Raw genomic sequence first — 56,281 nt, forward strand, 5'->3', positions numbered from 1 at the left:
CAGCTCGGAACTGCTTGAGCCTGCTGAAGCATCGTTCGACCACGTTGCGGGCCTTGTACTGCTCTGGGTCGAAGGATGGCGGCCGACCGCCGGCCGCTCCTCGGCGTTGCCGGTTGGCGATCTGGTCGGATCGTTCGGGGATGACCGCCCGTATGGCCCGTGACGAGTACGCCCTGTCGGCGATGACCGTCTCTGGCTTGCGGCGGGGCCGTCCTGCAGACAGGCGAGGCACTCGCACTGCTTCCAGCACCGTGTCGAATACCGTGGAGTCGTTGACATTGCCTGGGGTCACGACGATGGCCAGAGGCAGGCCGCGGCCGTCGGCCGCGAGGTGCACCTTCGTGGTCAACCCGCCTCGTGACCTGCCGAGCGCCTGGCCAAGCATTGAATGCGATGCACCTCCCGGTTCGTCCGGTGCCGATACCCCCTTTTGCGGGCTCCGGCGGCATGCTGGTGGGCACGGTTGATGGTGGAGTCCACCGACACCGTCCACTCCAGCACTCCGGTCGAGTCGTCACGCGCCTGGACTGCTTCCAGCAGACGAGCCCATGTGCCGTCCGCTTCCCAGCGCGCGAACCGCTCGTACACCGTCTGCCACGGTCCGTAGCGTTCCGGCAGGTCGCGCCATGGAGCGCCGTCCGCAATCGCCACAGCACTCCGTTGATCACCTGTCGGTGATCACGCCATGGTCGGCCCCGCCCGTCGGCCTTCGGCAGCAGACACTCCAGCCGGTCCCAGGCCGCGTCTGGCAGCTCCCCGCGGCCCACCGCGCGATCTCTCATGGTCGAGTCCTCCCGGAATCGAGTCGCCGTCCGTCACCCCTCGGCAAGCCGCACGAACAACCATGAAGTGCCAGGTCAGCAGCGCGTTACGAAGAACACAGGCCCATAACTGTCGTCTTCGGGCAGCCCGACACCTGGGGCACCCCGGACACCGAAACGGTCGCCGACACACGTCGGCACTGCAGCGCCCGCGCGGCGATCTGCCTCTTGTCGGGGGAGACGGGGGTGAGCGTCGGCCGGCCGAACCGGCCGTCCTCGATGTCGTCGAGCCCGACGACCGCCAGGTCCTCCGGCACCCGCAGCCCCCGGACGTACGCCGTGTGCAGCGCGCCCAGCGCCAGTTCGTCGCTGAACGCGAACACCGCGTCGGGCGCGTCGCCGGAGTCGAGAAGTTCGAACATCGCCCGGGCGCCGTCGCCCCGGTGCAACGCCCTCACCGGACGCTCCCACGCGGGGCACGGGGTGATCCCGGCACGCCGCAGCGCCGTACGGTAACCCTCGGCGCGCAGCTCGGCCGTGCCGGTGCCCACGCGCAGATGCGGCAGCAGCTCATCCTCCTCGTCGCGGATGTCCTGCCGGGCGAGGGCGAACGCCTGCTGGAGCTACTCCGCGCGCCAGGGGTCGTCCAGGGACCGCTCGATCCTTGCGATCAGCTCGTTGATCTCCTGGTGCTCCTCCTCGACCTGACGCGTGAGCGCCTCCCCGGCCGGTGCCACGCGACGCAGCAGCGGCCACAGCACGGTCTCCTCGGCGAAGGCGTGGCTGAACACCAGCTGCACGATGTCGAGCCAGAGCGCGTCCAGCTCGTCGGCCGGGAGGTCCTCGGACTGGCAGCGGCTGATCATCGCGTCGAGCCGTGCGTGGTCCCGGCGCTGACGCATCAGGATGCTGTCGTCACCGCCGAGCGAGTCGGCGTCCTGGAGGGAGATCGAGGCGGCGCCCACGGTCATGGTCAAGAGCGGTTGCGTCGGGAGGCGATCGCGGACAGTGCAATCGCAATCGCCGACGTCGAGGGGCTGGAGGCGGTGACCATCCGCAGGCTGGCTAAGCAGCACAATGTCACCCCAACCGCCCTGTACTGGCATTTCAAGGAGAAGGACCAGCTACTCGACGGCATGGCGGAGCGCCTGTTCGCGAACGTGGAACTCCCCCCCGCCCGAGGACTCCTCGCCGTGGGCTCAACAACTGAGCGCGGTCCTGGCGGCGTTCCTGGCCTCCCTGCGCCCCCAACCCGCCGTCGCCCCTCTGCTGGTCGCCGCGGGTCCTCGCGTCCCCGGCGGGCCTCGCCCTTACCGAACGCACCCTTTCGCTGCGGCTCGGCAACCTGCCAGGGGACCGCACTGCAGAAGTGGGCGGGTATCTGCTCAGTGCCGTCATTGCCCTGGTCACCGCGGAGCCTGGACGCGAGCATCCGAGTGACGAAGTGGCGCGCGAAGATGCCGTTCGAGCAAAGAGAGCGTCGCTCACAGCCTTGTCCCCCGTCGGTACCCAACGGTGGTCTGGTGTGCGGACGCACTGGCCGATTGCGTGAGCCCTGATGAGTACTACGCCTTCAACCTCGACATGCTCGTCGGCGGTGTCACCTCCATGACACACCGGCCGGCGCCAAGTGAAGCGAGGACAGCCTCGACCCCCCACGCCGACTGAGGCTTGATCCTGGTTGGCTGATTTCCGCCCGCTCGTACGTGTGCTCCCACTCAGGCTTAAATCCGCGGAGCGGAATCAGTTACGTACCCGTTCGCGATACCGCCGGGAAAACAGGCCCACGCGCGAGTTTCTCCTTTTGCGGAAACGAGATTCTGCGAATCTGCGCGCTTCGGTGTTTGACCTGCTCGCTGACCGAAAGGGTGATCTCGGCCAGGGTATGGACATAGGAGGACACCTCGCTCAGTGACGGGATGGCGGGACCGCGGTTCAGGGCGCGCAGTTGGAAGTTGAGCCGGTCGACCTGATTGGCCGTGTCGTACAGGGCCAGAGCCTCGGTGATGCTGGACATGGCACGTTCCTCGGGAAGTTGGTGGTGCGGGGCGTGTTGGGCTGGGTGGTGGGTGTACGGCCGGGACTGTCTGGCGGATGGCCGGTGCGTCAGCGTCAGCGCCGGCGCGACGGGTTCGGTGGTACGTGCGTGCTGGAACTGGCGGCGGATGTGGCGGAGAGGCTGGCGCCGGTGGTGGCCCGGGGGCTGCGGGCGCGGGCGGCGTGCAGGAGTGGTGAGGCCGGGTTGGTGGCTGTCAGGTCTCGCAGATAGCTGTGGGCTTCGCTCAGGTTGTCGCGGGCGGTGGTGAGCGCGGTGGCGATGCGGGTGCGGGCGAAGGCGATGTTCACGTCGGCGTTGCCGTACAGGTCGGGGAAGTGGTCGATGAACAGGTGGGCGCTTTGGGCTTTGACCAGCTCGTTGACCGCCCGGCCGGCTGCGGCGACGGCGTGGCACAGCTGGTCCGCGGTGGCCGCGTGGAAGGACCGGTCGGCGGGGGCACAGGTGGTCAGCGCAGCGTGGGCGTCGTGGATTTCGGGGCCGAGGCGGGCTGTGAGGCCGACGACGGTGGTGAGGGCTTCGGACAGGTGCTGCGGGGCGGGGCCCGGTGTGCTGAGGGAGCGCAGTGCGGCATCGAACTCCGCTGCGAGCGCGTGGAGTTCGGTGTCCGGCTGGTGCGGCTGATTCATGCGTGGCTCCGGGAAGGCGGCCGTACCGGCGGCACGGCAGGGGGTTTGGCGGGTGCCCCGGGTGTGGGGGCGGGTGGGGTGCTGCGGGCGCGGGCGGCACGGACTTGCGCGGGCGGCGGGCCGGCGGCGGGGGGCTCATCGCGAGCCGGGGTCGGTGACAGCGACCCGGTGGCGGTGGTCCAGCGCTGGCGGATGTCGTCCAGGACGACGAGAGCGGCCAGGGCGTGGTTGATCAACGGGCCCGGGGCCAGGGCATCGGTCGAGGCGAGGTCGCGGAGCGTCTGGGCGGAGGCGGCGGCGGTCCGCAATAGCGCCGAGCGGACGACCTCCTCGCCGAGCCACTGCGCACTGCCGGGGCCGATGCCTTGGCAGATGGCGGTGATCTCCTCGCCGGTGACGGTGCCGTCGGCGAGCAGGCCGCGCCGCTGCGCCTCCCAGAGCAGCGTGACCTGGTCGATGGGTTCGCCGCGGTGGTGGAGCGCGCCCAGGCACCTGTACAGCTCGCCGTGCGCGCGGTCGGCGAAGTCGCCGGGTCGCAGCCAGTCGACGACCTCGTCCATGCCGGACGGCTGCTCGGTGAGCGTGGCCAGTAGGAGCCGTTCGTTGTCCGCGACCTCCGGGGCCTCGGTGGGGGCCGGGCTCGCGGGAGCGGGCGTCGGTGGAGGGGCGGCGGGCCGGGGTTCGGTTCCCCAGCGCCGGGCGAGGTCTTCCAGTACGGCGGCCAGTACGTCCGCGTGGTGCAGGGTGGTGTCGACCTCGCCGCGGATCGCGTCGTCGCGGGCGGTCTGGTGCAGGCGTACGGCGTGTTCGGTGACCGTGCGGTGGATGGCGCCTTCCAGGACCATCCGCCCGTAGACGGGGGCGTGTGCGGGGCGGGGGCAGGCCGACACCAGCACGTGCGCGTACACCGAGGTCACGCCGGGCAGGTGCTTGCCGGCCTCCGTGACGGCGTCGTTCACCCACGCCAGCGGCACCGTGCCGTCGGCGGCCAGGACCGGCTGGCCCTGGGAGCGCAGGTGGCGCAGGGCGGCGAACAGTGCCTGGTGGGCCGGCCGGTGGAAGTGCTCTGGTTCCAGCCAGCCGAGGTGGTCGAGCTGGTCGGGGTCGAGCAGGACCGCACCGAGGACGGCCTGCTCGGCCTGCAGCAGGGGCCTCACCGCCGCCCCCCGGGCTGCGGGGGCGGGGCGGCGACGGCCCGGTCGGCAGCGGCCATTGCTACGGCGTAGCGGTCCAGCTCGACGGCGAGCGCCCGGTCGGCGGGAACGGCTCCGGCGCCGGCGGTCAGCAGCCAGCGCCCGCCGTGCCGCGCAACCGGCAGATCACCGAAGGGCCGGGTGAGGGAGGAGGTAGCGGAGAAGGACATGGGTGCTCCAGCAGGCAGGAAAGGGGGTGGTCATGCGGTGGTGTCGAAGTCGTCACGGCCCAACGTGGCCTTGGCAAGCGCCCGTTCGGTGATCGCCTTCGTGGCGGCGGCCGACGCGGGGCCGATCGTCTTGGCGGCAGGCTCCTTGTACCAGGGCTTGAGGTTGAGCATCGCGGCCCGGATACCGGTGGCGAACAGCAGTGCCTTGCCCTTGGGCAGGGCGCGGATCGCGTCGGCGGGCAGGATCCGCTCGGCGCGCATACTGACGGAGGTGGACTTGCCGGAGTCGCTGGTGGAGACCGAGGTGGTCTGCACGTCGTGATCGCCGATCATCCGGCTCAACTTGTCCGCGAAGTCCGCGTCATCGATGCCCGATCCGATGATCTTGACGGTGGCGGCGGACCACAGGGCGTCCATCCCCTGTTCGCCCCAGCACTTCTGGCCCTGCCGATAGGACTGCAGGATCGTCATCGGGATGACGCCCCGGCTGCCCAGGTGCGAGTACAGGTCCGGGAGATCCGAGATCCGGCAGACGTTGGCGGCCTCGTCCAGGACGCACAGGGCGGGCGGGTCGAGCCGACCGCCGGAGCGTTCCGCGACGACGACGGCCGCGCGCATCACGGCGTCGGCGGCAGCGGCGATGATCGCCGAGGCGGAGCCGCCCCCGTCCTTGCTGAGCAGATACAGCGTGTCGCGGGAGGTGGCGAAGTCGGCCGGCTGGAACTGCGGCAACCCCTTGGCGGGGGTGACCCAGGCGGCGACGTCCGGGTCGAGCAGGCAGCTCGCGTACTGCCTCGCCGTCTCGTAGATGCCATCGCGGGTTTCGGTGGCGCCGGAGACGGTGCCCTGGAGTTGCGCGGCGACCGCGTCGTGGCCGGCGTCGGTGAGCAGGTCGACCGGGGTGCGGTCGGCCGGTGAGGCGAGCCACGCCAGGACGTCGGTGATCGGCCGCCGGTGCGAGGCGGCTGCCAGGAACAGGGCACCCAGCGTGTTGGATGCGGCGGTGGACCAGAAGTCCGAGCCGTTCGACTCGTCGACCGATGCGGCGACGAAGTGCCCGGCCAGGCGCTTGGCCCCGGCAAGGTCGCGGGCGTCGGCGAGGATGTCCCACCACATCTGCCGGGGGTGGTGGGCGATCTGCTGCGGGTCCAGCGTCCACACCGTGCCCACCCGGGATCGGGCGTCCACCGTGGTGGTGAAGGCGTCGTTCGCCGCCTTGTTGGACGTGAGCAGGACCGGCCCGGGAGCGGCGAGGATCGCGGGGATGGCCAGCCCGGACGTCTTCCCGGAACGCGGGGCCATGATCGCGACGAGCACGTCCTCCCACGACGCGCGCACCTCCGTCCGCCCGGGGGAGAGGGTGCCGAGCAGGATGCCGCGGTCAGCAGGCGCGACCTCTTTTACGCTCCCGGTCGGCCAGGCTCGGCCGCAGGGCCTGCGCCTTCGCGGTGATCTCTTTGTCCAGCAGCGGGGCGAGTTCCGCCTTGGGCGCCAGCCCGCTCCTCGCGCCGCCGCGTATCCGCAGGTACAGGACGCATCCCGTCACGACGAGGACGAGGGTGAGCAGGCCGGGGATGATCCGGGCACCGATCAGCACGGCAGTGGTGCTCAAGTGCGGCCACAGCACATCGGGGTGCAGGAGGGCGTCGGTTGCACGGAACGGTGCCCAAGGTCCGCTGCCGACAGCCGTGTTGGTGAGGTTGCCGGTGAGCCAGGCAAGGGAGCCGAAGGCGAGGGCGGCAGCCAGGGCGCCGAAGAGCAGGTAGAGGAGGGCATCGGTGCCGGTGGTGGTCGAGGGTGCGCTGGTACGTGGAGAGGGCATGACGGGGTCCGGGTGTGAGAGGTGAGCGGACGGATGGCTGCGGGGCGGTGGGTTCTTCTGCTGGTCATGGCGGGTTTCCTAGCGGGTGCGGCGGATGGCGGTCGAGGTGGTCGGCGGCAGGGGCAGCGAGGCAGCTGCCGTTCCGGGTGAGCGGATGCCGGCAGTCGGAGAGGTGCGCGTCGCGGCCTGCTGCCGGCGCAGGCGGTGAGTGTGGTCGGCGGCCAGGGCGTCTCGGGAGAGCAGCATCGGATCCAGGTTCGTGGTGAACCCGGCGCGGGTCAGCGCCTGTGCTGCCCGGGTGGCGCAGGCTTTGTCCTCGCTCCAGCCGTCGTCGCGGGCCAGGACACGGCTGTCGGGGCCGAGCCGCGCGTGGTCGAGGGTGAAGCCGTGCTCCCACAGGATCTGGTGGGCGATCGGGGATATGCCCGTGCGGACGTCGGCGAAGACCCTGTGCTCGTACCAGATCTCGACGTCGGTGCCGTACTGGTCAGCGCGGTTCGGCGTGGCTGGGAAGTCCTCTGCCGCGGCGGCGGGCCCGGCGGGCGGTTGGGCCGACGCCGCTCGGGTGTTCGCCGGCGCAGTCGTGGCCGGACGGGATTGCAAGGAGGCATTGTGGATGGCCTGGTCGACGGCCGCGTCGATGTCGTGGTGCGCCTGTTCGACGGCTTGGTGGATCATCCACAGTGCGGGGATCAGGTGATGTGCGGGCAGTTGGCCCCACGTCGGTGCGGACCCGTCGAGGGTGAACCGTGAGGCGATCGGCTCGTCGAGGATTCCGCCGAAGATCGGACCGTCGCTCAGGTCGTCGGCGATGAGGTCGTGAGCGAGGGTGATCGCTGCGTGCCGGATGTCCCCGCCGGTCGCCCAGCGGCCGACGTCCGGCGGCAGGAGGAAATCCAGCGACTCCGGGGCGCCGCCGGGGCGGCGAGGTCCGGTGCCGAGGGTGGCGAGCGAGGTGTGGTCGGCCGCGTCGAGGATGAGCAGGTGCAGGCGGCGGGTCACGGCGGTGAAGTCCTCTGCCTGCAGAACGGACCAGGTTGTCGACAGGCCGGCCGCGCGGGCGCTGGCGATGGCCTGATCCTGAAGGAAGTCGCCGGTACCGGAGGGGTGGTCGAGGCGGCTCAAGCTCTGTGCGCAGACGTGGGCAGCGGCGCGTTGGACGTCCTCGGCGGTGAAACCGAGGCCGGTACTCGGGTAGGACTCGGACACGGGTGCTCCCTGGGTGGCGCCCGGGCGGGGAGCACACGGTGGTGTGCGCTGCCCGCCGGGCTGAACGTGACGTGGACGTGGGGATCGGCTCTGCCACCAGGTCCGGCCGACTCGCGTGCCGCGGTCACGGGGCGACCGCCAGGGTCAGGCCCTCGACGAGAACAGCCAGCCGCTCGTGGGCGGTGGCGGGGCTGTCGGCGGTGACGATCAGGAACCCGATCCGCGCGTTCGCGCCACCCTTCGGCGGCAGTGCGACGCGATCGCCGACGTCCTGCAGCCAGGCCACCTGGTGCAGCCACGGGAACTGCCGACCGGGTTCGGCTGCCAGGCGACGGGCGGTGAGGATGCCATCGGCCGGGGGATACAGGATCTTGATCGCGGCCGTCCGGTGCGCGCTGGGTGTCAGCGAGGGATCGTTTCCGCAGGCGATGTCGGCGGCGATGCGGGGCAGGTCCAGGCCGGTGGCCAGGCGCACCAGCGTGCCGATCAGGTCCCCGCCGATGCGGGAGTTGACCTCGATGATGCGGGGCCCGGAGGCGGTCAGGCGCATCTCGACGTGCTGGACGCCGTCGGTGATTCCCAACGCCCGCACGGCCTGGGCGGCTGTGGGGGCGACGTGCGGCAGGAGCGGGTCGCCGGCGGTGACGGTGTGGCCGGTCTCCTCGAAGTACGGGGCGAAGCCGACCTCCTTGCGCGTCACCGCGACCGCGGTCGTCGTGCCGCCGACGGTCACGCATTCGACGCTGATCTCCGGTCCGACGAGGTACTCCTCGACCAGCACACCGTGGCCTTCCGGGCCCTGCTCGCCTGCGCCGGCGGCGGCGAACTCCCAAGCGGCGGGCAGCTCTTCGGGGGTGTCGACGCAGATCACGCCGATGCTGGCCGCGTGCGACGCGGGCTTGAGGACGACCGGGAAACCGGTACGGGACGCCGCCGTCGTCGCCTCTTCCAGCGTGTCGACGCGGGTGGACGTCGCGGAGGGCACGTGGTGCTCGGCGAACTTCGCGCGGCTGGCGGCCTTGTTGCGGCCGGCGTTCATCGACTCGACGCTGTTGCCGGGCAGGCCGAGGCGGGCGACGAGCTGCGCGGTCGGGACGAGGCAGTATTCGTCCCAGGTGACGACCCCCGCGATGGCGTGGCGCTTCGCTAGGGCCAGGCCGGCAGCGACGACGGCGGCCGGATCGTGGGTGTCGGCGACCTCGTGGTCGACGACCAGGTGCTGCTGCCGGCTCGGCGGCTTGGTGTCGATCAGCGCGATCGGGTACGCGGCAGCGGACTGCTCCAGGCAGTACCCCCGGTAAATCGGATCCGTTCCGCCGACGACGATGAGCACGGGGCTGGTGGATCGGGACATGAGAAACCTTCCAGAGGGCGGGAGTTGAACGGGAAGAAGGGAGAGCGGAAGAGGAGTCGGAGTCGGAACGACGGTGGTCATGGCGCGTCTACCGGCTGGACCGGCTCGCTGCGGTGGGCCGCGAGAACCCGCTCGGGCCGGGGTTCGCAGGCTTCGCGATGGCGGCGCAGGCCGTGGAAGCACGCGGCGAGCACCAGGCCCTGCAGGACGGCGCAGGCCAGCAGCAGGTGCGGAAGTCCCGCGGCGGGCACGGCCGCGACCAGGGCTCCGGCCACCGGCAGCGGCAGCAGCACCACGATGATCGTGACCGCCAGGGTCGAGCCGAACGCGGCGGCAGGGATGAGGCGGGCCCGCAGCGTGCGCAGAACCACGGTCAGCGCCCCTTCGGCCGCCATCAGAACCGCGACGGCGGCAGCGTAAGCGGCGAAGCCGGGGGCCAAGGCGATACCGAGGCAGGCGACGGTGGACACGGCGGCGGCCACAGCGCCGACCGGCCACACCGACCAGCGGTCGATGGCCTGCCGGGCGGCGATCACGGTGGGCAGGGAGGCGACGGCCGCCGCGCTCCACACCGCGCCGACGGAGGCGGTGGAATGGTGGAAGCGGTGGATGACGGTGATCGGGGCGGCGGCCTGCAGCACCCCGCTGGCCAGGTTGGACGCGGCCAGCCCGCCGATCAGCCAGGCCAGAGCCGGAGTTCGGCGCAAGGCCCGCCACCCGGTCAGCAGACTGCTCGGCGCCCGGCGGTGGCCCGCCGCAGCTTCAACTGCGTTGGGTGTGGTGACCGCTGCGGTCATCGCCAGTAGCGCGACCACGGCCAGCAGGACGCCGGGCCCGGCCAGCAGCAGCACGCCGCCCAGCAGCGGCCCGACGAGAACAGCGCCCTGGTCGATGCCGGTCTGCGCCGCCTGCAGACGGTGCGCCTGGTCGCCCAGGTCGCGGCCGGCTTCGGCGGCGAGGGTCTCCACCGCGACGAAGGAGACCTCCGCCAGCAGCCCGGACACCGAACCGAACGCCAGGACAACGGCGGTTGTCGCGGTCCCCGTGCTGGGCAGGGCCGTCAACAACCCGGCGGCCAGGGCGACCACGGTGGCGCGGACGACGTTCGTGGCGCGGAAGACGTGAGCGGCGCCGAAGCGGTCGGTCACGGTTCCGGCGAAGGTGAAGGCTGCCAGGCGCGGGGTCCACTCCAGCAGGAAGGCGATGCCGGTCAGGGCGGTGGAGCCGGTGGTGATCAGCACCAGCAGCGGGATGGCGTACGTCGCCGTGGTGCTGGCCAGGGCATCGGCGACCCGCATGAGATAGAGGGGCGCTTGGCCGTCGGAACGGAGGGCGGGCATCACGCGCATCGCCGGTCACCGGGTCCGGGGGGCGCAGTCGCGCGCCGGGCCGGCGGGCGGTGCCGCGGCCGGGGCAGAGGGGGCAGAGGGGGTGGTGTTCCGGGAGGCTGATGCCTGGGTCGCGACGGGCGAGGTGGCCAGCGCGGCGCTGCGGGCGTCGTGCACCGCAGCCGACCGCGCCGCTGCCTGCTCGTGCGCCGGGACCGCGATCCGGCGCAGTTCCTCATCGGCGCCGAGGAGTTCCCCCTCCGCGGCGGTGATGAACTCGGAGGCGAACCCGAACCGGTCGGCGAGCTGGTACGCCTCGTCGTCCAGATCGGTGATCTGCTCCCCGGCGGCCTCCAGCGCCTCCCGGACTCGTTCCAGGACACCGTGCTCGGCGTGAAGGAGCGGTCCGAGCGTGTCGGCCAACTCGGCACCGCTCTGGGCGCCCCGGATCTGGTCGGTCATCGCCAGGACCTGGCCGCCGAGGGACTGCGGTTCGGCGGGCGCGGTGTCGAGGACGGGGTCGAGTTCGACGGCGTAGCGGGCGGCGCGGAGCATCTCGGCGGCGTGGGAGGCGACAGCCGCCTGTTCTTCGCGCCCCATGGAGGTTGGCAGGCGGTGGCGGGGGCCGTGCCAGTCGTTGGCGTAGGCGAATCCCGCGTGGTTGAGGAGGGATTTGGCGAGGCTGTCGCCACCGCGGGCGACGACGCTGCCGCTCGGCTCGGCGGCGATGGTGACGGTGATAGGCATCGACTTCTCCGGTACGGGGGGCGTGGGTTGTGGGGAGACCGGCAGGTGGCCGAGTTCGCCGGCGATGCGGCGGCATTCGGTCTGCAGGTGGAAGGCGTCGCGGTAGGCGTTGTGGAGACGGCCGTCCTCACGGGCGAGGGTCGCCACGACGTGCACCTGGCGGGGCTGGTTGCGCAGGGCGATCCAGCGGCAGGCGTCCGGATCACCGCCGGACGCGACGGTGACCCCCGCGACCCGGCGGGCGACATCCGCCCACTGGGCGTCGCTCAGATCGCGATGGCGGGGATCGGAGCGGACCGAGCAGACCCACACCGGCCGCTCCGGCGCGCGGGTGCCAAGGCGTTCGACGGGCGCGTCCAGGGCGTGAGCCAGGTAGGGCAGGGTGTCGGCGTGGGTGAGCAGGTCGAGCGGGGCGCCGTGGCAGTCACCGCCCACCAGGCGGGGATTGCGCTGGTCGCCGCGCTCGCCCGGCCCGTAGAGGTAGGCGAGCAGACCGGCGGTGTTGCTGGCGCGCTGCAGGTAGGCGATCACGGCATGGACCTCGAAGGAGAGCGAAGGCGCGGAGCCCGTGGTCGGGCTTCCGGGTGATGAGGATCCGCACGATCCGCGATTTGGCCCGTCCGGAAACCGGTGGTAGAAGCCCGCACCTTCGTCACGCCGGCGCGTGGAGCCCGTGGTCGTGGGCGAAGTACGCGCAGGCCGAGCGGGCGAAGTCGGCGTCGCCGTGCAGCCGGGCCCAGCGGCCGTCCTGGCGGATGACGGTGGCGACGATGTCGAGCCCGCGGGCCTGGTTGCGCAGAGCCACCCCTTTTCTGCCTTCTGCGTCGTCTCAGCGTGTCCTGCGAATGGCGTTGGTGGCCGCCGTGGCGATGGCGGCGGGAGCGCTGGAGGGCTGGGTCAGGTGCAGCAAGGTGGTCCCCGGCAAGTGCTGGGACCTGGCGGTGAGGGTGAGTTGGAGTACGGCGCAGCCGGCGGTCGTGAGCTGCTTGACGCGGGTGACGGCTTGAGCGGTTTCGTCAGGGGTGTAGATGGCGTCGGTGACGATCACGAGGAGGCGGCCGGCGCCGGGGCGGCTGAGTTCGAGGCCGTGGTCGAGCGCGTCCAGGGCGTTGGCGAGGTTGTGACTGCGGCCGTTGGCGCCGACCGTTGTCACGCGCTCCGGTGCCCGGTGGGTGGGTCGGGTCAAGGCGGTCAGGTGCGTGTCGTAGGCGATGGTGGCGGTGCGGGAGTCGGGGTCGGTCAGGGCTGCTGCGCGTGCCACGATCCAGGCAGCGGAGGCGACGGGCGCGCAGGCGGCCCGCATGGACGCGGAGACGTCGACGGCGATCCCCACACGCAGGGGTGGGGTGGGGGAGCTGCGCCGCCGCGTGCGGGTGAACGGTTCCGCGGTGGGGACCGACCCGGCCGCGTGCTGAGCGTCGCGGGCGAGGGCGGCGCGCATGTTGAGGCGGCCGGGCGGGGTGGGGCTGGTGGCCTTCTCCTCGGTCCGCTCGCGGTAGGCGGCGGCACGCAGGGCGCGGCTCAGGCGCGCGGCGGCGCTCTGCTCGGCGGCGGTGGGCTTGCGGGTGCCGGTGACCGGTGTGCCGTAGGGCGCCGGTGTGCCGTCGGGACTGACGGTGGTGCCACGGGTGTTGAAGACCGACTTGGCGGTGGCAGCGGCCTTGCGTCGCTGGTCAGCTTGCTGGGCGCGGGTGGTGGCCTTTGCCCGGGACTGCGCGGCCACGGCGTTGTCCGCGGCAGCCCGTGCCGCGAGGTCGGCGGCGTCGTTGGCGTCCATGCTGTCCAGGACGACCGCGGCGGCGGCGGACAGCAGATCGCTGAGGTCCTCCGGCACGGGCAGGGCGGGGGCAGCGGCGTCCAGGGCGTCGCACCAGTCCTGGGCGTGCGCGAGCATGCTCTGGGCGTCGTGGTCGGCGCACTGGTGGGCTGCGGTCCAGATGCGGGTGAGGTTGGCCAGCAGGTCTGCGCCCAGCACTTGTTCGCACAGATCGGCGACGGCCTGGGTCTCGCCGGCGTCCAGGATGCCGACGTCCCGGCGGCTGAGGATCAGGGCCGCCACGCTGGCGGCGTGCTCGATGCCCTGGAGGGTGGGGTGGGCGATGTCGGGCATGACCAGGGTTCGGGCACTGGTGCGGAGGTACGTGCGGTCGGTGGGCCGCGTGATCAGGTGAGCACCTTCGATGCGGCTCTCCTCCAGTAGGAGCGCGGCCTGGAGGACACGGGGGTCTGCTCCGGCAGGCGGTGTCCAGACGGAGTGGGCCGCGTGGGCGGCCTCGTGGACGACCACGCCCCAGGCGGCGGGATACCGCTCCTCGTCGCCCACGATCCGTGGATGGATCTCGTGGGGCTTCAGCGGGGCGAACAGACGGGCGTCGAACTCGATCTCCGCCGAGCCCGGGAAGTAGGCGCCCGGTGCGCCGCTGCGGGTGCCGGGGCGGCAGGTGACGAGCAGGTCCTCGCGGCCGGACAGGGCGACCAGCCGATCGCCGAGCTCGGCTCCCACCCGCAGCCACGCGGCCGGGGAGGAACGGGGCTGTGCGGGCGGGGCGCCGTCGTCGTCCCAGCGCGCGAGATCGGCGTCGACGTCCGGCGTGATGGCGGGGGTCTGGACGTGGTGGTGGGCGCTCATCGCGAGCGGCCCCGCTGTGCGGAGCCGGTGCTGCCCGGGGGCTGCCGGACGGCCGAGGCGGGAAGCTGCTTGCCTAGGGTGAGGGGTGCGACCTCCTTGACGCCGGCGATCTTGCCGACGGCGGCGGCGACGACTTCGCGGTCCTCCACAGGGGCGATGCCGATCAAGTTCGCGAGCGCGGCCCTGGTGCCGAGGACGGCCTCGGCCTTCTGGTAGCTGAGCAGCTCCCGCAGCTGCGGGGCCCATCCCAGCTCACCCAGTTCGACCTGGCGGGCGAGATGTCGGGCGATCCGCACCACCCGGGCATCGATCTTCAGGGCCAGGGCGAGGTCGTAGTCCGTGCCGATCTGGATCTGCACGCTGAACCGGCTCGCGAGCGCTTCCGTCAACACCGCCCCGTGGACGCCGGGGTTGTGGCCCGCCACCACGTAGAAGCCCGGTTCGGCCTTGATGGTCTCGCCCTTGTGGGCCTTGACCTGGATCTGGCGGCGCCCGTCCATTGCGGGATACAGCGCCGCCAGAACCTTCGGCGAGATCAGGGTGGCATCGTCGATCAGCAGGGCGCGGCCCTCGGTCATCGCGGTGACCAGCGGACCGTACTGGAAGACGTAGGCTCCCGCGTCGTCCTGTGTGTACTCGCCGATCAGGTCTCCGACCGTGGTGTCGCCGTCACCGGCGACGGTGAGCAGGTCGGGGAACGCGGCCTCGACCAGACTGGTCTTGCCGGTTCCCGGAGGGCCGTAGAGCAGCACCGGCACGTCGGCGTCGCGCAGGCGGTTCAGAGCTTCGACGTCGGGCAGATCGGCCAGCTCCCGGGGGTGGTAGAGCTGGCCCCCGGTGCGACGGATCGGGCCGGTCTGCTTGGGCGTGGCTGCTGCGGGAATGGTCGTGCGGGCCGTGGCCGCCTGGACGCGGGGAGAGTGGGTGCCCGGCGGGCTGATCACAGCGGTCTGAGCGGCTGCGGCGGTCTTCGCATTCGCGCGGAACTTCGGCTGTCCGCTTCCGCTTTGGTCGGCCTCGCCGCGTCGCACCAGGGTGAGGGCGGCGTTGCGGACGGCGCCGTGCGAGTGGCCCAGTTGCCTGGCCATGCCCCCGATGGTGAGCGTGTCCGCCGACCGGTCGGACAGCAGTCGGGCCACCTTGGCCCGTAGTTCGCCGCCCTTGGTGCGCGCTGGACGGGTAGGCGGTCCGGGTGCGGTCACAACGAGGCTCCTTCAACAGGTAGGAGAGCGGGCGGGGTTGGCGTGGGTGGCTGGAGGGGCTGGCCGGTCTCGGAGCGGTTCACGGCCTGTGCCGACATCGGCGACCGGGCCAACCGGTGCGTACCGTCGGCGCTCACCGGCCGACCGAGGGCGCGGTCCAGGGGCAGGGGGTGGCCGGCGACGAGCAGTTCGTCGGCTGGCGAGCAGGCCCGTGCGTCCGCGTACCGGGTTCCGTCGCTCGGCAGGCGCAGCCGGGCGTCTCTTCGAAGCCGTCCTGGAGCAGGATGCGCCGGGCGGCGGCGTTGTAGCCGGTGGTGGTGATCTCGCCGGTGATGGTGTGCCGGATCGGAATGAACGGCTCTGCTGGTGTTTCGGGCACGGCGGATCTCCTATCGGTGGTGGCCAGAAAGCCGGTGGAGTGTTGGGTGAAGGCGAGGCGGGCCCGGAGCTTTTAGCGCGTGGCTGGACCACGAACGATGGGCAATGACGGCCGACGTGCTCGGGGCCTTACCGCCCCGCAGCTACCTGACTCGCCTTTCCGCACGTTCTGATGGCCGGGAGTACCGACAACGGCCATGAGCTGTTCCTTCGCAGGGGTTGGGGTGTCAGCGGGGGTGGGAGAACGCCACGCGCGGGTCCACCGGCCGGGGGCCCGGGGCGGGGGCCGCGGGTGCGGGGACCGGGGGCGTGGCGGGCAGGCCGGCGCGGGCGGGACTGGCGGCCAGCGCGGCAGCACTCAGGGAGGGAAACTGGCGCGCGGCGGCGTCCGGGCTGCGTTCCCGGGGCGCCGGCCTGGCCGGTGCGGGTCGGCGTCGTGCGGTGACGTCCCGGGCGAGGGAGGGCTGGACGGCCACCTGGAGGTCGGCGCGGTGCATCGCCGCGGTGGCCTGGGCGACCTGGCCGAGAGCCTGGTCGCGGCCGGTGGCCGGTGGAAGCGTGTAGATGTCCAGGCTGGGGTGGGGTTGCCAGCCGTGTTCTTCCAGGAGCTGTTCGCCGGCGAGTGCGCCGTCGGTGGTGGCGGCGACGATGCCGAGCCGGGGGTGGTCGGCGAACGCGACGTCGGGCTGGACGCGTTGCGGTGTGGCGGCGTGGACCGGCGAGGGGGCTTCGGGGAAGGTGTCGAACTCGGCGTCGACCTGGATCTGGTAGTTGGCTCGGCGCAGGAGGTCGACGGCGTGGGTGGCGCGGCCTGGTCCGTCGCGCTGTTGATCGGCCAGTGCGTACAGGTCGGGGTGGCCGGGGACGGGGTGGAAGTCGAAGCCGCGGAGCATCCAGGCGCTCGCGGCGAGGTGTTTGGGGTTGGTGGCGACGATGCCGAAGTCGGGGTGGCGGCCGACCGCGATATCGGGGAGCGGATTTTCGGAAGGAGGCATGACGGATCCGTTCAGGGCGGGTAGCGACAGCGGGGCGAGTGGGGGCGGATGGTCTGCGGGTGTGGATCATGAGCGGTGTTCCTCCAGGTGGGTCAGGGTGGTTGGCGGGAGTCGGTGTGGCGGTGGGTTCTGGTCAGCGCGTGCGCTCGGGCCGGGCCGCGGGTGGGGCGGCCGTGGCGGCGGGCCGGGCGGGGGTAGGGGTTGGACGGCTTCGCTGAGCGGACGGGGAGAACGCCAGCGCTGCGACGACACGGGGCTCCCGGGCGGGCCCCGGAGTGGGCTGGACCTGCCGAGGGTGCGGGGTGTGGCGGTCGGCCAGGGTGTCGCGCAGGTTCTTGATCTCCAGCACGGAGACGCTCATCTGCTGGTTGATGCGGCGCAGCCGGTCGGCGTAGAGGGGATCGGCCGCCTCGCCGAGCCCTTCCCACCAGTCAGCCGTGGCGTCAAGGATGTTGGTGACCTGGTCGAGGACGCCGTCGCCAGGCGCGGTCAGCTCGCTGAGCACGGCGACGGCCTGGCTGGTGTGACCGGCCTGGGACAGGGTTTGGGTGAGGTGAGCGAGACGGTCGCCGAGGTTCACCTCGTTGTCGGTGGGGACCGGGGTGCTGTTGTCGAGCAGGTCGGCCTCGACGGCGTAGGCGAAGCCCTCGGCGCTCAGCATGTCCACGGCCCGGGTCACCGCGCGGCGCTGCTCGACCGGGTCGGTCATCCCGAAGGGCAGGTGGTGGACACGCCCGTGGTGGGTCACTTCGGCCACGAAGCCGGCGCGGTGGAGGACGGCGTCTGCCGCGTTGAACGGCGCGGGTGAGGTCAGGCCGAGCTGGTCCAGGCGGGCAGACCCGTGCTCCCGGTCGGGGGCTTCGGTGGTGTCTTCCGGGCCGGGTGGGCTGCTGGTGCGGGCGGTGACCCGGGTGCCCTGCCGGGTGATGGTGACCGCGATCTGATCGGGCTGCATGTCGGCACCTCCTTTCTGGTCGGTCGTGTCCGGCGGTACGGCGCGAGGCCCGTGCCGGGTGGAGTGCCTGCGGGGATGGTGCGAAGTCGAGGATCCGTGGGATCTGCGGCTTGGCCTGTCCGGGATCCGGTGATAGGGCCGTCAGCGGATGCGGCGTTCAGCGGCCGGGCCGTTCGGCGGAGGGGCAGGTAGGGGAGCGGGTGTTGCGCTGGCCCAGTGGAGTTCCGCCACAGCTGTGTGGTGGACGTCCGCGGTGAGATCGTGCATCTCGGCGTTCCAGCCGGGCTGCCACCGCTTCGGCGAACTCCTGGAGACCAACGCCTGCCGGCTCGCCCGGATCGGGCTGTTGGCCGAGACGTTCAGCGGTGGGGCGCACGGCGTTCGGCTTTCGCGGTGGAAGGGGGCGGACGCAAAGGGAAGTCACCGGCCAGGCTTGTGCGGCGGTGAAGGGGGCCCGGGAGGCGGCATGGGTGCCTCGGGCGGCGGCAGCCGGTGGCCGGGCCTGGGCACCGTGGTGGTGGAGCGTGCCCGTGCGGCGGCGACGCGGGCAGCAGCGAGTTCGGCGCGCTCCGGTTCGACATCGGCGATGGCGTCCAGCACCGAGGCGTGGTCGATGAAGACGGTCATCGCGTACCAGCCCTCGGCGTTGCGCTCGTGGAGGGTGTCGTTGAAGGCGATCCAGCGGTCCGGGCCGGTCTGCTGGTCGAGTACCGCGGTCAGACGGGACTCCCAGTCGTCACGGATGCGGATGCCCTCGTCCAAGGCGTCGGCCAGTTCCCGCAGTCGGTAGCTCCACCGCTCGGCGGTGGAGGCGGGCAGCGGAAGTGTGGGCAGAGCGGCTGTCGCGTGGTCGATTGCGGCGGCGCCGTGGAAGAGGAACGTCTCGAAGGGCTCCCAGGCTTCGGCGTCGCGCTCGACCTGCCGGCTGCCGTAGGCGTCTCCGTCCAGGGGCACACCTGCCGCGTCGCAGAGGGAGTCCGAGACCGCATCCCAGTCCTGCAGGGCCTTCTGGGCGAGGCGGTGTGCTTCGCGCAGCGCGGGGAGACGTGCCGCTTCGACGGCGTTTCGGTAGCGGGGCAGTAGCCGGCGCTCGACGTCAGCCACGGCACGGAGCGGGTCGCCGGGTATGGCGATGCCGTGGGGCGTGTGGTTGGTGCGTAGCGCGCCGTCGATGCCGGGCGGTGCGAGGGCGGCCACGAGGAACTGCCCGCGGTGCTGGGGGCGGGCGAGGACGACGAAGCGTTCACCGCCGGGACCGTCGAGCAGGGCGGCCTGCTCGTGGACGAAGTCCTGAAGGGCCCACTCGGTATGGCCGTTGTCCCACAGCCTGTCCATCACGTGGACGTGGGTGGGGCTGTTGGGGAAGAAGTCGTCGGTTGCCGCGGACCATGAGCCGGGGAGCCGGTGGGCGAGGGCGTCGCTGAAGGCCCGCAGCCGGTCAGGCGTTTGGTCATCACGGGGAGGTGCGGAGTGGAGGGGCGCGTTCGGATCGGATGCGGGCATGGCGGGTCCAATGCGGGTGAGCGGGAGGGGGTGAGCGGGCGAGGGCGGGGAAGCGTCTGCGGGTCTGGGGCATGGGCGGGTTCCTTCTGATCTGTGGTTCAGCGGCTGCGGGGGTTGTCCGGACGGGGCTGATCCGGGGGCGTCGCAAGCGGAAGGTCCGAGGCCGGTGGGACAGGTGTTGCGGCCGAGCCGGCGGTGGTGCCGTGGTGTTGTACGGCGGGGGAAACCGCTTCGGCGGCGGTGCGGCGACTGTCGGATGCTGCCATAGTTGCTGCTGGGGATGTGGTGGAGAGCGCAGGGGTGGCGGAGCTGTGGGTGTTCGCCTCCATACGGGCGAGATGCTGTTAATGGGTGGCCCGCTACCGCATCACCACCGGCCGCCGTATCGGCTCGGCCGCGCTGGTCGCCGACGGCCTGCACGCCCGCACCGACGGCTTCACCTCCCTGGCCGTCCTGCTCGGCGCTGGCGGCGTCGCCATCGGCTGGCGCTGGGCCGACCCCGCCGTGGGCCTGCTGATCACCGCAGCGATCCTGCTCGTCCTCAAGGACGCCGCCCGCGAGGTCTACCGCCGCCTGATGGACTCTGTCGACCCCGACCTCGTCGCCAGGGCCGAGACCGCGTTGCGCGACACCGAAGGCGTGCTGGACATCGGGCACGTACGCATGCGATGGATCGGTCACGCGCTGCGCGCCGAAGCCGACATCGTCGTGGACCCCCACCACAGCGTCGTCCAGGCTCACGCCGTGGCCGTGGCCGCCGAACATGCCTTGGTCCACGCCGTCCCCCGGCTGACCGCCGCGACCGTCCACACCGACTACGCCCCCCACGGAAGCGACCCCCACGCACCCCTCGACCACCACGCTGCCGCCTGAACCGCACGCGACAAGCCGTCCACTACCGAATCGAGTTCGGTAACTCACGGCACCGAGTAGCCTCTTCACTGCGACTTCCCCCGTGAGTTCATCGGGATGAGCACTTCGGTATTCGTGAACTTCCGGACCTTTCAGCGCATCCGGGAGTCGGTATCGAACAACTGCCGCTCGGCGGGGTGCAGCAGGTGCTGGGTGATGAAGCTGCGGCCTGCGACTTTCCACAGGCCTCGGCCTTTGGTGAGGGCGGAGACGGCTTGGGTTTCGACGCCGGTCAGTCCGAGCAGGGAGGCTGCGGCGGCGAGTTGGTCGGGCTCCTGGCGGTAGATGATGCGGGTGGAGCAGTCGGCGAGTAGGCCCTCGGCGAGGACTCGGCCGCGTGAGCCGGCGTCACCTGCGGACAGCAGGTCGCTGAGGCGGTGGATGACCATGAGGTTGGCGATGCCCAGGCCGCGGGAGAGTTTCCACTGGGACTGCATGCGCTCCAGCAGGCCGACGTGCCGCATCACGCGCCATGCCTCGTCGTAGATGACCCATCGCCTGCCGCCGTCGGGGTCGGCGAGGGCGGCCTCCATCCACGCTGAGGCACAGGTCATGGCCAGGACCAGCGCGGTGTCGTCGCCGGAGCCGCCGAGCCGGGACAGGTCGATGGACAGCATCGGCGTGGCCGGGTCGAACGTGACCGTCGAGGGCGCGTCGAACATCCCCGACAGGTCGCCGTGCACGAGACGGCGCAGTGCGTGGGCGAGGTCCTGGGCCGCGGTGCCCAGGTGCCCGGGCTGGTCGCCGAGCGCGTGGTCGAGGCGGTCCGGGGAGCCGAGGGCGTGGGCGATGTCGCCGAGCAGCGGCACCGTGCCGGACGCCTCGGCTGCCGTGACGACCAGGTCGAGCGCGAGGTCGAGCGCGGTGTGCTCCATCGGCTGCAGATCCCGCTTGAGGACGGTGCGGGCCAGGCCCGCCAGCAGCAGCAATCGGCGCTTGCGGGTTTCGGTGGCCCAGTCCGTCTCGCTGACCGCGTCGGGCTTGGCGGGCGCGTCCAGCGGGTTCAGCCGGCCGGGTAGTCCCGGGCCGAGCGCGATGGTGTAGCCGCCGAGCGCCTGGGCGACGGGGCTCCATTCGCCCTTGGGGTCGCAGGGGACGTAGACCTTGTAGCCGTGGGCGATGGCTCGGGTGGCGATGGACTTGGCGAGCGCGGACTTGCCCATGCCGATGATCCCGGCGAGCACCGCGTTGGGGTTGGTGAAGCCCTCGATCCGGCCGGAGCTGTAGAGGGAGAACGGGTCGTAGCAGAACGCCGCCTCGGCGTGGACGTCGCGGCCGATGAAGATTCCCTCCGCGCCGAGGCCGCCTTCGGCGAGGAAGGGGTAGGCGCCGGAGACGGTGGCGGTGGTCATGCGGTGGGAGGGCAGGCGCAGTTTCCCGCCGCGGGCGGAGGAAGGACCGGGGCGCCCCGAAGGCGGGTAGGTGGGCCGCAGCTCCGGGTCGAGGCCCTCATCCTGCCGCTTGGGTGCGGTGTGGGCGCGGCGGGCCTTGTGGCGGGCTTCGGCGTATCCGGCGCGTGCGGCGCGCTGCTGGGCGCGGGAGGACTTGCGGGGCGCGAAGACCTGGGTCGCGCTGGCGCGGGTGCGGGGCATGAACGTATCTCCAGACGGGCGGCAGGGTCAGTGGCGGATCAAGCCGGTGAACGGTGCGTGCAGGTCCGCGGGTGTGCTGCGGCGGCGCACCAGCCGGGCGGCAATCTGGTGGCGGTGGCAGATCGTCAGGTCGGGAGCGCCTTCGGGCAGCCCGACACGGCACGCCTCACCGTCGGGAAAAGCCCCGGAGTCCGGCCGGGGGGCTGAGTGGTAGGCGGCGTGGAGGTGGTCGGCGGCCTGCCAGATCCGGGTGCGCGCGGCACCCAGGCAGTCGCCCTCGATCGGTACGAGCGGGCCGGTGCGCAGGGCGTGGGCGTCGAGCAGTTCGTAGAGGGCGACCAGGTGCTCGTGCAGCGCGTCCAGTTCCGCCCGGGAGGCGACGAGCGGAGCGGTGGGGAGGTTGAGGGCGCGGTGGAAGTCGAGGGCGGCGGTGGCGAAGGGCACGAAGTCCTGCGCGGTCGGCGTGCTGGCGGTGCGGGACATGGGGGTGCTCTTTCGGCGGGAAGGGAACAGGCCGGCATCAGGCCGAGAGGGCGAGGGGCAGGGCGGCGGCGGTGAACGCCTCGGCCTGCTGCCAGCGCAAGGCCCGCAGGTCGAGCTGCGCGCCGACCGCCGCGGTCTCCACGACCGCGCACGCGGAGCGCAGCTCCTCCTCGGAGTCGGCCGAGACGGTCAGCAGGCCGGTCAGCGCGACATCGGCGTGCCCGGCGATGAGCTGGCGCTCGCGGGCCTTGATGTCGGCGTATTCGATGGAGTCGGCTTCGGAGTCGACCTGGCCGCGCCGGGCCCGCTCGGCGGCGTCCGCGATCACCGACGCTTTCTTGCGCTGGACATCGCGCAGGGCTGCGTCCAGGCCCTTCGGCTCATACGACAGCGACAGGGTGCGGCGGACCCCGGCGGTGAACAGGAGCTGGTGCAGGAACCCGGCTGAGGTTTCGATCCTCGGCCAGTTCTCGATCCAGTAGGTGGTGTGGAAGGCCGTGTCAGTGGCGATGTGGTCGGCGGACTCCACCACCACGACCGGGCCGGCGGCAGCCGGGTCGGCAGCGGGGCGCCCGGAGTCCGACCAACGGTCCAGCGTCGCAAGGGCCTTGGGGTCGTATGCGGTGCGCACCACGGCCGCGATCTCCGTGGCCGTGAGCCAGCCCGACGGGTTGAGGCCGGCGGTGCGCGCGGCCTGGTCGAAGGTCGAGGTGAGCTGCGCCAGCACGGAAAAGGCTCCGGTCAGGCCGCCGCCGGCCTGGGTGATCAGCCGCCGGGCGCCCTTGGTGTCGAGCGAGACCGCGACGTATGCCTCGTGCGGGGCGGCGGCCGGACCGGCGCTTTGGATCAGCTCGCTGTAGACTTGCCCGGCCATGGGGGCGTTGGGGTTGCCGTGTTCTTCCCAGTAGCGGCGCAGCGCGTCACCGGAGTCGGGGACGGTGCGCTCGAGTACCTGGATGCGGGCGACCTGCCCGGTGCGGGCCAGCGCCGCCAGTGCCCGGCCCCATGCGGAGACGTTCGCGTGCTGGGTTCCGGGGTCGAGCAGCGCGTAGGCGCGCGCGGAGACCTTGACCACCGCGGTCAGCGCACCAGTCCCGGGGTGGTGCAGGGCGCCGTACCGCCGGTCGGGTGCGGTGACCACCCGCAGCGATGCGGCGGTGCCCGGCAGGTGCAGAAGTCCTTCGCGGACCGGGCGCCGGGAGGGGCGGGCCAGCCACAGGAGCTGGCCGCGGGCGCGGCGTAGGGCGTAGCGGGCGACGATCGGTGTCCAGTCGGCGAGAGAGCGGCCTCGGGAGCGGACGAAGACCAGCAGCAGGATCGCGGCCCACAGCGGGATGAGTTCGAGGGCGCCGACCACGCCGCGGGTGAGGATGACGGCCAGGAGCAGCAGCCCGGTGAGGGTGACGACGATCAGTTGCGGGGCGGTCAGGCCGAGCAGGATTCCGCGCTTGGAGCGGTGCGGGAACTTCACGGTGGCCGGGGCGACATCAGGAGTGCGGTTGTCAGGCATGGCGGGTCCAGAGGGTAGATGTGGGCGGAGGTGGGCGGGTGGGACGGGGCTCTTCTGGTCCTCACGGTGGGCATCCTCGCGGGGCGTAGGGGGAGGGGGCGGGCTGCGCCGGGCAGCCCGCCCCGGGTGGGGGCCGGTCAGGATCCGGCGGGCGGCTGCTCGGGGAAGACCCAGCGCGTCGGGCTCTGCGTTCCGTCGCCCGGCGGGCCGCTGGAGGGCTTCGGCAGAGGTTCGGTTCCGGAGCGGGCAGGAGCTGGAATTGCTGCTCCGGAGGTGCCCGCTTCGGAGCTGTCTGTGCCTCCGGAGGAAGGCCGGGTGATCAGCGGGGGGATACCGGGGCGCTGGATGAGCGCGCGGCCCTTGTCGCCGGTGGCGTTCTCGTTCTCGCCGTAGCGGAAGGTGGTCTTCGGCTGGGGCGGGCCGGGGTTGATGCCTTCCTTGCTGAGGTTGCTGCCGGCGGGGTTGATGCCCGAGGCGACGCCGTCCGGGCTGGCGCCGGGTACCTGGCTGGGGCCTTGCGGCGCGGGTGCGCCGGTGCGCATGCCGCTCTGCAGGGCGAGGCTGCCCGCGGTCTTCGCCGCACCGGCCGCGACCGCGAACCCCGCCACACCGGTGCGGTGCAGGTCGTCGTGGCCGCCGCCGTCGGAGGCCCAGTGCACGAAACGGTAGGTCGCGTAGGGGCAGAGCAGAACGAGGATCATCACGACGAGGCCGGCCATCGCGTCGGACAGCGCGGACAGCCCGTCGTGGGAGTCGGACTTGCCCATCGCGGACACGCCGATCAGGAACACCACGGTCATCAGCAGCTTGGACACGACGAGGGTCGCGGTGGCCTCGATCCACCCGCGCCTCCAGCGCTTGGCGACCTCCCAGCCGCCGCCGGCCCCGGCGAAGACCGCCAGCGCGACGAGGATCAGCACGCCGACCTTCCGGGCGACCATCACACCCCAGTACATGAACGCCCCCAGCGCCATGGCGACCGCGACCAGCGCGGGCACGCCCCAGCCCAGGCCGAACATCACCCCGAGTTCGTCGACCTGGATCACGCGGCGGACCGCGTCGGCGATGGAGGTGTGCGCGGCCTGGAACAACCCGTCGGACAGCGCGTCGACCACGGTGATGGCCACGGAGGTGAACGCGACGGCGCAGAAGGAGAACAGGACGCCGGTCATCGTGCCGACCACGGCCTGGGCGAGGGCGCGCTCGTCGCGCCGCCAGGCGGCCATCATCACCTGCAGGCAGAACGTGCCGACGATCAGCGCCAGTCCGATCGGCAGGAGCAGCTCGTAGTTGTCCCGGAACCACGGCGCGTTCAGGTCGATCGCGGTGGTCTCGTCAACGGCCTTGGCCGCGAGATCCGCCGCTGAGGCGGCGAGGTCGCCGGCGGACTGCGCCAGCCAGGCGCCGATGCCGTCGGTGACGGCTTTTCCGGTGGTGGACACCACCCCGCCGACGGCGTCGCACACCTTGTCCATCAAGGGGAGATCGCAAGCGGACATGATCAGGTACCTCCTTGCACGGGTGGCGGGGTCAGGGGGCGACGTTCGGCAGCACGCCGGCCAGCGCGCAGGGCCGGTCGGGGCGGCACTGGACGGCGAGGGTGATCGCGCGGGCCTCGGCCCCGGCGTGGGGAGAGCCCTTCCACGCGATCGCCTGGTGGCCGGTGACGGTCACGGCGTAGACGTACGCAGTGGTGAGCGCCCCGGGATCCGCCTGCAGGGCTTGGGTGAAGGCGGAGGGGATGTGTGCGTCGTCCGCGGTGGCGGTGGCGTGCTGGCCCTGGTCGGCCATCCGCTCCCACAGCACCGGCGCGGGCAGCAGCTGCTCGACTGAGGCGCGATCGGCGTACTTGGTCTCGCTGGTCATCCACCGGTCAACGGCAGCGAGGAACTCGGGCTGGGAGTAGGAGCGGGTGTCGTACGACCACAACGCGACCGCTGCCGCCTTCCCGAACACGATCGGGTCGTGCGTGGACGGCGGAACCGGCAACCCCCGCGGACTGCCACTCGCAGACGGCACCGGGGAGTTGGTGGCCGACGGCGACGGTACGGCTGAGGCTGACGAGGTGGGGCGCTCGGGGTGGGAAGAGGAGGTACGGCCGTCTCGGGTGAGGTAGGCGGCCAGGCCCGCGGTGGCGACGAGTACCACCAGGACGGCGGCGCCGACCAGTGACCGGCGGTGCCGGGCAGATGAGCGGTCCGGGTGCGTAGGCGCTGTGGACATCAGTGGACCTGCGTTCCGAGCGTGGAGAAGAACGCCACGATCCCGTTCGCCGCGCCCAGCAGCAGGGCCGCGCCTGCCGAGACCAGTACGCCGTTCTTGCCGTTGGTCTCGGCCTGGTGGCCGCCGGAGTGGTGGCCCCAGGCCCACACGCCGGCGCTGACCGCCAGGGCCCCCACCACAGCGATGATCCCGAACAGGTTGACGCTGCCCATCACCTCCTTGAGTACGGACAGGCCCGGCAGCCCGCCCTCGTTCGGCTTGATTCCCGGGTCGTAGGCGAGGTGGACGACCTTGTCGGCGAGGAACATAGGGAACTCCTGTTCGATTCATGGCGCGCAACAGCCCGCGGGGCGCGCAGCTATGGCGCGAAGGGGAAGAGGAAGAGAGGGAAGAGGGGAGAAGAGCCGGTCAGACGACGCGGCGGGCCGCGAGGAGCTGCGGCTTCCAGTCGGCGAGGGTGTTGATGTCCACCACGGCGCCGGTGTGCGGGGCGTTGACGATCAGGCCGGAGCCGATGTACATCCCGACATGCTCCGGAGCGGCGGCAGTGCCTTCGGTGAAGACGAGGTCACCGGGCTGGAGGGCATCGACCGAGACAGGCTTGCCCTCTTTGACCTGCGTGTACGTCGTCCGCGAGAGGGTGACCCCGGCGGCCTTGTAGGACTGCTGCATGAGACTGGAGCAGTCGCAGCGGCCCATCGGATCCGGCCCGTGCGCATCGGTACACGACCCGCCCCACTGGTAGTCCGTACCGAGCTGCCCCAGCGCCCACCTGATCGCGGTCTGCACCTTCGCCGGAGCGTCGGCCGGGATCGTGTAACCGGTCGGCACCGAGCCCGGCGGGATGACCCCGAAGTCGGTACCGTCCCCGCCCGGAGCGCAGCCGCCTCCGATACCGCCCCGCACGGTGCTCGTGGTGGCGGAGCCTGAGGGGGCGGGAGTTGGCGTGGCGCCGCCGCTCGGGGCGAGCAGCAGTTCGAGGGCCTTCTGCAGGGCGGTCGCCAGCGGCTCCCACTTCGCGTAGGCGTCGGGGAAGGCCGACTTCTGCACCGCCTGGGCGGCCTGGGCGACCGACAGCGACTGCCACCCGGAGACCTGCTCCAGCGCCTCGTAGAACCTGGTGGAGGCGTGGACCGGGTCAAGAATCTCGGTCGCAGTACCCCAACCCTGCGAAGGCCGCTGCTGGAACAAGCCGAGGCTGTCGCGGTCGCCATAGGTGAGGTTGCGCAGACCGCTCTCCTGCAGCGCGGTCGCCAGCGCCACGATCTGCCCCCGGGCCGGCACCCCCATGGCCAGGCCCGTGGCCTGGATCGTCTTGGCGTTGGACACCTGCTCGGCCGGGTTGTCCAGCCCCGCAACCGTGACGGTGCCAGTGCCCCCGCCGTCCAGAATGGCCTTCACCTGCGCGGCTACCGCCGCGGTATCCACAGCCTGTGTACCGCTGGTGGAACACGAGGCCGCAGCGCTCCCGGCGGTGATACCGAGCAGGGGAACGGCCAGCAGCAGCGGACCGGCAGTGGCCAGGCCGACGACGGCTCCGGCGGTCTTCTTCATCGTCGCCACCGCCCACCATGGCCAACGGCGCCAGCAGACAGCGGGGTTGGGGCGGGGCATGAGTGGATCAGGGCGTGCTGCATCGCAGCGGCTCCTCGGTGCTCGTAGGAGGCGCGGTGCCGGCCTCTCGTGCAAAGCCGCCGGCACCGCGCCGGTGTGAATCCGCCCCTGGGGCGGGCCCGGATCAAAGGAGTTGGTAGCTCCTGGACGCCGGTGTCAGGTCATGCGCGGCAGCCAGCCGCGCTCGTAATCTCAGGTGATACACAAAGAGCCCCCTGGTAGACGTGGGAAACGAGGCGAACGTGCCGATCCGGCGGCCTTATTGGATACGGCAACACGGAACAGCACAGGTCAACACGGGTGAAGTGGCGCTCCGCCGTGGTGACTTGGCGAGACAGTAGACCGGAAATCCGGACGCGCCAAATGGCCCCGGTCGAGGCCGTGAAGAGTACCCGGCCTCGTTAGGCCGGTCCGGAATTCTCGGCTACCCTCCGGCGCAACCCCTGCTCCGAATGCCGTCGCTCGGCATTCCCCGGAGCGTCCAGCTCGCGCCAGAAAGGCCCCGCGCATGACCTACACGCTGCACCGAGGCGACGCACTCACCGTGCTCAAGACCATCCCCGACGAGTCCGTCCATGCGGTCATCACCGACCCCCCGTACAACAGCGGAGGGCGCACCAGCTCCGACCGCACCGGCCGCACCGCCCGAGCCAAGTACGTCACCAGCAACAGCGCGCACGACCTGAAGACGTTCCCCGGCGAGAACCGCGACCAGCGCAGCTACCGGTCATGGCTGACCGAACTGCTCACCGAGGCGTACCGGGCTGCGGTCGAGCACGCGGTGGCCGTGGTGTTCTCCGACTGGCGTCAGGAACCCACCACCAGTGACGCGTTGCAGATGGCGGGCTGGACATGGTCGGGCACGATCCCGTGGATCAAGCCCGCCAGCCGGCCGAGGAAGGGCGGCTTCAAGCAGGCGTCGGAGTTCATCACCTGGGGTGTGAAGGGCAGCCTCGACCGCAGCCGAGACCTGTACCTGCCCGGCTACTTCATCGCCTCCCAACCTCGCAAGGACCGGGTCCACATCACCCAGAAGCCGGTCGAGGTCATGCAGCAGCTCGTCCGCATCTGCCCCGAGGACGGCACCGTCCTCGACCCGTTCACCGGCAGCGGCTCCACCGGAGTCGCAGCCCTGCGCGAAGGCCGCCACTTCATCGGCGTCGAACTGTCCGACCACTACGCTGCCGTCGCCGAGCGCAGGCTCCAGGCCGAGCTGACCCAGGACGACTTCGTCCTGGCCGGACCGGAGGAATGAGCATGAGAGCCACGAGACCTGACCGACGGACCCGCGGACACAAGATAGAGCGGCTGGTACACCGGAGAACCGGTGCGCCAGCCGCTCTTCCTCTTGCTGTCAGGCTGCCTCGAATGCCCGCCGGATCAGCGGGCCCGCCTTCCCCAGGTCGGCCGCCGACGAGATCCGGACCTCCAGGGCCCCGGTTCCGATATGCCCGATACCGCGCATATCGCGGGTGAAGCCCTCCTCCAGCACGACAGTGTCCGGGTCGAGGGAGAGGTAGACCAGGATGATCCCGTGCGACGGACGAAAGAGGACCGAGGCACGGTTCACCATCCGCCGGTAGGCGATGTAGTGGCGAAGCCGGACCACCTCCACCTCGCCCCACGCGGTCAACGCCTCGTCCAGCTCGCCGTACAGGTCCCGCAGGCACTCGGGAACGCTGGTTGGTGCCGCCCGGAGACCGTCGTCGGCACCGGCCGTCCCTCGGTTCCGCTGCGGCGCCGGACCCGGTCCGGCAGATGCGGGTGAAGACTCGACCAGCATCAGACTCAGCAGGCCATCGTCGAATACCCGGTAGCGCACCAGGTCGATGCGTCTGCGGTTGTCGTACACCGCGACCCGGTCGTGCCGGGAGAAGTCGCCAGCGATACAGACTGCCCGCGCGTTCCTCCAGTCGATCTCCTTGGCCGCCTCGGCGCCGAGCCGCTCCCGCACCAGCGCCTCGAACTCGTGACGGGCGGAACACAGCCACGACAGATAGGAGGAAGCCTGGGATAGCACCCCGCTGTCCACCGTCTTCTTGTACTCCACGACCACCGGAGCGCCGTTCTCGTCCAGACCCAGAGTGTCGATCCGGCCCCGGTGCCACGGACCCGTCGGGTACTCTGAGGCCAGGAACCGAATGCCGAGCATCGCCTCCATGCTGGCCTCGACCCGCCGCTGCAACTCCACCTCCAGTGCGACCGTCGAACCCCGCAGCTCCACGTCCCCGCTCGCAGCATCCAGCCGGAACAGCTTGAGGTCAGTCACCCGTGCCCCCTCCTGTGATCGATACATAGGGAGCAATCGGAAACAGCAGACGGCTATTCCAAAACGCCAGGTTAGGGAGACGGAAGGGTGGCGTGGCGCGGACAGCCGTTCAGCCGTGACGAGACGAGCGCAGAGCCCGCGCACTACGGCGAGGCTGCCAGTCCGCCCGGTCACTCTGCCTGGAGCTTGACGCCCGTAGGAGAGGTTGCCGCGGATGTCGGGACCAGAGTGCTCGGTGATCCCCTAAGAGCTCGTAACACGATCTTGTGGAAATTACCTGGCCGGGCGTGACCCAGGGCTTCGGCGTAGTCGGCTGACGTCCGCTTTGTGGTCATCCGAGGCCGAGGGGGGTGAGGGGTCGGCGGGTGTCGCGTGCGTTGCGGTGGAGGCCGGTCGCGATGTTCTTGGTGCCGCTCAGCCGTAGGGCCCTGACGGCGAGGTTGCGCCAGGTCGCCATCACGCGGGGTGCGTTGCTGGTCCGCAGTTGGGAGGAGTCCTCGGCGAAGGTGGTGTCGCGGACGTGGTGCAGGGCCTCGATCTTCCAGTGGTCCCGGATCAGCTGCGCGAGCTGGGCGGGTGTGGCCTGCTCGGCGGTCAGGCTGGTGACCGCGTAGACGGTGGTGATGGTGGTCTTCCCGGTCTTGCGGCAGGTGCGACGCCGCTTGATCTGGACGGCCTGCCGGGCTCCGGGGAAGAGCAGGTTGTTGGCCGTGGCGACCTTGATCCGGCGGATCTCGGAGCGGCCGTGGCCGGTGCCGCGGGTGCGGTCCTGGAGCGGGATCTCCTTCCAGGGAAGAGACTTGAGCTGCCTGCGCAGGTTCTTCTGATTGCCCTTGACGATGGCGATGTAGTGGGCGCGGCGGCCGAGGAGGTAGTCGGCGTGCTCGCGCTGGGTGTGCAGGGCATCGCTGGTGACCACGGTTCCGGCGAGGTCGGCGACGGTGTCCAGCAGCGGCTGGAAGCAGGTGGTCTCCCCGGTCTTCTCGCCCACGTCGAGCTGAGCCAGGACCAGCCCGGTGGTGTGCTCCGCCGCAGCGAGCAGGTGGATCTTCCGGCCCCGGGCCTTCGCCGCACCGCGCAATGTCTTGCCGTCCACGGCCAGACCGCGCTGCCCGGGGCGGGCAGGTTGCCGCTCGGCGAGCCAGCCTCCTACCGCCCGGTCCAAAGCGTCGCCATCGACGCGGGCGAGCAGCCGGCCCACCGTCGTCTCAGCCGGGACCCGCCGTCGTGGAAGCAACGGGTCGGGGCGCACGCCGAGCCGGTCCAACACCTGGGGCGGTGCGTCGGCGATCCACTCGCTCACTGCCAGCAACGAGGTCGCCCCGGCCAGCACCGCGCACGCCGTCAGGACCAGGACGACGGCCAACGCATGCCGCACACCGCGTGGATCGCGCGGGTCGGGCACCTGGGCCAGCCGCTCCAGCAGACCGGGCACCTCCCCGGGCGTGGCCACGGGCTGATTCCGGAGTTGGTCAAGGACGGGCGGGATCGGGGATGATGCGTCGGCAGGCACGGTCTTCCAAGCAAGTCACGGGGCGTAGAGAACTCCATGATCTTGGAAGCCGTGCCTGTCCTGGCTCATCGGCATCCGCCGGCCAACGCATCGCTACAAACCGGGCGTCAACCGACTACGCCGAAGCCCTGGGTGCGGCACCCGGTACGGCGGCAGGACGGAGACTTGGGCGCCCAGCTCCTCTCCGGCTGCGGCCAGTTCCCGGGTGAGGGCGTCGGTCTGTGCGGCCAGCAGGGACAGGCGGGCGGCGCTCTTGTGGCCTTGGTGGGTGTCGAGGGCGTCGGCGAACTCCGCGCACACGCGGAGGAAGTCGGCGAGTTGCGGGAGCGGTCCGCGCTGGTGGTCGCCGTCGTCCACGGCTGCGGCGATGGAGCGGGAGACGTCCCCGGTATGCGCGGAGGTGATGACGTCCTGGATGAGGGTGCCGAGTTCGCTGTCGGGCTGGGGCTGCTCGGTGCACCAGGGGGCTTCGGGTCGCAGCACTCCAGCAGCAACGGCGGGTGGGCTGGCCCGGACTGCTTCGTACTCGGTGCCGTATCGGCCCAGCGCCGTGATGTGGCCGTCGGGGTCTTCGGCCAGGACCAGGACGGTGGAGTCGTCGTGCTCGATGAGGTAGGCCAGGGTGATCCGGCGGCCGGCCGCGTCGTACCAGGACTCGAACGGCTCCAGCTCCCCGCGGTCGCGAACATCCAGCGCCAACGCGGTCAGGCGCTCCTTCTCGACCGCCGGCAGCACCGGAGCGGCAGCGGCGCCGTGCTGGCCGGCGAGGCCGCGGACGATCAGCGAGTGCTCGGCCCAGGTCGTCAGATACGGCCAGAGCTGCGCATCGGCGCGGCTGGCGGGGCTGGCGTCGAGGAGGTGGTGGATGCGGTCGGTGGCGTGGTCCAGGTCGTCCAGCAGCAGCCGCCACCCAGCGTGGTGCCGGGCGGGCGGCATCGCGTCGAGGCTGCTACGGGCGAGGCGGATCAGTTCGGCGGTGTGCGGAAGCAGGCAGGCGGTGAAGGCGTCGGCGACCTTGCGGTTGCGGTGCTCGACGGCCTGCCGGGCGGCCGACGGCTCGGTGATCTCCCCGTAGGCCCGGGGCAGTTGCCGCAGCGTGGTGGCGCAGGCCAGGTGTTCGACGTGATACCGCACGGCGAAGTCGGCGAGGTGGTCCAGCAGCTCGGGTGGCGGGGTCGGATCTGCGGGAATTAGGGCTCCTTTCATCGGTGGGTGGGCTGCTCAGGAAGTTGTGCCGCGGCGTTTGCCGGGCGGGTCGGCCGGAGCGGCCGGAGGAAGCGCGCGCGGTGCCGCCGGCCTTGCGCCGGCGGGTGGGTGCAGGCGGGCGAGGTCGACCAGGGCCGGGCCGTGTTCGAGCCAGGCGGCCAGCGCCGGCCGGGCGTCGGCGGTGCGCTGCGCGGCTGCCTGGGCGTAGGCCGTCCCGGCCAGGGTGCTGTCGGCGTCCCGCATGCGGCGCACAGTGTCCAGCCACTGGCTGTTGACGCGGCGGCCGTGCCGGAGTGCTTCCCGCAGAGCGGGCAGCACGGTCTGCACGGCTGGGCGAATGGGCTCGGCGACCATTTCCAGATGGTCCAGCAACGCCGGTCCGTGCTGGAGGAAGGATCGGAAGTCGTCCCACAGTGCCTCGTGGTGGGCGTGGTCGAGCTGGCCGAGGATGACCGCGCCGATCCCGGTCCCGTCGTCGGCGGGCCATGATCTGCGGACCAGGACGCGGGCGATCTGGGCAGACAGCGCATGGGCCAGGCGGTTCCCGACTTCCTGTACCTGGCGATCGTAGACGGCGTGCTGGTAGGCGGGCAGCAGAGATGCGGTGATCGCCTGCGCTGCCAGGACGGGATCGGCGGGCACGGTCAGGGAGGGCGGGGCGGTCGGGTCGTCGGCGAACGGCCCGTTCAGACCCTTGGGGGCGAGCACGCCGATCAGGAGTTCGTCCGCGGCGCCTGGCTTGTCCGCCACGAGAAGCTCCGTGCCGCGTTCGTCGGTGAGCACCGATCCGAAGGGGACGCGCTTGCTTCTCACCGCGTCGATGAGGTCGCCGGCGTCCCACACGCACTCGGCGAGGTCCTGCTGCCAGACGGGCATGGCGTAGACCTCGATCCGCGACCGCCAGGACCCCGGCAGCAAACCGGCGGTCCGGTCGGCGGTGTCGCCCAGCCAGCCCCGGCTGCGGGCGGTCAGCGTCATGTCCTGGTCGGCGGCCAGCCGGGTCAAAGCCGTCAATGCCCGCCGGGCTGCCGCCGCATCCGCGTTGGCCAGCGTACTGGTGCCGTCCTCACCGGGGAGGGGCTGCGCACAGTCGTGGAGGTCGCGCCGCGCCATGTCCGTACCGTTCGTCACCTGGTCGTGGACGTGCTCACCCCCGGGCAGCCGGCCCACCTGGGCGCCGCTGCACGAGGCGATCCTGCGGCGGCTGGACCCCGGCGCGCGGACCGACCGCGCTGTCTGGACCGCCCGGGTCCCTGACCGCGCCCGGCGCGGTTCTGGCGAGCGCGGCGACCGGGCGCGGCGGGGGACGTTGCGCACGCCGGCGAAGGCGCCGGCGCTGGTGGGTCCCGCGGGGCGGGGTCCGGTGGCCGCTCACGTCCCCGGCGGCCCACCGCTCGCCACCTGTCACTGGGGTTACGGGCGGCACCGGCCGGCACGCGCCGGGGGCTGGTGGTTCGCGTGGGTCGGGTCTTGGGCTTGCGGGCCTGCGGGGGGTCGCGGGTCCGCGTGGCTCGGGGGCGCGTAGGTTCGGGGGTATGGCCACAACAGTGCGGCTCAGTCCGCTGATTGAGGAGCATTCGAGGGCGCTCGGCGTGGACCTCGGGTATTTCGTCGTCGTGTATGCGGCGGTGGTGTTCCCCACGGGTACGGACGTGCGCGGCTGGTGGGCGTTCGCGGTGCTGGGGTCGGTGGTGGTGTTCCACTGGCTCCAAATGCGGTTCCTGGTGAAGCTCGTCTTCGACGAGCGGGGCGTCACCATCCAGCGGGTCCTGCGCCGCCGACGCTTCGCCTGGACGGACATCGCGGGCCTGGTCTACTCCGAGCGCGGATCAGGAATGCCCAACGCCCCTTCCACGTACAGCCTGCGCCTGGTTCTGCGCGGGCAGGAGCCCCCGCTGGGCCGGTTCCTGACCCAGGTGCAGCGCCAGGACTACTGCAGCGGACCGGTGCTGATGGCACTGGCGACCCTCGACGACGGCGAGAGCAAGGGCGGCCACCGGCGGCGCCGGGTGCTCGAGGAGTTGGCCAGGCACGGCTTTCCTGCTCCGGCGCCGAGGCCGTGGGAGTTCCGCACACCGCGGTTCAGTGCGCGGGCTGTGACCGCGGCGGTCGCGATGGACCTGCGCGGCACCCAGGCGGTGGCCGTACGGCACGGCGCGGAGGTCTCCGCGGAGGAAGAGCCGCTGCTGGCCCGTACGTTGCCGGAGTTGGCCGGGGCGAACGGCCGCGCGGACACCGTGTTGCGCGAAGCGGACTTCGTCAGCTTCTTCTTCGAGGGCCCGGCGGCGGCCGATCACGCGGCGGCGTTCCTGGCCGCGGCGCGCGAGGTGGTGCCCCCGCACTGGGGGGTGACGCCGGGGACGCTGCCGGCGGAGGACGGCCCGCCGCCGGGGCCGCCGGGGCCGCCGGGGTCGGTGGTGCCCGGTGCGGTGGGGCCCGCCGGGGCCGCGCCCGCGGTTGAGCCGCCCGCGCGTGAGCCCGACGCGCGGTGAACCGTCGCCTGCCGCGGGCCAGCGGTCCGGGGCCGGCGTCGGCCGGTCGGGGCCCGGACGGGCGGGCGTGGCAGATGCAGGGGGGTGCGGCAGCTGTGGGGGGTACGGGGGAGTGGTAGCTCGAGGCTGCGTACCTGACGCCGGCCGGGCCGCTGATCCCCGGCGCCGTGGTGCTGCTCGCCACGGGCCGGTTCGCGTTCGTGGAGCTGGACCGCGGCACGCCACGGCACGATGTCTGCGCCTGCACCTGTGTCCGCGCCTGCCTGCTGGCGAAGCTGGACCGCTGCGCCGCCTCCCGACCCGGCCCGCCCCGGACCGCGCCGCCGTCCGGGCGCGGCAACGCAGTCCGGGCGCTGCGCCCGGACGGGCAGGTATGGACCGTGTCCTGATCGCCTGCCGTGACTTTCAGGGCCTGCTGGGTGCGGGAGTGCCGATGCTGGCTTTCCTTGACCACGCGCAGTGGCGGCGCTTCGACCTGCCCACAGGTCACTGGCCGATGCTGTTGGCACCCGCCGGCCTTGCCGACGTTCTCCACGCGGCCGTCTCCTGACAAACACAGAAGCAGCTCAGTGCTCGACCACGAGAGCGCTCGCAAGGTGCGGGCCCGCGCGCCGGGTCCGGTCGAAAGCTGCTGAGAGGGCGGAGGAAGCCCGGGCCATGGCCCGGGGCCAGGTGCTGCGGGCCCAGCGGGACCCCAAGGCCGTCTTCGGCACGTGCGGAGCGCTATCCGCTGACGTCCGGATCACCGCGCAACGTGTGGCCCTGCGCCTTCTGGTCCACCCCGAGCCCGACCGCGCCTCGGCCCTGGACCCGCACGGTCCGGCGAACATCCTGCTGGTGCAGAACACCGCGGACCCCTCGACGGCCGCCTCCGGCGCCGAGCGGACCCGCGCCGCCTTCGGGCACCGCGCGGGCCTGGTCACCGTGGACGCCGCGCCACGGCGTCGGCACCTCCCAAGGCTGCGTCGGGGACGCCGTCCCCCGCTTCCTGCTGGGACGCGGGACACCGACCTCGGGTGCCTGCCCGGGCAGGACCCCGGGCCGGCCCCCGGTGCCGGCCGGTCCTGACGGGAGCGGTGGTCACCGGCGGGGCCCGTAGACGGTGGCCCGTTCGGGCCGGGCGGGGTCGTAGTAGACGGTCACCACGTCGCCCTCGGCCGTCTCGGGGCGCCCGATCTCCTCGAAGCGGACGACGCGGCCGTCGGGCGCGGTGAACTCGTAGGTCTGGTAGCGGGTCGTGCGCCGGACCTCGAACCCCTCGGGCTCCCGCACCACCTTCACCCGCACGCACCGCGCCTGGGCCGTCACTCCGCTGCCGCGCGCGGCCTCCAACTGCCGTCGGCGCCGCGCCATGCTCACCACCGCCGCGACGGCGGCGACCCCGACGACCACCCACAGCACCCCGAACGCCCCGCCCATTCCTTGCTCCCTTCCTCCGACGTACACCTGTGGAGACGCCGTCGCGGACGATACGGATGCGCCGCGGGCCCTGCTGATAAAGCGCTGCACGCCGGTGACTTCACTCCGCTGGGGGTGCCGGGGCCGCAAGGGCCATGGAGGCCGCCGGGATCCTTGGGGCCGCCGGTGGGAAAGCGGTGATCGCGTCGGCGAGGGCGGCCGGCGCCTCCAGGGGGATCAGGTGACCGGTGCTGGGCAGCACGGTCAGCCGGGCGTCGCCGAGGTGCGGCAGCAGGTGGGAGCGGAGCACGTCGGCCGGCTCGATGACGATGGGATCCCCTCCGTGGGCCTCACCCCCAGGCGGCTCCCGCCGTCGGCAAACACACCGTGCTGCCCGGCCAGCCACCGGCCCAGGCGATACCGGTGGTGCACGTGGGCGCGCTGCACCGCCAGGTGGCCCGCGGCGAGGGCGAAGGAGCGAGCGCTGGACATTTCCGGCCGCTCCGCCAGGCTCAGCGGCCGCTTTCCACCCTCTCTCCATTCCCGGGGGATCGCTGCGGAGCGCGTCGATCAGCATGGCGAGCTGCCGGGGAGGATTGCCGAGCACGCGCGGCTCGACGTGATTGTCTTTCAGGCGGCTCCCGGGCCCGTGCCGGGCTTGGGGGCCAGGGCGGAGGCCAGGTCGTTTCCTGATCTCCAGGCGAAGATCCGGGCCGCGTCTTCCAGCTCGTCGTAGTGCGGCTGGCTCGTGAGCTGGTGCGGGTGCTTGCGGTAGTGGTAGACGACTTGCGGGAGCAGTTCGCCTGCGGCGAGGCTGGTGATCTTCAGGGCGAGGTAGTCCTCGCCCTGGACGAGGCCGCCCATGCCGCCGATCGCGGACCACAGGCTGGTGCGGGCCAGGATGGTGGTCGGGCCGATCGGGATGGTGTGGTGCGGGCTGGGCCAGCAAGTCCACACCTGTCCGGGCTCGTGCCGTCCCGGTGGCGTCGGACACCGCCACACCTGCAGGGATCCGTCAGGGCTCAGGTCGGCGCTGTATCCGGCGACCCAGCCCAGTGCGGTGTTGCGCAGATGGCGCAACCGGCTACTCAGGCTGAACCGCGGGAGTACATCGTCGTCATCGGCCCACGTCATGAACTCGGTACGGACTTCGTTGACGGCGAAGTTTCGGGCGCAGGCCGCACCCACCGGGCGGGGCAGGACCAGCACGCGGACGCGGGGGTCGGCGGCCAGCGGTTCGGGCAGCTGCGCCGGGTCGGCGCCGTCGAGGGCGAGGACGGCTTCCCAGTCGGCGTCCTGCGCTTCCAGGCTGGCGTGGAGTTCGGTGAGATAGTCCAGGCGTTCGGGGCGCAGCCGGGTGGCGGTGACCACGGTGACGTCGGGATGCGGGAAACCTCCGTGCTGGCGGTAGCGGGTTCGTTCAGCGGCGCGGCCTCGGCGGTGGGGGGCGGGAGGGCGGTGCTATGGGCCGGGTGGGCGTGGAAAGCTGCTCGCGGGCGGCCTTGGTGCCTGGCTGCCGGGCGGTGATGAGGCTGTCCTCGGTGAGTATTTCGAGGTTGCCGGCCAGGGCGTCCAGGTCGTCGGCCAGAGCGCGGTAGCTGCGGCAGGCGGGGTCATCGCCGCGTTCGTCGTGCCAGTTGGCGGTGGCTTCGATGAACTGGTGCAGTCTGGCCAGCGCCCCGTGGTCATTGGTGAGGACCGCGGTGATGACGCCGTAGAGTTCGTGCACGCTGCGGGCGCGGCCCAGAAGGTCCGTCCACGCGGTGATGCCGTCTCCCGAGGGCGGCAGTGCGGCAGCGTCCAGGAACGGTCCGGCTTCCCGGTTGGCCCATCGGCGGAGGTTGTCTCGGGTGGGGCTGCCGGTGTTGTAAGCGTGGATCTGGCCGGTGGTGCGGCCGGCGTTGTCGTGCAGCTCGACGTCGGGGTTGGGGAACAGCGGAGGGTCCTTCGGATCGTTCGCGCGGGTCACATGGGGGTGTGCGGTCGACGGGCGTGCCGTCGGCTCCGGTGAGTTCGCAGGTGTAGCCCAGGAGTTGCGCCTTGGCGGCTGGCGCGGGGATGAGGGCGGCGTCGTTGCAGGTGAACGTGTCGGTGATGGACTGCCGGGGTGCCGCGTTGAGCCAGGTCCGGGCGTCCGGGCCGGGGGTGATCTGCCAGCCGGGGCGGACGGTGTCGGTCTGGGTGTGGGTGTGGGTGAACAACAGGAGCGCTCCGCCGCCGGTGGTCTTCAGGCCGTAGGCGGTGTTCCAGGCGTTGTTCGCTGCGGCGAAGGTGGTGATGCCCTTGGTGCCGAGCCGGTGGGTGTCCTTGTCGTGGATGCCGGTCTGCTGCTTGCTGGCGGGGGTGGGGGTGAAGAACTGGCTGCCGCTGTTCTTGCCGCCGGTGGCGAAGTTGTCGGTGATCCCTACCCGGAGCCGTCCGGCGTCGAATCCGGGCTGGCCGGTGCCGTCGGCTGCGACCGCGGTGGCGTATCCGTCGGCGTCCAGCGCGATCCGGGGCAGGGGCATCCGGTCCAGATCGGCGGCCAGGACCATCTGCCAGCTGTGGTCCGGCTGCTGCGCGACGACGATCAGCGTCTGGTACGCGGTGCCGGTGACGGTGACTGCGGCGGCGAACCACTTTGGGGTGCCGGGCAGGAAGGTGGGGATGTACAGGTGGGCGGTGGCCGCGTCGTAGGACCAGGGCTTGTAGGGCTTGCGGTTCTTGGCCGCAATGGCGGAGTCCTGCTGGTACCCGCCGAGTGACATCGCGTAGAGGGGGCCGTCCTCCACGGTGTCGAGCAGGGGTGCGTTGTCGTGGGCGTTGGCGCGGTTGTTGACCTGTGAGTAGTGCCGGATGAGGTCTCGGGCGCTGGTGGCGCTGAGTGCGGGGGCCGGCGTGGGTGCCGTGCTGGTGGTGGGGGCCTTCGTGGCGGCGTGAGTGGCGTCGCCGGTGTTGGTGCAGGCGGTCGCGGCCAGGGTGAGGCAGGCGGCGGAGACGATCAGCGGCAGGGCGTGTCGGGTGATGCGGATGGAGCGCTCCAGAGGTGTTGCGGACGGGTCAGCGGATCCGCGGGGCGGGGGAGGTGGCCGCGGCCGATGACTGGGGAATCGGGGCACCGGCCGGCGCCGGCGGTGATGGCGGGGTGGGATCGGGCGGCGGTGCGGGGAACCGGTTTGCGCAGTGGTGCAGATAGCGGCCGGCTTCGTTGAGGTCCCGGCGGGTGCGGTCGATCTGCTCGTTGACGGTGGTGTGCGTGGACCGCTGGGCTGCGCGCCGTTCCGCGGAGCTGGGTTGGGCATCGACCTGGTGCAGGTGGCCGGCCGAGGCGACGGCGTCGCCGAGGTGGGCCAGGGCCTGGGTCAAGGTGCCCACCGCGTGCGTGAGCACCGCGACTTTGTGGCGGGTGGTCCGGGCCGAGGGCGCCCGGTTGCCGTTCGCTGACCGGTCTGCGTCGGCGGCGCTCGTCATGTAGGTGACCAGCGCGGCGATGTCGCGGACACGGTCGTCGAGTTCGTCGAGGTCGTCGCTGCGCGTGTCCGGGGACGTGGTGAGGGGCAGTTCGTCGGCCACGCGGTGCTCCCGCTCGGCCAGCCAGTGGAGCTGGCCGGTGTCGTCGTAGGCGGCGGTCAGGGATCCTCCGGGGGACGGGTGTCTGGGAGGACGGTCGGTCAGCGGGGGTGCGCGCGCCCCCGCTGCCGCTGCTGGTGGTGTGGGCTGCGGCCATGGTGGTGCGGCCGGCAGGCGCGGGGGTGGTGGCGCTGTGAGCGGGGCGTCCTTCGGGGCGTGGTGCTGGAGGTGGGGCGGTCGGCCGATGCGGGGGCTGAGGTGGTCGGCGACGCGGGCCGGTGCGGCGGCGCTCCCGGCGAGGTGTGCGGCTTCGGGCCGGAGTTCCTCGGCACAGGTGGTCGGCCCGCTGCTTGTCGGCGTCGTGCTCGGCTGGCGTGGCGTCGGTGATGTCGGACGGAACTGACCAGCGGGTCACCGGCGGCGGGGTGAGGGCTGCTCAGGCGGCGCCGGCGCTGTCCCGGGCGCGGGCGGGGGTGCGGGCAGTGTCCTGGGTGCGGGTGGGCTTCGGTGTTCGCGATCGGGACCGGCGCTGGGCGCGGCGGGGGAGCGGGAGTTGGCCGCGGCTGTGCGCGGGGTGGCTCCGAGGGCGCGTGCTTGCGTGACGCGTTCGATGGCGGCCAGGGCCGGGTAGTAGTCGGAGAACCCGATGGCGGGCGGCCAGCCTGCTGCGTGGCGCAGGCGCAGGCCGGCGGCGAAGCGGTGTTGCCGCGCGGGGTCGCGGTCGGCGTCGGCGAGGTGGGCGAGGCCGGTGAGGTCGTGTTCCCAGGTGTCGCGGACGTGGGTGCCCTCGGCGATGGCGCCGGCGAGTTTCCACAGCCCGTGGCTGAGCCGGCCGGCGGTGGCGGGCGGCAGGGCGAGGTCGGTTCGGGCCTGGCGGAGCGCGGCGGGGCCGTGGAAGAGCACGGCTTCGAGAGCGGGCCAGGCGTCGGCGTCGCGTTGGGCCCGGCGCGCGTCGAGCGCGTTCTGGTCGAGGAGTACGCCGCCTTCGTCGAAGAGATCGTCCACCGCCGCCTCCCAGCCGGTGAGCGCGGTCCGGGCGGTGATGTATGCCTGGTGCAGCGCGGGCCCGCGGACCAGCACGACCGCTTCAAGGTAGCGGGGCAGCAGACGCGCGGTGATCTGGTAGGCGGCGCGTGCGGGGTCAGCGGGGACGGCGATGCCGCGCGGTGCGAAGGCACGGCCCTCCGAGGCGGGCGTCCCGGGCGGCGCCAGGGGAGCGATCAGGAACTGGCGCGGACGCAGGGGACGTTCGATCGCGATCAGGATGGTTTCGCCGGGGCCGGCCAAGAGCGCGGCGTGGTCGTGGACGAATTCCTCCATCGCCCAGGCGGTGTGGTGGGAGTCCCATAGCCGCTCCAGGACCTCTGTGCGCAGCAGGCTGTCGTGGAAGTCCTCCTCGATCGCGGTGCTCCACTGGCCGGGCAGGCGTGCGGCGATGCCGTCGCTGAACTCCCGCAGGCTCGGCCGCGGCGCCGGGCGGGCCCGGGCGGCAGGGCTGGGTGCGGAGGTTTGAGGTGAGGACGCTGCAGGTCTCCTTCAACGCTTGCGTTCGTGGGTGAGCGATGTGGGGGGTGTCTGTAGGGCTGTCAGTTCGTTTGCGGCCGTTTGGAGGCAGACGATACTGAACCGGAACTCCGGCCCTAACTCGGACTCATCGCTGCACGTGGCGGCACCGATGCGGCAAGTGGCTTTCAGCTTTCGTGAACTCGGCGGTTTTTCAGTGCATTCGGGCGTCCGTCCCGCTACGCCGCCCCGCCTGACCAGGCACAAGTCCTGGGCGCCTCCAGGATCACCAGCATCGACATCACCGTGCACTCGGCAATCGGGCTGGGCGCCGACGGACGTCGTGACCGCACGCTGCAGCTCCTGCGCGCAGACCCGGTCCGCACCTGGCGCGCATGTGAAATCGCCCGAGGCATCGGACTGGAGGATGCCCGCGGCCTGCGCGCTGAACTGGGACGCTGGGTCCGTGAGGGCATCCTCCGCCGCACAGGACGGGGGATCTATGCCCTCGAACACGACTGGATTGCCCGGTCCCTCAACGGACCTTTGGAACCAGCCCACTTGACAGTTGCGGTTAGGCCTTAACTCCGTGGTCTTGGGGTACTTCCGTGGTGCAGGCATCGGACCTGTGTTCTCCCATCTGCCGAGGCGATCATGCCTGGCTTCAGGGCCGCTACAAAATCCCGGTCAGCTCATGTCTCGGCGGAACCCCTGGCCTGCCCCGATGGGTGGCGGAAGCCGGTGAAAATTGAACGCGGCTACCACTTTTTCGGTGATGCTCATGGGAACTGAATACAGAGGATCGGGATTTTCAAGGTGGCGTCGCAGTTCGCGTGCGCCCTCTTCGATATTCTTGGCGAGCGGGAGCACCTCAGCCGCGCATGGCGCATCTACACCGACGGGGGCAGTCGGAAGGCCGACGAGATCCGAGCGCGGCTGGATGAACTGGGCGGCCCGCTGGCGGAGTAGCGGGCGGGCCGGGTCAGGACGGGGTATGGTGCGCATGGACACGTCCTGCCCGGGCCCGGCGCCGACACTCCCGCCTCGGACACCGAAGCCGGATCGCCTACGAAGCAGCCACCACGACATCACCGACTACGCTGGCAACAGCTGCATAACCCGTGTCCAGGATTCCGGGTCTAGGCCCTTCCGAGGCTCCCCGTGCTGCCGGTCTCCCCGCCTACGCCGGGTCTTCGCGGACTACCGCGACGCCTCCGGGCGGCACGGTCAGTTCGCCCTCCACCGGTCGCCCGGCCAGCAGTTCGTAGCCGGTGGCGGGCAGGAGGGCCGGCGTGACGGTGTGGTTGACGGCGAACAGCCACGAGCCGGTGGGGCCCGTGCGCCGGGTGACCTCCACGCCGTCGCCGGAACCCGGCAGTGCCGGGGCGCATCCGGCCGCCGTAGCCCATCGGGGCAGTAGGCAGCGCAGTGAGGCGTCGTTGAGGCGTGTGGCGGCGTAGCGGACGGTGCCGAGGCCGAGGCTGCGGCTGAGCAGTGCGGGTCCGCCCGCCGCCGGGCCGTCGGTGAACCGCGCGTCTACCGCGGTGTCGGCTGCGGGAACCACCCGTTCGGCCCACGTACGGCCGGTCGAGCCGTCGTCCAGGCTGGTCCGCTCGTCGGCGGCCAGCGGCAGGAACTCGTCGACGGTCAGCCCCAGCACCTCGCGTAGGGCGCCCGGGTAGGGGCCGGGGAAGATCCGGTCGTCCAGGTCGGTGACGCCGCTGAAGGGTCCCACCACCACGTGTCCGCCGGCGGCGGCGAACGCGGCCAGTGCTTCGGCCGTACCGGGAGCCACCGCGTAGAGCGATGGCACGAGCAGCAAGCGGTACGGGGCTTCGGCGTCCTTCGGTCGGTCGTCCGCCTCGCTGTTGTCCGTGTCAGCGGCCTCCCGCGGCAGCACGCTCGGTTCGAGGCCGCGCCCTGGGGCGGGGACGATGTCGCACCGCAGGCCCGCCGTCCACAGCGCGCGGTGCCAGCCGCGCAGTTCCTCCCGGTAGACCATGTCACGACTGGGGCGGTCGGGCAGTTCCAGCGCCCACCAGGCGTCGTAGTCCCAGGCCAGGGCGATTTGGGCCGGCTCGCACACACTGCCGGCGACTTCGGCGACGCGGGCCACCGACGCACCGAGGGCGGCGGCCTCGCGCCAGATCCGGGTCTTGGTCCCGCCGTGCGGGAGCATCGCCGAGTGCCACTGCTCGGCGCCGAACGCGGACTGGCGCCACTGGAAGAACAGCACGCCGTCGGCGCCCCTGGCCACGTGGGTGAGGCTGTTGCGGGCCATCTCACCGGCTGCCTTGGCGAGGTTGCGCGGCTGCCACTGGACGGCCGAGGTGGAGTGCTCCATCAGCAGCCAGGGGCGGCCACCGGCCAGGCCGCGCGTGAGGTCCGCGGCGAAGGCGAGTTCGGCGGTGCGGTGTTCGTCCTCGGCGTTGAGGTAGTGGTCGTTGGCGACGATGTCGACCTCGCGTGACCAGCGCCAGTAGTCGGCCTCGGCGAAGTTGCCGGTCATCAGGTTCGTGGTGATCGGGCGGCCGGGGGAGTGCGGGCGGATGGCGTCGCGTTCGGCGCGGTAGCAGGACAGGTGCTCGGCGTCGCTGAAGCGGCGGAAGTCCAGCCACTGGGCGGGCGGCAGGCTTCCGGTGGAGGTGCGCGGTGGGCCCACCTGGTCCCAGGCGGAGTAGCGCATGCCCCAGAAGGAGGTGCCCCAGCGGTCGTTGAGGGCGGTCAGGTCGCGCCCGTACTCGGTGTGCAGCCAGGTGCGGAAGGCGGCGGCCGAAGTGTCGCAGAAGCAGTGCGCGTTGGCGTTGCCGTACTCGTTGCCGACGTGCCACATCACCACCGCCGGATGGTCTCCGTAGCGTTCGGCCAGGGCGCTCGTGATGCGCACGGCGTGCTCCCGGTACGCGGGCGAGGACGGGCAGTAGGTTTGCCGGGAGCCGGGCGCCAGCCGGACGTTCTCGGCGGTGACCGGGAGGGAGTCCGGGTGTGCGTGGGAGAACCACCGCGGCGGCGCCGCCGTCGGGGTGGCCAGATCCACGGAGATGCCGCTGTCGTGGAGCAGGCCGATCACGGCATCCATGCCGGTGAAGTCCAGGCGGCCGGGTTCTGGTTCGAGCCAGGACCAGGCGAAGATGCCCAGCGATACGAGGTTGACGCCGGCCTCGCGCATCAGCGCTGTGTCCTCGCGCCAGGTCGCGGGGTCCCACTGCTCGGGGTTGTAGTCAGCCCCGTAGGCGAGCCGGGGAACGCGCCCCCAGACGCGATCGAAGCGGGTGGTCGACGGGTGCGGCATGAGAGGTCCTCGTAGGAAGTCGCGGATGAGCGGGGCCGGGGGAGGCACCTCCCGGCCCCGCTCGGTCGGCGGCGTGTCAGCAGGTGGTGCTGCTCGTGCTGGTGCAGGTGGACTGCGGGTCCTGTCCGGTCGCGGACTGGTAGGTGGAGAAGGGTGTGTACGGGTCGGACGCGCTGCCGGTGCCGGTGGACTGGTAGGGGGCGACGACGAAGGTCACTGCTCCGGTGCCGGTCACCTTGTAGGTGTTGAGGTTGAGCTTCGGCTGCGTCGCGTCGCAGCCCCAGCCGGCACTCGCGCTCTGGCACTGCTCGATGTACACCAGCCGGTCGGGCACGGCGTGGGTCACGGTGTTGTCCCAGAAGGAGACCTCGCCCGGCAGGTAGTTCGACTGCGACATCAGCCATGGCCCCGGCGTGGTGCGGGTGATGGTGTTGTGGTTGACCGTGAGGTCCTGGATGGAGGACGGGTCGGTGGTGTTGCGGCCCGCGGTCCAGGTGAAGATGTCACCCTGCGACTGCGACGAGGTGTTCTGCCCGTTGTCCGTGCAGGTGTTGTCGGTGACCGTGACGTCGGAGGTGATCAGGTCGCGGCCGCCGAAGACCGCCACGCAGTAGGCGTCGTTGTCCTCGATGGTGTTGTGGTCGATGAGGCTCTTGGTGGAGTAGGTGTCGGCGTCGATGCCGCCGCCGTCGCCTCCGCCGCGCTTGTTGGCGTAGGAGTGGTTGTACGTGGCCTGCACGTTGTAGGAGTTGGACCACCAGGCGCCCTCACCGTTGAGCAGGGAGGGGGTGCTGCCGTCCGCCGAGGTGCCGTTGCCGTTGTCGTGCAGTTCGTTCTTGTACAGCTTCAGGTCGGTGACACCCGAACCCCACACGCCTGACTCGTCGTTGAACGCCGAGCTGGAGTTCTCCACCGTCACGTCGGAGACACCGTCCCTGGCCGGGAGGGCGGTGCCGGTCAGGCCCATGTGGCAGTCGGGGGTGTTGTACCCGCCGGGCGCGGTGGCGCTGTACGGGCTCTTCTCGGCGTGGCCGATCTGGAAGCCCACCTCGTGCGCATGCTGGACGTCCACGTGGTCGATGGTCACGTCGGCGATCTTCGCGGTGGCCTGGCACGGCTCGACGACCACGCCGCCGGTGGAGGAGATCCAGTCGGAGGCGACGACCTTGCCGCTGGAGTCGAGCGTCACGCGCGGGCGGTTGGCCTGGTCGTGCACCTTTAGGCCGGAGAGGTCGAAGCCCTGCTGGGTGATGCCCGGCTGGTCGGCCTCGATCCACAGGCCGCGCCAGTACCCGCCGGTGATGTCGAGGTTCTCGACGTTCCAGTAGGAGACGTTCTTCAGTGCGACCGCGCTCGGGTTGGACATGTCGTCGATGTCCTGGCCGGCGTTGACGACCGGCAGCGCCTTGGTGGCGTCGCCGTAGGCGCCGACGGTGTTCCAGGCCGAGGAGGTGCCGGAGCCCTGGAGGGTCAGTGCCCCGTCGCAGACGGTGCCGTACTTCAGCAGCAGGCTCTCGCCGGCCAGGAAGTGGTGGCTGGATGCCTTGGCCAGGGTGGTGAACGGTTCGGCTTGGCTGCCGGTCTGGGTGCTGCCGGTGGCCTGGCAGTCGACGTAGTAGGTGGCGGGGGTCGCGGCGGAGGCGGTCGGTGCGCCGGCGAGTGCGAAGGCGCCGGTGAGCAGCGCGGTCGCACTGACTGCCGCCGCGGCTGTCCGCGCTCTGGTGCGGCCCGGACGGGTGTTTTCAGGCATGGCGGATCAGTGTCCCTTCGTCCGAGGAGACGTCGTTCGGTCCTGAATGGTGGGGTGACGCACGGTCGTGCGGGTGGTGCGGCGGGCGCGGACGCGGGGTTCAGCCCTTGACCGCGCCGACCATGACCCCCTTCGAGAAGTGCTTCTGCAGGAAGGGGTAGACCAGGAGGATCGGCACCAGACTGATCACGAGCACCGCCATCTGGAGCGACTGCTGAGGCGGCGGGGAGGTGCCGAGGGAGGCGATGTTGTCGGCGCCCAGCGGCGCGTTGTTGACCACGTAGGTGCGCAGCACCAGTTGCAGCGGCCATTTCGAGGTGTCGTTGATGTAGAGCATCGCGGTGAAGAAGCTGTTCCAGAAGCCGACCGCGTAGAACAGGCCGACGACCGCCAGCACCGCTTTGGACAGCGGCAGTACGATCCGGGTCAGCACCACGAACTCGCCGGCGCCGTCGATCCGGGCGGAGTCGAGCAGGTCCTGCGGCAGGTCCATGAAGAACGACCGCATCACCACGACGTTGAAGCCGTTGATCATGACCGGCACGATCAGCGACCAGTAGGAGTCGAGCAGCCCGAGCTCCTTGACCACCAGGTAGCTGGGGATGATGCCGGGGCTGAACATCAGTGTGAACAGCACGGTCAGCAGCAGTGGTTTGCCGGCGAAGATGCCCGGGCGGGCCAGCGCGTACGCCAGCGCGGTGGTGCAGGCCAGCGCCAGCAGGGTGCCGACCACGGTGATGCCGATCGACACGATCAGCGACCGGGTGACCACGCCTCCTGACAGCACCGCCCGATAGGCGTACAGCGACGGGTGGTCGGGCCACAGGACGAACCCACCGGCCTTGGTGACCTGGTTCTTGTCGGCGAGCGAGGTGGAGATCACCGCGACGAACGGGACCACCACCACCGCGCAGCACAGCAGCAGGACCAGGCCCTTGAGGGCGCGCACGGGCAGTGAGGCCGTGCCGCCGCCCGGTCCCGCGCCCGCCCCGCGGCGCGGCGGCGGCGCCGAGCGGCGTCCTGCGGCCCGGGTGATCGGACTGCGCCTGCGCGCTGGACGGTTGGTGACAGCGGTGCTCACGACTCGTACACCCCGCGCTCTCCGAAGATGTGGGCGACCTTGTTGGCGCCCAGGACCAGGGCGACGCTGACCACGCCCTTGACCAGGCCGACCGCCGCCGACACGCCCCAGTCGCCGTTGATCACGCCGTGGTTGTAGACGTAGGTGTCCAGGACCTCCGAGGCGTCGGTGCCCACCGGCGCCTGCTGGAGCAGGATCTGCTCGAAGCCGGTGTTCAGCGAGTCCCCCAGTTTGAGGATGAACATCAGCACGATGACGCCCCTGATGCCCGGCAGCGTGACGTGCCACAACTGCCGCATCCGGCTGGCGCCGTCGACCGCTGCGGCCTCGTACAGGCTGGTGTCGATCCGGGACAGCGCGGCCAGGAAGAGGATGGTGCCCCAGCCGGAGTCCTTCCAGACGACCTGGGAGGTGATCAGTACTTTGAACAGGCCCGGGTCGCCGATGATGTGGAAGCCGCCGGAACCGTGGTGCAGCAGCCAGGTGTTGAGCATGCCGGCGTTGCCCAGCATGGACTGGAACAGGGCGACCACGATCACCCAGGACATGAAGTGCGGCAGGTACAGCACCGACTGCACAACACGCTTGATCCGCTCCGACACCAGCGAGTTGAGCAGCAGCGCGACGGCGATCGGCACCGGGAAGACGAAGACCACCTGTGCGACCGCCACGATCAGCGTGTTCTTCAGCGCCGTGATGAACTCCGGGTCGCCGTTGAAGATCACGTCGAAGTTCGACAGGCCCACCCACGGCGAACCCCAGATGCCCAGGAAGGGCTGGTAGTCCTTGAAGGCGATGACGTTGCCGAGCAGCGGCAGGTAGGAGAAGAGCAGCACCGCCGCGATGCCGGGCAGCGCCAGCAGCAGCAGGAACCGGTCCCGGCGCATGCGGGCGAACCAGTTCTCGCCGGCGCGCGGCTGGACCCCGCCGTCACCGCGCGGCTCCGGCCCGCCGTCGCGTCGCGGCCGAAGCCGCCGCGTCGACTCGACAGCCATCTTTCCTCCTGGGCGTCGTGTGCGGGTCCTGCCCGCGGTTCGTGAGGGACCGGTGGGGGCCGGGCGGCGCGGGGGCGCCGGTCGGCCCGTGCGGTCAGGTGGCGGATTCGGCGTACTCGGCGGACATCTTGTCGCCGCCCGCCGACCGCCACTGCTTGATCACGTCGTCCCAGTCGGACAGCGGACGGCGGCCAAAGGCGATGTCCAGTTGCGCGTCGTCGGTGATCTTCTTCAACTGGGCGCCCTTGCGACTGTTGGTGTCGGAGTAGCGGCCGACCGCCGGGTTGGCGATCAGGTTGTTGGTGACCCGCACGTGCCAGGTGTGCTGCGCGGTGACCTCCGCCTTCGCGCCGGGGCCGATAATGGTGGGCGCGTCGGTGATGTACTGCACGTCCACCAGTTCGCGGGCGCCGCGCGAGGTCGGTGTCGGCAGCCCGTCCTTCCAGGTGTAGTCGACGCCCTCGACGCCGAACTTGCGCTGCAGGTGCTCGGCCGTGCCGATCGGCGCGCACAGCCAGTTCAGCAGGTTGACCAGTGCCCGGGTCTTCTTCTCGCCCAGGCCCTTGCGGATCACCGTCAGCCCCTGGCTGCCGGTGCCGGCGTAGTGCTTCGCGTCACCGCCGCCGGCGTACTTCGGCTCCACCAGTGCGGTCACCTTGTCGTAGCCGATCTGCCGGCCGAAGATGTCCCAGGCCGCGTAGCCGTCGCTGGTCATCACCGTCCGGCCACTGGTGAAGTAGTCCCGTAGCGGGGTGAACTGGGCGGTGGCGGAGGCCGCGTCGGGGTGGAACAGGCCCTGCTTGACCATGGACCGCACCAGGCCGACGGCCTGCTTGGTGCGCTCGTCGGTCCAGAAGCTGACGAACTTGCCGCCGCGGTCGTCCCAGGTGTTCGGCACGCCCAGCATCATCTGCAGGTGGGTGACCATGCCCCACACGTCCGCGAACGCCCAGCGGCTCTTCTTCGCGTCCGTGACGTCCTTCATCAGCTGGAGGAAATCCTGGTAGCTCTTCGGCTCGGGGTTCGCGCCGAGTTGCTTGATGATGTCGATCCGGGCGAAGAGCGGGTTGAGGGGCAGCGCGCGCGGCTGCGGCACCGCGTAGATCGTGCCGTTGGCCACCGCGGACTTCCACGAGTCGGTGGGGATGTTCGCCAGGTACGGGAACTCCTTGGCGGCGTCCCCCGAGAGGTACGGGCCCAGGTCGGCGAAGAGCTTCTCCATCACCTGCGGCTGGTCCGGGGTCGGCACGGGGAACCCGACGATGTCCGGCAGGTCGCCGCCGGCGATCAGCGTCTGGAACTTCGTGGGGTAGTCGCCGCCGGTGGCCAGCGTGATGTCCAGCTTCGCGCCCGCGCCCTTGTCGAGCTGCTGCCAGAACGCGTTGTTCCCCGGACGCGGCGGCACCGCGCTGTAGGTCGGGTAGATGATGCTGACGTCCCCGACTCCGGCCAGCGGCGGCGTGCTGAAGGCGGGCTTGGGGTGTCTGGGGTAGCTGAAGTAGCCGGCCATGGCGCCTCTCGTGGTGCCGGGCAGGTCCGGGCGAACCACGTCGACCGGCGCGTACGTCGGCAGCTTCGCCTTGGCGTTCGCCGCCGCGGTGTTCTTGGCCACCGTGGCGGTGGAACAGGAGGACAGCAGCGGCACCGCGGCGCCCGCCGCGGCCACCGCGCCGGCAGCGAGGAACGTACGGCGGGAGGGACCTGAGGAACCTGTGTGTGCGGGCATTGCGGCGGACCTTCCGTGCGGGTGGGGGCCTGCGGGTGTGGGAACTGCTGGTGGAACGCGGCGAGTGGGGCGCTGAAGGCTGCGGGCCGTGGTGCTGCGGGCGGTCGGGGCAGGTCAGCGTTCGGAGGTGCGGAGGTGCTCGGGCCAGGACAGGTCGAAGCCGAGCGAGCCGGTGAGCAGCCGCTGGAAGCCGGCCAGCAGCGCGGGGTCGTTGCGGACCTTGCGCGGGGTGGTGGAGGTGTTGAGGCAGTGCGCGGCCAGCGCGCCGGCAGCCTCGCCGATGTTCCACTCCACCGGGTGCAGCCGGTAGCAGCCATTGGTGATGTGCGTGGTGCCGATGTTCTTGTTGGCCGGCAGCAGGTTCTCCACCCGCTGCGGGATGAGCGCGCCCAGTGGTATCTGGAACGGGTGGTCGGCGATGTCGATGTAGGTGCTCGGGCCGCCCTCGCCGCCGGAGCAGGGGTGCAGGTCGATCCGGTAGGAGCCGACGCCGACGGAGTCGGTGAAGATCTCCGAGCCCGGCGGGAGCCCGGCCTCGGCCCGCGCCTGGACGCCGACATGCTGCTCCAGCACCGTGAACTCGGCCTTGATCCGGCGTGATTCGCGGACGTACGGGCGCATGGCCAAGCCGTCGGACGTGCCCAGCACGTCGCCGCGCAGCCGCAGGCCCCGGTAGCCGGTGCCGCCGTCCAGCCGCGGTGCTTCGGTCTGCATCCAGTACAGGAAGGACAGGCTCTGCTCTCGGGAGGCGGCCAGGTGCCGCTGCTTGGTCTGCTCGTCCACGCCGAGCAGGGGGCCGGCCATGTAGTCGATCTGCGGCCAGTTCACGAGGGTGACGTCGCTGCCGTAGCGGCCGCGCGGGTAGTTGGCCGCGGAAAAGATCCGGCGGAAGTTCCAGCGGTCGGCGGCCACATGGCCGCGCGGGGAGTCCGGGTGTTCGAAGATCGCCTCGCGGCGCGGAGTGAGGGTCTGCGGGATCACGTCCTCCCACGACAGCAGCGGAGCCGGCCAGAAGTCCGGTCGGTAGGCGCGCCAGAAGTCGTAGTCGACCGGTCGGTCGATGGTGAAGTCGCCGTCGGGGTGGTAGTCCACAGCGAAGCACCAGGTGAACGACTGCTGCACCAGCGGGTCGGCCGGGCCGTCCAGCGCGTGCGGCTCGCCCGTCTGCGCCTGGCTCTCCGCGCCGATCACGTGCTCCACGCCGCCCAGTTCGAGCAGGTCGCCCAGTTCGGTGGCGTCCAGTACGTAGGCGGCGGAGATGGTGGTCTCCTCGCCGGTCTCCCGCGAGCGCAGGGTGACAGCGGTGACGGTGTCGCCGCTGGTCTCGGCGGAGACCGGCTCATACGGGCACAAAACGGTCAGTTGGGCGTCGGCCCGGTAGGGGGCCAGCAGTTCGCCGATCGCGGCGACCCCGACCACCGGTTCGTGGCAGATCGGGCTGACGCCGCCGCCGCCCGGGTTGAGCACGGCGGTGGCGAGGGCGTCCGCGCTGAGGTCGTAGTTGCGCCGGTAGTAGTCGCGGATGTTCTGGCGCAGCTTCCGGTAGGTGCGGGTGGCGCCCCGCGACTCGATCCAGGGGTGCTCGTCCGGTGGCACGGCCTGAGACGTCATCTGGCCGCCGAGCCACGGCGACTCCTCCGTCAGGACGACGCGGCGCCCCAGTCGGGCCGAGGACAGTGCGGCGGCCACACCGCCGAGGCCGCCGCCGACCACGAGAACGTCCGTCTCCTGCACCGTCATGGGGAACCTTTCCGCCAGGGGACCGTGGCCGGGGCCGCCGGGAAAGCGTGCGACCGGCCTGTCCGCAGAACGCGATATGAGGGTCGGGCACAGCGGCCGGGGAACACCGGCGCGCCAACACATGGCGGGACCGGGGGGTGGCCGCTGACATGCCCTTTTGGCTGATAAAGCGCTTCAACCAATGCGGTTAACCTAGGCTCGTTGCGCTAGGGTGTCAACGAGTGGTCCGGAAAATTTCGACCTGCCCCTGTCCGTCCTGCGGACGCCGCCGGGCGCGCCGGGCGCTGTGGCTTCGTCGGCGGTCCGAGCCCGGGCAGGGGCCCGTCGGCCGCGGAACGCGGTCGGACGGCGGGCGGCCGATTCCCCGGAGGCGCGGTGCGGCACGCAGGTCGTCGGGTCCTGTGGGAGCGGACACGGTGCGGGGCCGGTCCCGGAGCGTGGGCGCTCCGGTGGTGGCGGATCGCGGTTTCCTCGGACCGGTGTATCGCGGCGACCCCGCGGGGCCGGGACAATGCCGGGGCGGTACGGGACTTGGCGGCCGTTCGGACGGGCGGAGCGCGGCACAGTGACGCCGAAGGCGAGGGAGCGGGCATGGTGAGGAAGACGGCCGGGGACGGCGCCGGTGAGGATACGGGCGGCCGGGGTCCGGCGCGCGGTCCCGGTACGCGCCGGACGAGCGCAGGCGGCCGGAGCGGTGCGGACAGCACCCGCCGGAAGATCACTCAGGTGGACGTGGCCCGGCACGCGGGTGTGTCCACCGGCATCGTCTCGTCCGTGATCAACGGTCGTGACTACGGCTCGATCCGGGTCAGCGACGCCACTCGCGAGCGGGTCAGGGACGCCGTCCGCGAACTCGGCTACGTGCCCAACATCGCGGCCCGCAACCTGGCCCGCGGCAGCAACCGGCTCCTCGGCGTGTTCACGTACCAGCCGATCTTTCCGCTGGAGAGCCGGGACTTCTACTACGAGTTCTTGATCGGCATCGAGGAGGAGGCTGAGCGGGCGGGCTACAACCTGCTCCTGATGACCGGCTCCAAGGACCGCAGGAACGAGCGCTCCATCTACGCCGACGGCGTCAACAGCCTCCAGTTGGCGGACGGTTCGGTGCTGATCGGCGTCAACGAGTCCGCCGAGGAACTGTCCCGGCTCGCCGACGAGTCCTACCCCTTCGTCTTCGTCGGCCACCGCGAGATCCCCGGTCTCGACCTCTCCTTCGTGGCCGCGGACTATTTCGGCGGCACCGCGCGGATCGTCCGCGAACTCACGGCCCGGGGGCACCGCAGGATCGCCCTGGTACAGAGCGCGCGGGGTTTTGAGGGCATCCCCGGCCGCAGGGCCGGATTCCGGTTCGCTCGGGAGGAGTTGGGACTGACCGCGGACGATGCGCCGGTCGTCACGCTCGGCATCCCGGAGCCGGGCGCGGAGCAGGAGGCGGAGGCGGCGGTGGACGACGTGCCCGAACTGCTGCGCTGGATCGAGCGGCACGGCACCACCGCCCTGGTGGTCGAGGTGAGCACCGACGCCGCGGCGATCCGGGCGGCCGCACTCGCGGCCGGCCGGTCGGTGCCCGGTGGCCTCGCCCTGGTGGGACTGAGTGGCACCCCGGAGCAGCCGCAGGTCTCCGACCTCGCCGAACTCCACATCCCGCGAAGGGAGATGGGGCAGGAGGCGGTCCGCCTGCTGCTGCGTCTGCTGGAGTCCCCGCGGTCCGCGCCGCTGCGCTCCACGCTGGACACCGGCCTGCGCGCCGGAGCCACGCTCGGCGAGTGACGGCGGCCCGTTCGGCGCATCGCGCCGGACGGGTCTTCACCTCGCGCCGCGCCGTCAGCAGGCGGCCGTCACCGTGGACACGTCTCACAACTCCGCGGCCTCCCCAGACCTCACGGGCTCCACATGCGGGGCTGCCACGGCAGGGCCACGGCGGCCTCGTCGAGCGGTGCCACGGCGAAGTCCGGGGCGAAGACCAGCGGGAGCCAGACGTAGCCGGAGTCGTTGACCGGGACTCCGCGGTGCGGGCCCCAACGGTCGCCGACGTAGACGTGCTGCCGCGGCCCGCCGTCGGCGGCCGGCGGCCAGCTCACCACGCAGGCGGTCTGGGAGCCGTAGCAGGTGCGGTCGCCGAGGTCGTGCAGCGGTCCCCACGGCCCCGCCGGCGCCTCGGCGACGGCGTACCGCTGCTGGTTGGGCGCCCAGCCGCTGCACCCCGAGGTCAGCAGTACGTAGCGGCCCTCGTGCCGGAAGAGCGCCGGGGCCTCGCGGTAGGCGCCGGGCCAGAGCACGGCGACGAGTTCGGCCGGGGCCGTCAGGTCCTCGGTGAGCCGGTAGACGTGCAGATCGGCGTTGTCGTTCGCCGCCGACAGCAGGTAGCCGGTGCCGTCGGTGTCCTGGAAGAGCGTCAGGTCACGGGACATGTGGCCCAGTCGGCGGAAGTCGCCGAAATAGCGGTAGGGGCCCTGCGGACGGTCCGCGACCGCGACCGCTGCCCGCGCCTGCCGGTAGTTGCCGGCCTCCTCCTTGTGCGCCCACATCACGAAACGGCCGGTGGTGCGGTCGTGGAGAACCTTGGGCCGTTCGAGGTTGGCACGGGCCAGGTGCGGATGGGAACGCTGGGTGAGCGCCGCGCCGAGCGGTTCCCACCGCACGAGGTCCGTGGAGCGGTGGACCTCGACCGAGCGGAACGTCCGGTCCGGGTGCCGGTCCTCGCCGAACCAGTAGTAGGCACTGTCGTGTTCGAGGATGCCGCCGCCGTGCGCGTGCACCGGAAGGCCGGTGCTGCCCGTCAGGCCCGAGCCGTTGAGCGGACGCGGGTCTCCTGGCGTCATCGCAGCACACGCTCCAGGAAGCGGATCTGCTCGGCGGTCTGGTACGCCCCACCGCCCTCATGGCCGTTGTACTTCCACACGTTGATGTCCTTCTCGCCGCCCCATCGGTGATAGGCGGCGAACACCGTGGAGGGCGGACAGGTGCTGTCCATCAGGGCCGCGGAGAACAAGGCGGGGGCGCTTGCGCGGGCGGCGAGGTTGACGCAGTCGAAGTAGTCCAGCGTCTTGAACGCCTGCTCCTCGCGGTGGCGCTGCGTGCGAACGAGAGTGACCAACTCCCTGTACGGAGAGGAGTCGGTGATCTCCGTCGCGCGCCGGAAGTGGCACAGGAACGGCACGTCCGCGACGGTCGCGCTCACCGCATCGTTCAGGCCGGACGCCGCGATCGCGATGCCGCCGCCTTGGCTGCCGCCGTATACCGCGATCCTGCTCCGGTCGATGCGCGGGTGGGACAGCGCGGTGTCCACGGCAAGCGCGGCATCGGTGAACACCCGCCGGTAGTAGTACGTCTGCGGTGACTCGATGCCCCGGGTGAGGTACCCGGGCGTGTGCGGCGCGCCGCCCGGTGCCGGGTCCGGGGTCACCGCGTGGGTGTAACCGCCGCTGCCCTGGCCTCGGGTGTCCATCACCAGGTTCGCGTACCCGGCCGCCGACCAGGTCAGGTACTCGTGCGGCAGGCCGCGGCCGCCGTTGTAGCCGATGAACTCCACCACGCACGGCAGCGGGCCGTCGATGTGTCGAGGCAGGAGCAGCCAGCCGCGTATGTCGTGGCCGCCGTATCCGGAGAAGGTGACGTCCAGCACGTCCACGGTCCGCAGCCCGCTGTCGTAGGGCTCGAAACGGGCCGGCCGCGCGAGCGCGCGGGACTCGGCGAGGGTCTGCCGCCAGAAGTCGTCGAAGTCGGCAGGTTCGCTGATCTCGGGCCGGTAGGCGCGCAGGTCGGCCAAGGGCATGTCCACGAGCATCGGTGGGTGAGCCTTTCATGCGAGGGAACACAGGACGGGGGAAGGGATGGAAGGGCGCGGAGGATCCGGCGAAACCGCAGCTCACCCGGCGGCACGGCGGTCAGCCGGTGAGGGTCAGGGACAGGTGGGCCGTGGCGTGGGCGTCGTTGCCGACGTACACGTCGATCAGACCGGGCTCGACCACGAGGGCGCCGTCGTCCGCGGCGAGGAAGCCCAACTCCTCGGCGCCGAGGGAGAACAGCACCGGAGCACTCTCACGCGGCTTCAGCGTGACGCGCTCGAAGCCGCACAGCCTCCGGACTGGTTGGACGACGGAGGCCACCGGGTCGCGTACGTAGAGCTGCACCACCTCGTCGCCGGTGCGCTCGCCGACATTGGTGACGGTGGCGGTGACCTCGATCCGTCGGCCTGCGGCCAGTTCGGCAACCGGCGTCTCGCGTGTCGCGCACGTGGGCCCGCTGATGGTGAACTCGGTGTAGCTCAGACCGTGTCCGAACGGGAAGCGCGGACCGTGCTCGGTGTCGAGGTAGCCGGAGACGAAGGGCTGGTGGGGACGGTCGGGGGCGGCGGGGCGCCCGGTGTTCTCGTGCGCGTAGTACAGCGGCAGCTGGCCGACCGATCGGGGGACGGTCACCGGAAGCTTGCCACCCGGAGGGACGTCACCGAGCAGCAGGTCGGCCAGCGCGGGGCCAGCCTCGATGCCGCCGTGCCAGGC

50 protein-coding genes and 5 pseudogenes (1 of these 55 cut by a window edge) are annotated in these 56,281 nt (G+C 71.5%); 9 read left to right on the plus strand and 46 right to left on the minus strand.

Annotated features, from left to right (window positions below; genetic code table 11):
• The 3 genes and pseudogenes from AC3ERT_RS31060 to AC3ERT_RS31070 all read right to left on the minus strand — a co-directional run.
• A pseudogene (locus AC3ERT_RS31060) lies at positions 1–782 on the minus strand (IS5 family transposase); the annotation flags it as partial.
• A gap of 176 nt (positions 783–958) precedes the next feature.
• Positions 959–1,330, minus strand: a pseudogene (locus tag AC3ERT_RS31065) (substrate-binding domain-containing protein); the annotation flags it as partial.
• 54 nt (positions 1,331–1,384) lie between these two features.
• On the minus strand, positions 1,385–1,732 hold the full coding sequence (locus AC3ERT_RS31070; protein WP_435127230.1) for a hemerythrin domain-containing protein: 348 nt from the start codon (positions 1,730–1,732) through the stop codon (positions 1,385–1,387).
• On the opposite strand from AC3ERT_RS31070, the gene AC3ERT_RS31075 reads away from it, so the two are divergent.
• Positions 1,643–2,320 carry a TetR/AcrR family transcriptional regulator gene (locus AC3ERT_RS31075; protein ID WP_435127232.1) on the plus strand — a complete coding sequence of 226 codons (678 nt, stop codon included), beginning with the start codon at positions 1,643–1,645 and terminating at the stop codon, positions 2,318–2,320. The genes AC3ERT_RS31070 and AC3ERT_RS31075 overlap by 90 nt on opposite strands.
• A gap of 188 nt (positions 2,321–2,508) precedes the next feature.
• Here the strand turns inward: AC3ERT_RS31075 and AC3ERT_RS31080 are convergent, their stop codons facing one another.
• From AC3ERT_RS31080 to AC3ERT_RS31155, 16 genes and pseudogenes are all read right to left on the minus strand, one after another.
• Positions 2,509–2,778 carry a hypothetical protein gene (locus tag AC3ERT_RS31080; protein ID WP_435127234.1) on the minus strand — a complete coding sequence of 90 codons (270 nt, stop codon included), beginning with the start codon at positions 2,776–2,778 and terminating at the stop codon, positions 2,509–2,511.
• Positions 2,779–2,873: 95 nt separating this feature from the next.
• On the minus strand, positions 2,874–3,446 hold the full coding sequence (locus tag AC3ERT_RS31085) for a hypothetical protein (RefSeq protein WP_435178138.1): 573 nt from the start codon (positions 3,444–3,446) through the stop codon (positions 2,874–2,876).
• On the minus strand, positions 3,443–4,603 hold the full coding sequence (locus AC3ERT_RS31090; protein ID WP_435178140.1) for a DnaB-like helicase N-terminal domain-containing protein: 1,161 nt from the start codon (positions 4,601–4,603) through the stop codon (positions 3,443–3,445). The genes AC3ERT_RS31085 and AC3ERT_RS31090 overlap by 4 nt, the downstream gene beginning before the upstream one ends.
• The gene (locus AC3ERT_RS31095) at positions 4,600–4,809 is read right to left on the minus strand and encodes a hypothetical protein (RefSeq protein WP_435127240.1); all 210 of its coding nucleotides are present in this window, start codon (positions 4,807–4,809) and stop codon (positions 4,600–4,602) included. Before AC3ERT_RS31095 ends, AC3ERT_RS31090 begins: the two co-directional genes overlap by 4 nt.
• 30 nt (positions 4,810–4,839) lie before the next feature.
• Positions 4,840–6,631: pseudogene (locus AC3ERT_RS31100) on the minus strand (type IV secretory system conjugative DNA transfer family protein).
• 78 nt (positions 6,632–6,709) lie between these two features.
• Positions 6,710–7,840 (minus strand): hypothetical protein, encoded by a 1,131-nt coding sequence (locus AC3ERT_RS31105; protein WP_435178142.1) that lies wholly within the window; start codon positions 7,838–7,840, stop codon positions 6,710–6,712.
• 124 nt (positions 7,841–7,964) lie between these two features.
• On the minus strand, positions 7,965–9,194 hold the full coding sequence (locus AC3ERT_RS31110) for an ATP-grasp domain-containing protein (RefSeq protein ID WP_435178144.1): 1,230 nt from the start codon (positions 9,192–9,194) through the stop codon (positions 7,965–7,967).
• 77 nt (positions 9,195–9,271) lie between these two features.
• Positions 9,272–10,492 carry an MFS transporter gene (locus AC3ERT_RS31115; RefSeq protein ID WP_435178146.1) on the minus strand — a complete coding sequence of 407 codons (1,221 nt, stop codon included), beginning with the start codon at positions 10,490–10,492 and terminating at the stop codon, positions 9,272–9,274.
• Positions 10,493–10,549: 57 nt separating this feature from the next.
• Positions 10,550–11,800: a hypothetical protein gene (locus tag AC3ERT_RS31120; protein ID WP_435178148.1), complete on the minus strand. Its 1,251-nt coding sequence runs from the start codon at positions 11,798–11,800 to the stop codon at positions 10,550–10,552.
• Between the two features lie 121 nt (positions 11,801–11,921).
• Positions 11,922–12,074: a hypothetical protein gene (locus AC3ERT_RS31125; protein WP_435178150.1), complete on the minus strand. Its 153-nt coding sequence runs from the start codon at positions 12,072–12,074 to the stop codon at positions 11,922–11,924.
• Positions 12,075–12,098: 24 nt separating this feature from the next.
• Entirely contained in the window at positions 12,099–13,898 is a 1,800-nt protein-coding gene (locus tag AC3ERT_RS31130) for a vWA domain-containing protein (protein WP_435178152.1), read from the minus strand.
• Positions 13,895–15,037, minus strand: a complete 1,143-nt coding sequence (locus AC3ERT_RS31135) for an AAA family ATPase (protein ID WP_435178212.1) — start codon at positions 15,035–15,037, stop codon at positions 13,895–13,897. The genes AC3ERT_RS31130 and AC3ERT_RS31135 overlap by 4 nt, the downstream gene beginning before the upstream one ends.
• Before the next feature lie 196 nt (positions 15,038–15,233).
• On the minus strand, positions 15,234–15,452 hold the full coding sequence (locus AC3ERT_RS31140; RefSeq protein ID WP_435178214.1) for a hypothetical protein: 219 nt from the start codon (positions 15,450–15,452) through the stop codon (positions 15,234–15,236).
• A 253-nt stretch (positions 15,453–15,705) separates the two neighbouring features.
• Complete coding sequence (locus AC3ERT_RS31145; protein ID WP_435178154.1) at positions 15,706–16,473, minus strand: hypothetical protein; 768 nt, start codon at positions 16,471–16,473, stop codon at positions 15,706–15,708.
• Positions 16,474–16,606: 133 nt separating this feature from the next.
• Positions 16,607–17,428, minus strand: coding sequence for a hypothetical protein (locus AC3ERT_RS31150; protein WP_435178156.1), 822 nt, complete (start codon positions 17,426–17,428; stop codon positions 16,607–16,609).
• Between the two features lie 420 nt (positions 17,429–17,848).
• Entirely contained in the window at positions 17,849–18,931 is a 1,083-nt protein-coding gene (locus tag AC3ERT_RS31155) for a hypothetical protein (protein WP_435178158.1), read from the minus strand.
• Positions 18,932–19,279: 348 nt separating this feature from the next.
• On the opposite strand from AC3ERT_RS31155, the pseudogene AC3ERT_RS31160 reads away from it, so the two are divergent.
• Positions 19,280–19,804: pseudogene (locus tag AC3ERT_RS31160) on the plus strand (cation diffusion facilitator family transporter); the annotation flags it as partial.
• 131 nt (positions 19,805–19,935) lie between these two features.
• Here the strand turns inward: AC3ERT_RS31160 and AC3ERT_RS31165 are convergent.
• The 7 genes from AC3ERT_RS31165 to AC3ERT_RS31195 all read right to left on the minus strand — a co-directional run bounded on the left by AC3ERT_RS31165 (position 19,936) and on the right by AC3ERT_RS31195 (position 27,205).
• A complete protein-coding gene (locus AC3ERT_RS31165) occupies positions 19,936–21,435 on the minus strand; it encodes an ATP-binding protein (RefSeq protein ID WP_435178160.1) in 1,500 nt (499 codons plus the stop codon).
• 27 nt (positions 21,436–21,462) lie between these two features.
• Entirely contained in the window at positions 21,463–21,918 is a 456-nt protein-coding gene (locus tag AC3ERT_RS31170; RefSeq protein ID WP_435178162.1) for a DUF6238 family protein, read from the minus strand.
• Between the two features lie 37 nt (positions 21,919–21,955).
• The gene (locus tag AC3ERT_RS31175) at positions 21,956–23,428 is read right to left on the minus strand and encodes an SCO6880 family protein (protein ID WP_435178163.1); all 1,473 of its coding nucleotides are present in this window, start codon (positions 23,426–23,428) and stop codon (positions 21,956–21,958) included.
• Between the two features lie 137 nt (positions 23,429–23,565).
• Positions 23,566–24,927, minus strand: a complete 1,362-nt coding sequence (locus tag AC3ERT_RS31180; RefSeq protein ID WP_435178165.1) for an SCO6881 family protein — start codon at positions 24,925–24,927, stop codon at positions 23,566–23,568.
• 31 nt (positions 24,928–24,958) lie between these two features.
• Positions 24,959–25,651 (minus strand): hypothetical protein, encoded by a 693-nt coding sequence (locus AC3ERT_RS31185; protein WP_435178167.1) that lies wholly within the window; start codon positions 25,649–25,651, stop codon positions 24,959–24,961.
• Entirely contained in the window at positions 25,651–25,959 is a 309-nt protein-coding gene (locus AC3ERT_RS31190) for a DUF6112 family protein (RefSeq protein WP_435178169.1), read from the minus strand. The genes AC3ERT_RS31185 and AC3ERT_RS31190 overlap by 1 nt, the downstream gene beginning before the upstream one ends.
• A gap of 100 nt (positions 25,960–26,059) precedes the next feature.
• Positions 26,060–27,205: a C40 family peptidase gene (locus AC3ERT_RS31195; protein ID WP_435178171.1), complete on the minus strand. Its 1,146-nt coding sequence runs from the start codon at positions 27,203–27,205 to the stop codon at positions 26,060–26,062.
• A gap of 568 nt (positions 27,206–27,773) precedes the next feature.
• Between AC3ERT_RS31195 and AC3ERT_RS31200 the strand changes: the two genes are divergently transcribed.
• The gene (locus AC3ERT_RS31200; protein ID WP_435178173.1) at positions 27,774–28,520 is read left to right on the plus strand and encodes a DNA-methyltransferase; all 747 of its coding nucleotides are present in this window, start codon (positions 27,774–27,776) and stop codon (positions 28,518–28,520) included.
• 99 nt (positions 28,521–28,619) lie between these two features.
• Here AC3ERT_RS31200 and AC3ERT_RS31205 read toward each other — a convergent pair whose 3' ends face one another.
• The 4 genes from AC3ERT_RS31205 to AC3ERT_RS31220 form a co-directional block, all read right to left on the minus strand.
• Positions 28,620–29,561: a DUF5655 domain-containing protein gene (locus tag AC3ERT_RS31205; protein ID WP_435178175.1), complete on the minus strand. Its 942-nt coding sequence runs from the start codon at positions 29,559–29,561 to the stop codon at positions 28,620–28,622.
• Between the two features lie 304 nt (positions 29,562–29,865).
• On the minus strand, positions 29,866–30,987 hold the full coding sequence (locus tag AC3ERT_RS31210) for an ISAs1 family transposase (protein WP_435178177.1): 1,122 nt from the start codon (positions 30,985–30,987) through the stop codon (positions 29,866–29,868).
• Between the two features lie 153 nt (positions 30,988–31,140).
• A complete protein-coding gene (locus AC3ERT_RS31215) occupies positions 31,141–32,253 on the minus strand; it encodes a hypothetical protein (RefSeq protein WP_435178179.1) in 1,113 nt (370 codons plus the stop codon).
• Between the two features lie 15 nt (positions 32,254–32,268).
• The gene (locus tag AC3ERT_RS31220; protein ID WP_435178181.1) at positions 32,269–33,366 is read right to left on the minus strand and encodes a hypothetical protein; all 1,098 of its coding nucleotides are present in this window, start codon (positions 33,364–33,366) and stop codon (positions 32,269–32,271) included.
• 422 nt (positions 33,367–33,788) lie between these two features.
• Between AC3ERT_RS31220 and AC3ERT_RS31225 the strand changes: the two genes are divergently transcribed.
• From AC3ERT_RS31225 to AC3ERT_RS31235, 3 genes are all read left to right on the plus strand, one after another.
• The gene (locus AC3ERT_RS31225; protein ID WP_435178183.1) at positions 33,789–34,745 is read left to right on the plus strand and encodes a hypothetical protein; all 957 of its coding nucleotides are present in this window, start codon (positions 33,789–33,791) and stop codon (positions 34,743–34,745) included.
• 373 nt (positions 34,746–35,118) lie between these two features.
• Entirely contained in the window at positions 35,119–35,295 is a 177-nt protein-coding gene (locus AC3ERT_RS31230; protein WP_435178185.1) for a hypothetical protein, read from the plus strand.
• 107 nt (positions 35,296–35,402) lie between these two features.
• Positions 35,403–35,813, plus strand: a complete 411-nt coding sequence (locus AC3ERT_RS31235; RefSeq protein WP_435178187.1) for an alpha/beta hydrolase — start codon at positions 35,403–35,405, stop codon at positions 35,811–35,813.
• 12 nt (positions 35,814–35,825) lie between these two features.
• On the opposite strand, the gene AC3ERT_RS31240 is transcribed toward AC3ERT_RS31235, so the two are convergent.
• The 7 genes from AC3ERT_RS31240 to AC3ERT_RS31270 form a co-directional block, all read right to left on the minus strand.
• Complete coding sequence (locus AC3ERT_RS31240) at positions 35,826–36,164, minus strand: DUF3592 domain-containing protein (protein ID WP_435127328.1); 339 nt, start codon at positions 36,162–36,164, stop codon at positions 35,826–35,828.
• 100 nt (positions 36,165–36,264) lie between these two features.
• On the minus strand, positions 36,265–36,453 hold the full coding sequence (locus AC3ERT_RS31245) for a hypothetical protein (protein ID WP_435178189.1): 189 nt from the start codon (positions 36,451–36,453) through the stop codon (positions 36,265–36,267).
• Positions 36,454–36,773: 320 nt separating this feature from the next.
• Entirely contained in the window at positions 36,774–37,514 is a 741-nt protein-coding gene (locus AC3ERT_RS31250) for a glycosyltransferase family 2 protein (RefSeq protein ID WP_435178191.1), read from the minus strand.
• 49 nt (positions 37,515–37,563) lie between these two features.
• Positions 37,564–37,872 carry a hypothetical protein gene (locus AC3ERT_RS31255; RefSeq protein WP_435178193.1) on the minus strand — a complete coding sequence of 103 codons (309 nt, stop codon included), beginning with the start codon at positions 37,870–37,872 and terminating at the stop codon, positions 37,564–37,566.
• Positions 37,829–39,241, minus strand: coding sequence for a DUF8094 domain-containing protein (locus AC3ERT_RS31260; protein ID WP_435178194.1), 1,413 nt, complete (start codon positions 39,239–39,241; stop codon positions 37,829–37,831). Before AC3ERT_RS31260 ends, AC3ERT_RS31255 begins: the two co-directional genes overlap by 44 nt.
• A complete protein-coding gene (locus AC3ERT_RS31265) occupies positions 39,183–39,695 on the minus strand; it encodes a hypothetical protein (protein ID WP_435178196.1) in 513 nt (170 codons plus the stop codon). Before AC3ERT_RS31265 ends, AC3ERT_RS31260 begins: the two co-directional genes overlap by 59 nt.
• 408 nt (positions 39,696–40,103) lie before the next feature.
• Positions 40,104–41,012 carry a hypothetical protein gene (locus AC3ERT_RS31270; protein ID WP_435178198.1) on the minus strand — a complete coding sequence of 303 codons (909 nt, stop codon included), beginning with the start codon at positions 41,010–41,012 and terminating at the stop codon, positions 40,104–40,106.
• 417 nt (positions 41,013–41,429) lie between these two features.
• On the opposite strand from AC3ERT_RS31270, the pseudogene AC3ERT_RS31275 reads away from it, so the two are divergent.
• A pseudogene (locus AC3ERT_RS31275) lies at positions 41,430–41,780 on the plus strand (IS4-like element ISSav1 family transposase); the annotation flags it as partial.
• Between the two features lie 231 nt (positions 41,781–42,011).
• The gene (locus AC3ERT_RS31280; RefSeq protein ID WP_435127342.1) at positions 42,012–42,164 is read left to right on the plus strand and encodes a hypothetical protein; all 153 of its coding nucleotides are present in this window, start codon (positions 42,012–42,014) and stop codon (positions 42,162–42,164) included.
• Between the two features lie 211 nt (positions 42,165–42,375).
• Here AC3ERT_RS31280 and AC3ERT_RS31285 read toward each other — a convergent pair whose 3' ends face one another.
• The 6 genes from AC3ERT_RS31285 to AC3ERT_RS31310 form a co-directional block, all read right to left on the minus strand.
• On the minus strand, positions 42,376–44,487 hold the full coding sequence (locus tag AC3ERT_RS31285) for a beta-galactosidase (RefSeq protein ID WP_435178200.1): 2,112 nt from the start codon (positions 44,485–44,487) through the stop codon (positions 42,376–42,378).
• Positions 44,488–44,563: 76 nt separating this feature from the next.
• Entirely contained in the window at positions 44,564–46,237 is a 1,674-nt protein-coding gene (locus tag AC3ERT_RS31290; RefSeq protein ID WP_435178202.1) for a right-handed parallel beta-helix repeat-containing protein, read from the minus strand.
• A gap of 100 nt (positions 46,238–46,337) precedes the next feature.
• Positions 46,338–47,318, minus strand: a complete 981-nt coding sequence (locus AC3ERT_RS31295; protein WP_435127348.1) for a carbohydrate ABC transporter permease — start codon at positions 47,316–47,318, stop codon at positions 46,338–46,340.
• Positions 47,315–48,313 carry an ABC transporter permease gene (locus tag AC3ERT_RS31300; protein ID WP_435127350.1) on the minus strand — a complete coding sequence of 333 codons (999 nt, stop codon included), beginning with the start codon at positions 48,311–48,313 and terminating at the stop codon, positions 47,315–47,317. The genes AC3ERT_RS31295 and AC3ERT_RS31300 overlap by 4 nt, the downstream gene beginning before the upstream one ends.
• A 94-nt stretch (positions 48,314–48,407) precedes the next feature.
• A complete protein-coding gene (locus tag AC3ERT_RS31305) occupies positions 48,408–50,039 on the minus strand; it encodes a type 2 periplasmic-binding domain-containing protein (protein WP_435127353.1) in 1,632 nt (543 codons plus the stop codon).
• 114 nt (positions 50,040–50,153) lie between these two features.
• Positions 50,154–51,779, minus strand: a complete 1,626-nt coding sequence (locus AC3ERT_RS31310; protein WP_435178204.1) for an FAD-dependent oxidoreductase — start codon at positions 51,777–51,779, stop codon at positions 50,154–50,156.
• Between the two features lie 726 nt (positions 51,780–52,505).
• Here AC3ERT_RS31310 and AC3ERT_RS31315 point away from each other — a divergent pair.
• Complete coding sequence (locus AC3ERT_RS31315; protein ID WP_435127357.1) at positions 52,506–53,549, plus strand: LacI family DNA-binding transcriptional regulator; 1,044 nt, start codon at positions 52,506–52,508, stop codon at positions 53,547–53,549.
• A 110-nt stretch (positions 53,550–53,659) separates the two neighbouring features.
• Here AC3ERT_RS31315 and AC3ERT_RS31320 read toward each other — a convergent pair whose 3' ends face one another.
• From AC3ERT_RS31320 to AC3ERT_RS31330, 3 genes are all read right to left on the minus strand, one after another.
• Complete coding sequence (locus tag AC3ERT_RS31320) at positions 53,660–54,601, minus strand: family 43 glycosylhydrolase (RefSeq protein ID WP_435178206.1); 942 nt, start codon at positions 54,599–54,601, stop codon at positions 53,660–53,662.
• On the minus strand, positions 54,598–55,554 hold the full coding sequence (locus AC3ERT_RS31325) for an acetylxylan esterase (RefSeq protein ID WP_435127361.1): 957 nt from the start codon (positions 55,552–55,554) through the stop codon (positions 54,598–54,600). The genes AC3ERT_RS31320 and AC3ERT_RS31325 overlap by 4 nt, the downstream gene beginning before the upstream one ends.
• Before the next feature lie 112 nt (positions 55,555–55,666).
• Positions 55,667–56,281 carry the 3' portion of a glycoside hydrolase family 3 N-terminal domain-containing protein gene (locus tag AC3ERT_RS31330; RefSeq protein ID WP_435178208.1) on the minus strand. It continues 1,491 nt past the right edge of the window, so the window shows 615 of its 2,106 coding nt (coding positions 1,492–2,106); the start codon falls outside the window, past its right edge; its stop codon occupies positions 55,667–55,669.

It is taken from the genome of Actinacidiphila sp. bgisy145 (assembly GCF_057708125.1).

Bases quoted from the DNA above. Each gene is read 5' to 3' on its own strand.
- AC3ERT_RS31070 (WP_435127230.1), bottom strand. From the start codon at position 1,732: ATGACCGTGGGCGCCGCCTCGATCTCCCTCCAGGACGCCGACTCGCTC.
- AC3ERT_RS31080 (WP_435127234.1), bottom strand. From the start codon at position 2,778: ATGTCCAGCATCACCGAGGCTCTGGCCCTGTACGACACGGCCAATCAG.
- AC3ERT_RS31085 (WP_435178138.1), bottom strand. From the start codon at position 3,446: ATGAATCAGCCGCACCAGCCGGACACCGAACTCCACGCGCTCGCAGCG.
- AC3ERT_RS31095 (WP_435127240.1), bottom strand. From the start codon at position 4,809: ATGTCCTTCTCCGCTACCTCCTCCCTCACCCGGCCCTTCGGTGATCTG.
- AC3ERT_RS31110 (WP_435178144.1), bottom strand. From the start codon at position 9,194: ATGTCCCGATCCACCAGCCCCGTGCTCATCGTCGTCGGCGGAACGGAT.
- AC3ERT_RS31115 (WP_435178146.1), bottom strand. From the start codon at position 10,492: ATGCGGGTCGCCGATGCCCTGGCCAGCACCACGGCGACGTACGCCATC.
- AC3ERT_RS31130 (WP_435178152.1), bottom strand. From the start codon at position 13,898: ATGAGCGCCCACCACCACGTCCAGACCCCCGCCATCACGCCGGACGTC.
- AC3ERT_RS31145 (WP_435178154.1), bottom strand. From the start codon at position 16,473: ATGCCTCCTTCCGAAAATCCGCTCCCCGATATCGCGGTCGGCCGCCAC.
- AC3ERT_RS31150 (WP_435178156.1), bottom strand. From the start codon at position 17,428: ATGCAGCCCGATCAGATCGCGGTCACCATCACCCGGCAGGGCACCCGG.
- AC3ERT_RS31155 (WP_435178158.1), bottom strand. From the start codon at position 18,931: ATGCCCGCATCCGATCCGAACGCGCCCCTCCACTCCGCACCTCCCCGT.
- AC3ERT_RS31165 (WP_435178160.1), bottom strand. From the start codon at position 21,435: ATGCCCCGCACCCGCGCCAGCGCGACCCAGGTCTTCGCGCCCCGCAAG.
- AC3ERT_RS31170 (WP_435178162.1), bottom strand. From the start codon at position 21,918: ATGTCCCGCACCGCCAGCACGCCGACCGCGCAGGACTTCGTGCCCTTC.
- AC3ERT_RS31175 (WP_435178163.1), bottom strand. From the start codon at position 23,428: ATGCCTGACAACCGCACTCCTGATGTCGCCCCGGCCACCGTGAAGTTC.
- AC3ERT_RS31180 (WP_435178165.1), bottom strand. From the start codon at position 24,927: ATGTCCGCTTGCGATCTCCCCTTGATGGACAAGGTGTGCGACGCCGTC.
- AC3ERT_RS31185 (WP_435178167.1), bottom strand. From the start codon at position 25,651: ATGTCCACAGCGCCTACGCACCCGGACCGCTCATCTGCCCGGCACCGC.
- AC3ERT_RS31190 (WP_435178169.1), bottom strand. From the start codon at position 25,959: ATGTTCCTCGCCGACAAGGTCGTCCACCTCGCCTACGACCCGGGAATC.
- AC3ERT_RS31195 (WP_435178171.1), bottom strand. From the start codon at position 27,205: ATGAAGAAGACCGCCGGAGCCGTCGTCGGCCTGGCCACTGCCGGTCCG.
- AC3ERT_RS31200 (WP_435178173.1), top strand. From the start codon at position 27,774: ATGACCTACACGCTGCACCGAGGCGACGCACTCACCGTGCTCAAGACC.
- AC3ERT_RS31205 (WP_435178175.1), bottom strand. From the start codon at position 29,561: ATGTATCGATCACAGGAGGGGGCACGGGTGACTGACCTCAAGCTGTTC.
- AC3ERT_RS31215 (WP_435178179.1), bottom strand. From the start codon at position 32,253: ATGAAAGGAGCCCTAATTCCCGCAGATCCGACCCCGCCACCCGAGCTG.
- AC3ERT_RS31220 (WP_435178181.1), bottom strand. From the start codon at position 33,366: ATGGCGCGGCGCGACCTCCACGACTGTGCGCAGCCCCTCCCCGGTGAG.
- AC3ERT_RS31225 (WP_435178183.1), top strand. From the start codon at position 33,789: ATGGCCACAACAGTGCGGCTCAGTCCGCTGATTGAGGAGCATTCGAGG.
- AC3ERT_RS31230 (WP_435178185.1), top strand. From the start codon at position 35,119: ATGGACCGTGTCCTGATCGCCTGCCGTGACTTTCAGGGCCTGCTGGGT.
- AC3ERT_RS31235 (WP_435178187.1), top strand. From the start codon at position 35,403: ATGGCCCGGGGCCAGGTGCTGCGGGCCCAGCGGGACCCCAAGGCCGTC.
- AC3ERT_RS31240 (WP_435127328.1), bottom strand. From the start codon at position 36,164: ATGGGCGGGGCGTTCGGGGTGCTGTGGGTGGTCGTCGGGGTCGCCGCC.
- AC3ERT_RS31270 (WP_435178198.1), bottom strand. From the start codon at position 41,012: ATGGAGGAATTCGTCCACGACCACGCCGCGCTCTTGGCCGGCCCCGGC.
- AC3ERT_RS31285 (WP_435178200.1), bottom strand. From the start codon at position 44,487: ATGCCGCACCCGTCGACCACCCGCTTCGATCGCGTCTGGGGGCGCGTT.
- AC3ERT_RS31290 (WP_435178202.1), bottom strand. From the start codon at position 46,237: ATGCCTGAAAACACCCGTCCGGGCCGCACCAGAGCGCGGACAGCCGCG.
- AC3ERT_RS31300 (WP_435127350.1), bottom strand. From the start codon at position 48,313: ATGGCTGTCGAGTCGACGCGGCGGCTTCGGCCGCGACGCGACGGCGGG.
- AC3ERT_RS31305 (WP_435127353.1), bottom strand. From the start codon at position 50,039: ATGCCCGCACACACAGGTTCCTCAGGTCCCTCCCGCCGTACGTTCCTC.
- AC3ERT_RS31310 (WP_435178204.1), bottom strand. From the start codon at position 51,779: ATGACGGTGCAGGAGACGGACGTTCTCGTGGTCGGCGGCGGCCTCGGC.
- AC3ERT_RS31320 (WP_435178206.1), bottom strand. From the start codon at position 54,601: ATGACGCCAGGAGACCCGCGTCCGCTCAACGGCTCGGGCCTGACGGGC.
- AC3ERT_RS31325 (WP_435127361.1), bottom strand. From the start codon at position 55,554: ATGCCCTTGGCCGACCTGCGCGCCTACCGGCCCGAGATCAGCGAACCT.